44 protein-coding genes, 1 tRNA gene and 2 riboswitches (2 of these 47 running past the window's edge) are annotated in these 57,671 nt (G+C 53.5%); of the genes, 13 read left to right on the forward strand and 32 right to left on the reverse strand.

Annotated elements, in window-relative coordinates; genetic code table 11:
* Positions 1-950, reverse strand: the start of a protein-coding gene (locus tag MKY64_RS24830) for a glycoside hydrolase family 31 protein (protein WP_340956430.1). The gene continues 1,501 nt to the left of window position 1, outside the view; the window shows 950 of its 2,451 coding nt (coding positions 1-950); it begins with the start codon at positions 948-950; its stop codon lies off the left edge, out of view.
* Between the two features lie 197 nt (positions 951-1,147).
* Here MKY64_RS24830 and MKY64_RS24835 point away from each other — a divergent pair, with 197 nt between their 5' ends.
* Positions 1,148-1,912 carry a tryptophan-rich sensory protein gene (locus tag MKY64_RS24835; protein ID WP_076085387.1) on the forward strand — a complete coding sequence of 255 codons (765 nt, stop codon included), beginning with the start codon at positions 1,148-1,150 and terminating at the stop codon, positions 1,910-1,912.
* Between the two features lie 96 nt (positions 1,913-2,008).
* Here the strand turns inward: MKY64_RS24835 and MKY64_RS24840 are convergent, their stop codons facing one another.
* From MKY64_RS24840 to MKY64_RS24860, 5 genes are all read right to left on the reverse strand, one after another.
* Positions 2,009-2,389 carry a RidA family protein gene (locus MKY64_RS24840; RefSeq protein WP_036722134.1) on the reverse strand — a complete coding sequence of 127 codons (381 nt, stop codon included), beginning with the start codon at positions 2,387-2,389 and terminating at the stop codon, positions 2,009-2,011.
* Between the two features lie 109 nt (positions 2,390-2,498).
* On the reverse strand, positions 2,499-3,161 hold the full coding sequence (locus MKY64_RS24845; protein ID WP_340956431.1) for an oxidoreductase: 663 nt from the start codon (positions 3,159-3,161) through the stop codon (positions 2,499-2,501).
* 25 nt (positions 3,162-3,186) lie between these two features.
* On the reverse strand, positions 3,187-4,461 hold the full coding sequence (locus MKY64_RS24850) for an MFS transporter (RefSeq protein WP_340956433.1): 1,275 nt from the start codon (positions 4,459-4,461) through the stop codon (positions 3,187-3,189).
* Positions 4,462-4,562: 101 nt separating this feature from the next.
* Entirely contained in the window at positions 4,563-5,978 is a 1,416-nt protein-coding gene (locus MKY64_RS24855; protein ID WP_340956434.1) for an ATP-binding protein, read from the reverse strand.
* Positions 5,979-6,206: 228 nt separating this feature from the next.
* On the reverse strand, positions 6,207-6,410 hold the full coding sequence (locus MKY64_RS24860; protein ID WP_036695255.1) for a CsbD family protein: 204 nt from the start codon (positions 6,408-6,410) through the stop codon (positions 6,207-6,209).
* A gap of 482 nt (positions 6,411-6,892) precedes the next feature.
* Here MKY64_RS24860 and MKY64_RS24865 point away from each other — a divergent pair, with 482 nt between their 5' ends.
* The 4 genes from MKY64_RS24865 (at position 6,893) to MKY64_RS24880 (ending at position 11,413) form a co-directional block, all read left to right on the forward strand.
* Entirely contained in the window at positions 6,893-7,798 is a 906-nt protein-coding gene (locus MKY64_RS24865; RefSeq protein ID WP_339253233.1) for an FMN-binding protein, read from the forward strand.
* 49 nt (positions 7,799-7,847) lie between these two features.
* Positions 7,848-9,725 carry an FAD-dependent oxidoreductase gene (locus MKY64_RS24870; protein ID WP_036722120.1) on the forward strand — a complete coding sequence of 626 codons (1,878 nt, stop codon included), beginning with the start codon at positions 7,848-7,850 and terminating at the stop codon, positions 9,723-9,725.
* 239 nt (positions 9,726-9,964) lie between these two features.
* On the forward strand, positions 9,965-10,414 hold the full coding sequence (locus tag MKY64_RS24875; RefSeq protein ID WP_036722118.1) for a hypothetical protein: 450 nt from the start codon (positions 9,965-9,967) through the stop codon (positions 10,412-10,414).
* An 18-nt stretch (positions 10,415-10,432) separates the two neighbouring features.
* A complete protein-coding gene (locus MKY64_RS24880) occupies positions 10,433-11,413 on the forward strand; it encodes a polyprenyl synthetase family protein (protein ID WP_340956437.1) in 981 nt (326 codons plus the stop codon).
* A gap of 857 nt (positions 11,414-12,270) precedes the next feature.
* Here the strand turns inward: MKY64_RS24880 and MKY64_RS24885 are convergent.
* From MKY64_RS24885 to MKY64_RS24935, 11 genes are all read right to left on the reverse strand, one after another.
* On the reverse strand, positions 12,271-13,155 hold the full coding sequence (locus MKY64_RS24885; protein WP_340956439.1) for a UbiA-like polyprenyltransferase: 885 nt from the start codon (positions 13,153-13,155) through the stop codon (positions 12,271-12,273).
* A 17-nt stretch (positions 13,156-13,172) separates the two neighbouring features.
* Complete coding sequence (locus MKY64_RS24890) at positions 13,173-14,456, reverse strand: aspartate aminotransferase family protein (protein ID WP_051477770.1); 1,284 nt, start codon at positions 14,454-14,456, stop codon at positions 13,173-13,175.
* Between the two features lie 126 nt (positions 14,457-14,582).
* Positions 14,583-16,508 (reverse strand): peptidase U32 family protein, encoded by a 1,926-nt coding sequence (locus MKY64_RS24895; RefSeq protein ID WP_340956441.1) that lies wholly within the window; start codon positions 16,506-16,508, stop codon positions 14,583-14,585.
* A gap of 21 nt (positions 16,509-16,529) precedes the next feature.
* The gene (locus MKY64_RS24900) at positions 16,530-17,327 is read right to left on the reverse strand and encodes an energy-coupling factor transporter transmembrane component T family protein (RefSeq protein ID WP_340956444.1); all 798 of its coding nucleotides are present in this window, start codon (positions 17,325-17,327) and stop codon (positions 16,530-16,532) included.
* Positions 17,314-18,222: an energy-coupling factor transporter ATPase gene (locus tag MKY64_RS24905; RefSeq protein WP_340956446.1), complete on the reverse strand. Its 909-nt coding sequence runs from the start codon at positions 18,220-18,222 to the stop codon at positions 17,314-17,316. Before MKY64_RS24905 ends, MKY64_RS24900 begins: the two co-directional genes overlap by 14 nt.
* Positions 18,198-19,064 (reverse strand): ATP-binding cassette domain-containing protein, encoded by an 867-nt coding sequence (locus MKY64_RS24910; RefSeq protein ID WP_340956449.1) that lies wholly within the window; start codon positions 19,062-19,064, stop codon positions 18,198-18,200. The genes MKY64_RS24905 and MKY64_RS24910 overlap by 25 nt, the downstream gene beginning before the upstream one ends.
* A 19-nt stretch (positions 19,065-19,083) precedes the next feature.
* On the reverse strand, positions 19,084-19,647 hold the full coding sequence (locus MKY64_RS24915) for a Gx transporter family protein (RefSeq protein WP_036700635.1): 564 nt from the start codon (positions 19,645-19,647) through the stop codon (positions 19,084-19,086).
* Positions 19,631-20,020: a NusG domain II-containing protein gene (locus MKY64_RS24920; RefSeq protein ID WP_036700638.1), complete on the reverse strand. Its 390-nt coding sequence runs from the start codon at positions 20,018-20,020 to the stop codon at positions 19,631-19,633. Before MKY64_RS24920 ends, MKY64_RS24915 begins: the two co-directional genes overlap by 17 nt.
* A gap of 204 nt (positions 20,021-20,224) precedes the next feature.
* Positions 20,225-21,760 (reverse strand): HD-GYP domain-containing protein, encoded by a 1,536-nt coding sequence (locus MKY64_RS24925; protein WP_340956452.1) that lies wholly within the window; start codon positions 21,758-21,760, stop codon positions 20,225-20,227.
* 496 nt (positions 21,761-22,256) lie between these two features.
* Positions 22,257-23,222 carry an alpha/beta hydrolase gene (locus MKY64_RS24930; protein WP_340958164.1) on the reverse strand — a complete coding sequence of 322 codons (966 nt, stop codon included), beginning with the start codon at positions 23,220-23,222 and terminating at the stop codon, positions 22,257-22,259.
* Positions 23,223-23,707: 485 nt separating this feature from the next.
* Entirely contained in the window at positions 23,708-26,869 is a 3,162-nt protein-coding gene (locus MKY64_RS24935; RefSeq protein ID WP_340956455.1) for a choice-of-anchor A family protein, read from the reverse strand.
* An 81-nt stretch (positions 26,870-26,950) separates the two neighbouring features.
* A riboswitch (cyclic di-GMP riboswitch) is annotated at positions 26,951-27,043 on the reverse strand.
* Positions 27,044-27,792: 749 nt separating this feature from the next.
* Here MKY64_RS24935 and MKY64_RS24940 point away from each other — a divergent pair.
* Positions 27,793-28,158: a hypothetical protein gene (locus MKY64_RS24940; protein WP_051478700.1), complete on the forward strand. Its 366-nt coding sequence runs from the start codon at positions 27,793-27,795 to the stop codon at positions 28,156-28,158.
* Between the two features lie 362 nt (positions 28,159-28,520).
* Here the strand turns inward: MKY64_RS24940 and MKY64_RS24945 are convergent, their stop codons facing one another.
* Positions 28,521-28,943: an ASCH domain-containing protein gene (locus MKY64_RS24945; RefSeq protein WP_036732659.1), complete on the reverse strand. Its 423-nt coding sequence runs from the start codon at positions 28,941-28,943 to the stop codon at positions 28,521-28,523.
* A gap of 97 nt (positions 28,944-29,040) precedes the next feature.
* Here MKY64_RS24945 and MKY64_RS24950 point away from each other — a divergent pair, with 97 nt between their 5' ends.
* Entirely contained in the window at positions 29,041-29,793 is a 753-nt protein-coding gene (locus tag MKY64_RS24950; protein ID WP_340956458.1) for a YukJ family protein, read from the forward strand.
* On the opposite strand, the gene MKY64_RS24955 is transcribed toward MKY64_RS24950, so the two are convergent.
* From MKY64_RS24955 to MKY64_RS24970, 4 genes are all read right to left on the reverse strand, one after another.
* Complete coding sequence (locus MKY64_RS24955; RefSeq protein WP_340956460.1) at positions 29,772-30,920, reverse strand: hypothetical protein; 1,149 nt, start codon at positions 30,918-30,920, stop codon at positions 29,772-29,774. The two genes, MKY64_RS24950 and MKY64_RS24955, sit on opposite strands and share 22 nt — an antisense overlap.
* Positions 30,921-31,076: 156 nt before the next feature.
* Positions 31,077-31,148: transfer RNA gene (locus MKY64_RS24960), tRNA-Thr, on the reverse strand.
* Positions 31,149-31,235: 87 nt separating this feature from the next.
* Positions 31,236-32,015, reverse strand: coding sequence for a sugar phosphate isomerase/epimerase family protein (locus tag MKY64_RS24965; protein ID WP_340956462.1), 780 nt, complete (start codon positions 32,013-32,015; stop codon positions 31,236-31,238).
* 48 nt (positions 32,016-32,063) lie between these two features.
* Positions 32,064-32,372 (reverse strand): MTH1187 family thiamine-binding protein, encoded by a 309-nt coding sequence (locus tag MKY64_RS24970; RefSeq protein WP_340956464.1) that lies wholly within the window; start codon positions 32,370-32,372, stop codon positions 32,064-32,066.
* A 339-nt stretch (positions 32,373-32,711) separates the two neighbouring features.
* Positions 32,712-32,942: riboswitch (cobalamin riboswitch) on the forward strand.
* A gap of 309 nt (positions 32,943-33,251) precedes the next feature.
* Here MKY64_RS24970 and MKY64_RS24975 point away from each other — a divergent pair.
* Together MKY64_RS24975 and nrdG are read left to right on the forward strand one after the other, a co-directional pair.
* On the forward strand, positions 33,252-35,237 hold the full coding sequence (locus tag MKY64_RS24975) for an anaerobic ribonucleoside triphosphate reductase (protein ID WP_340956466.1): 1,986 nt from the start codon (positions 33,252-33,254) through the stop codon (positions 35,235-35,237).
* Entirely contained in the window at positions 35,234-35,761 is a 528-nt protein-coding gene (gene nrdG, locus MKY64_RS24980; RefSeq protein WP_036732670.1) for an anaerobic ribonucleoside-triphosphate reductase activating protein, read from the forward strand. Before MKY64_RS24975 ends, nrdG begins: the two co-directional genes overlap by 4 nt.
* A gap of 91 nt (positions 35,762-35,852) precedes the next feature.
* On the opposite strand, the gene ssuE is transcribed toward nrdG, so the two are convergent.
* On the reverse strand, positions 35,853-36,422 hold the full coding sequence (gene ssuE / locus MKY64_RS24985; RefSeq protein WP_036732673.1) for an NADPH-dependent FMN reductase: 570 nt from the start codon (positions 36,420-36,422) through the stop codon (positions 35,853-35,855).
* Positions 36,423-36,829: 407 nt separating this feature from the next.
* Here ssuE and serS point away from each other — a divergent pair, with 407 nt between their 5' ends.
* From serS to MKY64_RS25005, 4 genes are all read left to right on the forward strand, one after another.
* Positions 36,830-38,101: a serine--tRNA ligase gene (serS, locus tag MKY64_RS24990; RefSeq protein WP_340956469.1), complete on the forward strand. Its 1,272-nt coding sequence runs from the start codon at positions 36,830-36,832 to the stop codon at positions 38,099-38,101.
* 288 nt (positions 38,102-38,389) lie between these two features.
* On the forward strand, positions 38,390-44,713 hold the full coding sequence (locus MKY64_RS24995) for an S-layer homology domain-containing protein (RefSeq protein WP_340956470.1): 6,324 nt from the start codon (positions 38,390-38,392) through the stop codon (positions 44,711-44,713).
* 247 nt (positions 44,714-44,960) lie between these two features.
* The gene (locus tag MKY64_RS25000; RefSeq protein WP_036732679.1) at positions 44,961-45,866 is read left to right on the forward strand and encodes an ArsR/SmtB family transcription factor; all 906 of its coding nucleotides are present in this window, start codon (positions 44,961-44,963) and stop codon (positions 45,864-45,866) included.
* 5 nt (positions 45,867-45,871) lie between these two features.
* Positions 45,872-47,143 carry an MFS transporter gene (locus MKY64_RS25005; RefSeq protein WP_036732687.1) on the forward strand — a complete coding sequence of 424 codons (1,272 nt, stop codon included), beginning with the start codon at positions 45,872-45,874 and terminating at the stop codon, positions 47,141-47,143.
* Positions 47,144-47,545: 402 nt separating this feature from the next.
* Here MKY64_RS25005 and MKY64_RS25010 read toward each other — a convergent pair whose 3' ends face one another.
* The 9 genes from MKY64_RS25010 to MKY64_RS25050 all read right to left on the reverse strand — a co-directional run.
* Complete coding sequence (locus MKY64_RS25010; RefSeq protein WP_036732690.1) at positions 47,546-48,181, reverse strand: histidine phosphatase family protein; 636 nt, start codon at positions 48,179-48,181, stop codon at positions 47,546-47,548.
* A 93-nt stretch (positions 48,182-48,274) separates the two neighbouring features.
* Positions 48,275-49,078: an aminoglycoside N(3)-acetyltransferase gene (locus MKY64_RS25015; RefSeq protein WP_036732692.1), complete on the reverse strand. Its 804-nt coding sequence runs from the start codon at positions 49,076-49,078 to the stop codon at positions 48,275-48,277.
* A gap of 107 nt (positions 49,079-49,185) precedes the next feature.
* Positions 49,186-50,769: a response regulator gene (locus tag MKY64_RS25020; protein WP_036732694.1), complete on the reverse strand. Its 1,584-nt coding sequence runs from the start codon at positions 50,767-50,769 to the stop codon at positions 49,186-49,188.
* Positions 50,762-52,660, reverse strand: a complete 1,899-nt coding sequence (locus tag MKY64_RS25025) for a sensor histidine kinase (protein WP_036732696.1) — start codon at positions 52,658-52,660, stop codon at positions 50,762-50,764. The genes MKY64_RS25020 and MKY64_RS25025 overlap by 8 nt, the downstream gene beginning before the upstream one ends.
* A 66-nt stretch (positions 52,661-52,726) precedes the next feature.
* On the reverse strand, positions 52,727-54,427 hold the full coding sequence (locus tag MKY64_RS25030; RefSeq protein WP_036732697.1) for an extracellular solute-binding protein: 1,701 nt from the start codon (positions 54,425-54,427) through the stop codon (positions 52,727-52,729).
* A gap of 98 nt (positions 54,428-54,525) precedes the next feature.
* The gene (locus MKY64_RS25035) at positions 54,526-55,416 is read right to left on the reverse strand and encodes a carbohydrate ABC transporter permease (RefSeq protein ID WP_036732706.1); all 891 of its coding nucleotides are present in this window, start codon (positions 55,414-55,416) and stop codon (positions 54,526-54,528) included.
* An 18-nt stretch (positions 55,417-55,434) separates the two neighbouring features.
* Entirely contained in the window at positions 55,435-56,388 is a 954-nt protein-coding gene (locus tag MKY64_RS25040) for an ABC transporter permease (protein ID WP_051478710.1), read from the reverse strand.
* Between the two features lie 197 nt (positions 56,389-56,585).
* Positions 56,586-57,251: a hypothetical protein gene (locus tag MKY64_RS25045; protein WP_340956477.1), complete on the reverse strand. Its 666-nt coding sequence runs from the start codon at positions 57,249-57,251 to the stop codon at positions 56,586-56,588.
* Positions 57,252-57,409: 158 nt separating this feature from the next.
* Positions 57,410-57,671, reverse strand: partial view of a cellobiose phosphorylase gene (locus tag MKY64_RS25050; protein WP_340956479.1) — the 3' portion only. It continues 2,966 nt past the right edge of the window; only the last 262 of its 3,228 coding nucleotides appear in the window; its start codon lies beyond the right edge, outside the window — the gene reads right to left on this strand; the stop codon is at positions 57,410-57,412.

Consider the following 57,671-nt stretch of genomic DNA (forward strand, 5'->3'; position numbering starts at 1 on the left):
TTCTGCGGATCAGGGAAGTTGACAGGGTCGAAGGTGAATACGCGGTACTCGTCCATATAGTGGATATCCAGATAGATCACATCGCATGGGATGTTCTTCTCACGGAAGGTCTTGGCCAGCTGCAGCACCTCCTGCTGATTCATGTAACTGTAGCGGGACTGGTGATAACCGAGCGCCCACTTAGGCGGAAGTGCGATCCGGCCGGTGAGCGTGGTGTATCTTCGGACGACATCCTTCATCTCAGGCCCATTAATGAAATAGATATCGTAAGCTCCCGTAGAACAGCCAATGGTAAAAGCAACGCCGTGCGAGCGCATGTCAAAATCACTCCGGCCCGTATTATCCAGAAACAGCCCGTAGGAGAGGTCACCGTGCATGTGGATAATGAGCGGTATCGACTCATAGAGCGCTTCAATCTCCGGCAGATGAGGGGCGAACACATCGGTGTTCCAGTTCGTATAACGCTCCCCGCGTTTGTCCAGGAAGCTCGATTTCTCACCCAGTCCGTAGAAATGCGAGTCCGGCTGCATATCATATTCCGCATGGCTTGCGCCGCGCGGGTTCCAGCTCGCCAGATTCTGCTGCATGATCACTTTCCCGGATGTATTCTCCACACGGAGCAGAAACGAGGCCTTCTCAATAATTAGCCGGATAGCGCCTGTAGAAAAAATGAGCTGCTCCTCCGTCTCCTCTACCGGAAACAGATGCGGAATACAGCACTCCTTCAGCACAGCCTCCGAGGTGGTCAGGTCCGGTGCCTTGCTATGGAAGACCTTCATCCGGAACATATCATCGCTCAGGAAGATAAAAGCCATCCCGGCGCATTCCCCCCGGACGATGTAGATATTCTCGGAGCGTTCCCAGGACACCACGCTGCCCGGCGTGTTCCAGGTCTCCTTCATCACCATCGGCCCCATCTTCTCGGGGCGTATCGCCTCACTGCTCTCCATGAATCTTCTCTCCCTTCGCTGCTTGCTGATCTACTTCTTGACTACATATTACCCCGGGCCTAAGGAATACTATCCGCGATTCTTATGACCAATTGGTCATTTTTTTTGCCGGATTAGTCTTAATTGCCGCCACAGCGGGTATATTCTATATAGGCCAAGGCCAAACGTAGTTATCAAACAAGTTAGGGAGTGGTCATATGACTAGAACTAATCCTTATAAGTGGGGGAATTTACTGCTCTTCCTCGGCGTCATTGCCGTCAATACCCTTTCGGTCGTCCTGCCGCTTGGCGGGAACAGCACCGCCGAAATCTCGGACAGGTATCATACGTACCTCACACCGGCCGGATATGCTTTTTCCATCTGGTCCCTGATCTATCTGCTGCTGGCCGGATTCATTATTTATCAGTTCCGCAGCGATACCGGGGGCAGGGATTCCGTCCAGCGGATCGGGATTTGGTTCATGCTCAGCTGTCTCTTCAATATGGGCTGGCTGCTCCTCTGGCATTACCTGTACATTGAGCTGTCGCTGGTGGCGATGGTGCTTCTGCTGCTCTCCCTGATCGTCATTTACCGCAAAACCCGCTTCATCGCAGATCCCACGACAGGCGAGAAATGGCTCGTGAAACTGCCGTTCAGCCTCTACCTCGGCTGGATCTCGGTAGCCACCATCGTCAATGTCAGCGTTGTGCTGGTGAAGAACGACTGGGGAGGCTTCGGACTCAGCGGCCCGTTCTGGGCCGTCATCATGCTCTGCGTCGGTGCTGTGCTCGCTGTGCTGGTAAGCTTCCCGTACCGGGACAGCATCTATCCGCTCGTCTTCGTCTGGGCCTATATCGCCATTGCTATCGAGCATAAGGACACGAATGAGGTGTATTTCACCGGCCTGATTGCAGCAGGCCTTCTCTTGCTCTACAGTATCTGGCTGCTGCTGACTCCGCGCCGTTCCCGCAGCAGATACTAGATATGCTTATATATGCACGCAAAATCCCCCGCACGCCTGATTCACGTGCGGGGGATTTCCCGTTTCTATACACAGACCGGATGCATCCGGTCTGGCTTATTTCTTGCGTGCTACCGCTTCGATCTCGACCAGCGCGTCCTTCGGCAGACGGGCTACCTCAACGGCACTGCGGGCCGGGTAAGGCTCGGTGAAGAAGGTGCTGTACACCTCGTTAACCGCCGCGAAATCATTCATATCCTTCAGATACACGGTTGTCTTCACTACCTGATCCATTGATGCTCCGGCCTCTTCCAGGATGGCCTTCACATTGTTAAGCGACTGGCGTGCCTGCTCCTGCACACTGCCCGGCAGTTCCGCCGTCTCAGGGTCCATTCCCAGCTGGCCTGAAGTGTAGACCCAGTTGCCGGCAACAATGGCCTGGCTGTAAGGGCCGATCGCTCCTGGAGCTTTCTTTGTAGCTACTTGTTTTTTGGTCATAGTGAACGCCTCCTGCATGCTGTACGCGGCCTGTAGACCGCTATGTACATTCTAATCGTATGTTTATTGTAAGTCCTGGGGTCTGCGGTTTGCAAACCCTGCTGCCCAGCTAATGCTTGCCAATCACATGAATAACCTCATTGGTGTAGATATGAACGCCGCCTGTATCGGCCAGGGCAATGTTCATCATCGCCCGCGCTACCGTTGCAGCCGGAATGGCCCGGAACTTCGCAGCCTTGCCGACCATCGCGAAATCCAGCGCCTTCATAACCACAGCTGCGGCGCGTTCACCCAGCCTGAATTCTGCCCGGTCCCCAAGGAGCAGAGAAGGCCGGAACAGATGCAGGCCGTGGAATCCGGCAGCAATCAGGCCCTCCTCCGTCCGCCCCTTGATCCGGCTATAGAAGGTGCGCGATTTGGCGCTGGCTCCCATAGAGGACACGGCCAGGAACTGCTTCACATTATGCTCTTTGGCCAGGGCCGCAGCCGCAAGCGGATATTCCAGGTCCACCCGTTCGAACTGCTCCTGCGAGCCCGCCTGCTTAATCGTCGTTCCCAGGCAGCAGAATACTGCATATACACCGGCGAATTGCTCGTTGTATTGCTCAAGCCGGTCCCAATCCACTTGAATCTGTCTCAGCTTGGGATGCTCAAGGGCAAGAGGACGGCGGACCAGTACACGGACCTCGTCCCAATTCCCGCCCAGCAGGTCCCGGGTCAGCGCACTGCCGACTAGCCCTGTAGCTCCCAGTACCAGTGCAATTCTTGTCACCGAAATAGCCTCCTTCTATTCCTCCTTATTCATCCCGCAGAATACGGCGGCCCAGCAGCAGTGCCAGCAGAATCATCAGCACGCCTACCACTAACTGCATGCCGTAGATCTGCATCCACTGGGGCCATTCCTTAATCCATTCATAGATACGGCCGCCCAGCAGCGGGCCGAAGAAGGCCGCCAGACCGGTAAGCGCCGCATACATCGCCATATACATCGGCCGTTCGCGCTTCGGCGTATCGCCAATAATGAAGTTGAAGGCGAGCTGGTTGAAGCCTCCCACACCCACGCCGAACACAATATGGGCCGCAAATAATACCGGAAGCATCGGCAGCACAGACAAGAGTCCCCAGATCAGGGAAGAGACCGCGATAATCGGCAGCGTCCACAGCAGCAGCTTCTTGTTGCTGTGCCTGGCGTTCAGATTGCCCCATACATAGAAGCTGGCCATCATGAAGACCGTCTGCGCGACATTCAGCAGGGACAGCTTCTCATAATTGATATTCAGCAGCTGCAGCATGACATAGGAATACAGCGGCACGGTCAGGTTCTGCAGCAGCAGCCAAGCAGACAGGAACAGCGTGGATTTCATGAACATCTTGTCCTGAAGCGGCTTCCTGAGCATCGGCAGGAAGTCCTTCTCTTCCGATTTCTCAAACGGCACATCCGGGTAGAAGAAGAACACCACAATATTCGAGATCGAGAAAATCCACACTACAATATACAGGATAAGGAATCCATGTCCGCCCGGATAACGGTCAAGAATAATACCGCCTCCGTACATCACCAGGCTTCCCAGCGCATTAAGGAACGTATTGCGAATACCGAAATACCGGCCCCGGACCCTTGCAGGCACCAGGTCACTGATGATCGAATTCCAGAGCACACCGCCGGCAGTGTTGGCAATAAAGGCAATGGTATATAGTACGATGAAGGCAGTAACCCAGTGCTCTTGCGGAAAAATAAACGGAACCAGGCCCGTAGATCCCCACAACAGCCGGTGTAAGCCAATAAAAGTCACGAGCGCCCACTTGCGGCTCGGCAGCCTCTGAATCAGGAAAGCCACACCGATCTGTGCGACGTTCACCAGCGTAGTAAGCGCGAGGACAAATCCGATCTGACTGGAGCTGGCACCCAGGTATAACAAAAATCCTGTAAGAAATTGGCCTTGCAGCAGCACCTGGAATATCGTGGATGGTATCCCCTCAAAGGTAGCGATCTGCAGATTCTTGCGGTGTACGGAGGCCTTGCGCAAATCCTTGGAACGGTTCCGCAGCGGCCGGCTTCTCATGATGTTCATGGGGTGTTGACTCTCCTTTGATGCGGCTTTTGCTTCATTCTACTCAGCACCAGGTTCCTGTCAATACACCGAAATCACAAATAAAGTTGGAGCTGCGGGGATTATACGGACGCGCCTGAATGCAGTGGTAAATATAAGGAGAATATACTGCCCTGGCCTTCGCGGCTATGCAGGGTAATGAAGCCGCCCAGGAGCCTGGCCAGATCATTGCTGATAGACAGGCCCAGCCCCGTACCGCCATACTTGCGGCTGACATTGATATCCGCCTGTTCAAAGGCCTCGAAGATCAGATCATGCTTCTCCGGGGGAATGCCGATTCCGGTATCCTGCACCTCAAAGGCAATCCACTTCTGTGCAGCAGACCCCTCCTGACGTTCCACTACATGGATATTCATAGTGACCCCGCCAGTCATCGTGAACTTGAACGCATTCGAGAGCAGATTGCGCAGAATCTGCTGCACCCGCTGGGGGTCCGTGTAGATTACCGCAGGCACCCCTTCGTCCAGGGAGACACTGAAGGTGAGCTGCTTCTGTCTGGCTAAGACGCCGAACTGCTGGACGAGCAGATCAGGGACCTCGCTGGTATTTAAATCCTCTATAATAATATCCAGCTTCCCTGCCTCCACCTTGGACAGATCGAGAATATCATTGATGAGCGACAGGAGATCCTCCCCGGAGCGGTGAATGATGCCGCCATATTCAGCAAGCTCTTCCGCGCTCAGGGACTCATCGCCTTCTTCAATCATCTGGGACAGGTTGATAATGCTGTTCAGCGGGGTTCTTAGTTCATGGGACATGTTCGCCAGGAACTCCGATTTGAACTGCGAGGCGAGCATGAGCTGCTTTGCTCTTTCCTCGAGCACAATTTTATTCTTATGCAGCTCCTCTGTCTGCTCGGACAACAGCTTATTCGCTCTAATGATCTGTCCTGTACGCATCAGGTCCAGATGGAAATCGCGGATAATCAGCGCGAACAACGCACTGAGGACAAGGCCTGCGGGAAAGGTAACCGGCAGAATCTTCGTTATGTAATCATGTGTGGGAATGACCCCAAATACGGCAATATTCAGCACATTCACTACATTGACTACCAGAATAGTAGCAATCCCCTTATATATCACCGAGGAAGACGAACGCTTCATCCATACGCTTAGAGCGGCACAGACAAAGCCCAGGATAGTCAGATTCAGCACGCCTACCAGCGCTGCCTCGTTCACTCCAAAGGTCAGGCGCGTAAGCCCGGTTGCGATTCCGATGATAATCAGGACCAAGGGCTGGGGGTAAGCCAGTGTAGAGATGATCAGCGGTACATACCGCAGGTCAAAAATGACATGCTCATGCAGTCTGTAGCCGAAAAAGGTGCTGATCCACCCTGCGAAGACCGCGAGCAGCACCCAGCTTACTCTTTTTACAGGCTCGGATGCGTGGGTTACAGTGTACTTGTATATTAGATTCGCCAGATACGACAGAGTGATTAGTAAAGCTGTATTCACAAAAAAGATTTTGACATATTCCATGGCTTCACTCCTGCAGCGAAAATAAGTTCACAATAATATTTATAGTATCATACTGGAGGAATGAAAAACATGAAGCGTGAGGGCTATTGCATATGTATATGTATGAGAGTGATGGCTGCGGAATGTCCGGGGGGACAGCAAAAGAGCGCAAATCAGATACGATTTGCGCTCTTTCCTTGAAATATAAGAATTTATTTATATGTTTTATGCTATAAATTATCCTTCTGATTAGCTGCGGTGGGAGGACTCCCATTTATGGTACTCCGCTTCGGCTTCATCCTTGGAATGGCCGTAACGCTCCTGCAGCTTGCCTACCAGCTTGTCTTTTTCACCATCGATGATATCCAGATCGTCATCTGTCAGCTTGCCCCATTGTTTCTTGGCTTCACCTTTAATCTGCAGCCATTTACCTTTGATCACATTGTTATCCACTACAAGCTCATCTCCTTAGTTGTCTATTTAATGTCTGGCGAAAGCTTATAATTGCTTGTGATCTATTACCCCCATGACTTTTGGCTGAATCTCCAGGCTGTGCAGGGGCTGCACCTGCAATTGCTTGAAACCATGCAGAATAACTCAACTTTTGTCACATAAAAGTCTTTTTAAAAAGCTATTCAACTATCTTAAAATTTGATATACTTCAGAAGTAAATTTATTTATGATTTAAGTGATTATTTTCACATGATAGTTCCATAGCTTGTGCTAAAATGCCATCGAACAAGAAACGATATGATTCAATTTTTTCTTATTGTCTGCCGATATATGTCGTATGCCTGCTACAAAAAGGGACTTAAGACCGAGATGAAAGTGACATTTATCATTTAGAAAGTGATTTTTATCACTTCCACCGCTATTAAAATGTTTTACATTTTAATATATATATTTTAAACTATTTTCTTGGAGGTCATATCAAAATGAAAAAAGCTTCTGTAATCTTGTCGAGCGCTCTGGTATTGGGTACTTTACTCGCAGGTTGTGGCAACAGCAACAAAGCAGAGAACGCTGCTGCAACAACAGCACCTGTGGCAACTGCTACAGCTGCAACTGAAGCAACTACTGCACCTGCAGCCGAAACAGGCAAGTACCAGGACGGAACCTACTACGGTACAGTGGATGCCGATCCAGAGACTGGCTGGCAGACCTTTACACAACTGACTGTAGAAGGCGGCAAAATCACCAAAGCTGACTGGAATGCTTTCAATGTTAAAAAAGCGGGCGATTTGAAGAAAAAAGTATCTGAAGACGGCAACTACGGCCTGGTAAAAATCGGCGGAGCGAAGTCCGAATGGCATGAACAGGCTGCTCTTGCTGAAGCCTACCTGATTGAAAAACAAGATCCTGCTGCTCTCACTGTAAATGCTGAAGGCAAAACAGATGCAATCTCCGGTGTATCCGTCCACGTTAGTGATTTCGTTGGCGCGGCTCAGGCTGCACTTGCTGCCGGCCCTGCACAAGCAGGCCCATACAAAGATGGCGGATATACTGCTGAAGGCGAAATGGATGCTACATCCGGCTGGAAGTCCACAGTAGCTCTCTCTGTTGCTAACGGCAACGTTGTAGCTGTTAATTTCAGCGGTGTGAATGCCGCAGGCGACGATAAGAAACAATATTCTGTAGACGGCAAATACGGCATGAAAGCCGGCGGCGCTGCTGCTGAATGGCATGAAGAAATCGCCCTTGCCGAGAAATACTTCCTTGAGAACAAAGGCGTAGCTCCTACCCTGGATGCTGAAGGTAAAACAGATGCAATCTCCGGCGTATCCATCCACGTTGGTGAATATTTCACACTTGCACAAAAAGCACTTGAAGGCGCGAAATAATTATTCGCTACCCTTTTGCAGCTAATCAGATGAATGAGGTGAGTTTCTCTTGAAGAAAATAGTCATTTTGGGCGGCGGCTACGGCGGCGTACTCACGGCTAAGAAACTGGCAAAGAAATTTAAGAACGACAAAGATGTAGAAATCAAACTGATCGACCGAAATCCATACCACACTCTTTTGACTGAGCTGCATGAGGTTTCTGCGAATCGCGCACCTGAGGATTCGATCAAAATTGACTTGAAGAAAATCTTTGCCGGCCTGAAGGTAGATGTTGTTCTGGACGAAATCAGCAACATTGATTTCAAGAACAAGAAGCTGAAGTCCGACAAAGCCACTTATGCTTATGATTATCTGGTCATCGGCACAGGAAGCAAGCCAACCTTCTTCGGAATCCCCGGAGCAGAAGAGAACACCTTCTCCTTCTGGTCCTACGATGATGCAGTTGCCTTGAAGCGTCAGATCCGCGACATGTACACCAAAGCTGCGAAGGAAAAGAACCCGGCTACACGCCGCGCTATGCTGACCTTCGTAATCATCGGTGCCGGCTTTACCGGCGTTGAGCTTGTAGGTGAAATGGCCGAGCAGCGCGATGAGCTCTGCAGAGAATTCTTCATCGATCCTTCCGAAGTGAGATTGATCGTGGCTGATATGGCTCCGAAGATTCTGCCTATCCTGCCGGATAAGCTGATCCAGAAAGCCGAAGCCCGTCTGCGTAAGCTGAAGGTAGAAATTGTTACAGGCGCCAAAATCACCGAAGTAGGCGCAGGCTCTGTTGCCCTCGGCGAGAAAAACATCGTGGATGCACAGACAATTGTCTGGACAGCCGGTGTTGAAGGCTCCGAAATTGTCGGCAACCTTGATGTTCAGCAGCAAGGCCGCAAACGTATTGTTACCAATGAACACCTTGAAAGTGTTGACCATAAGAATGTGTATGTTGTAGGGGATAACATCTTCTTCATCCCTGAAGGCGAAGAACGTCCAGTTCCGCAAATGGTTGAGAATGCTGAACAAGCGGCTCCGGTTATCGCAGGCAATATCACTGCCGATATCAAGGGTACGCCTAAAAAAGCATACAAACCAGGCTTCCACGGCACCATGGTTTCGATCGGCAGCCGCTACGGTGTAGCGAACGTTGGTCTTCCGGGCAAGTTCTTCATGCTGACCGGCTTCATGGCTATGTTGTCCAAACATTTCATCAATATGTTCTATCTGTCACAGGTTGTAGGCTTCAATAAGGTCTGGACTTACATGATGCACGAGTTCTTCCATGTTGAGAACCGCAAGAGCTTCGTTGGCGGTTACTTCTCCAAGCGCTCGCCGAACTTCTGGCTCGTTCCGCTCCGTATGCTCCTTGGGGGAATGTGGTTATATGAAGGTATAGAGAAGATCCGCAAGATCTGGGTTGATCCGAATAAGATTTTCCTGATTCCTGCGGCTCCTTATGCAGACGCCACATCGGCAGCAAGTCAGGCTGTGGATGCAGTCAAAACTACCGTAGATGCCCAATCTGCCGCTTCCGCAGTATCCACTGCCAAAGAAGCTGTATCGGCTCTTCCGGTTCCAGGCTTCATTTATGATATCTCTAACTGGTTCATGGATCTCATGTTCTATAACCCGGATGGTTCTTACACCTTCCTGGCCAAATGGTTCCAAATCGGTATGGTCTGTGCCGAGATCGTCTTCGGAGTAATGCTGATCGTCGGTCTGTTCACAGCTATCTCTGCTATAGCCACGATAGGTATGGCGGTTATGATCTGGACCACCAAGATGGCAGCAACAGAAATGCTCTGGTATGTTGGGGCAGCGATTGCCTGCATCGGCGGTTCCGGCACCGTGTTCAGCCTGGATTACTATGTTCTTCCTTGGCTCAAGAAGCAGTGGAAGAGAATACCTCTGGTCCGGCGCTGGTATCTGTATACCGACTGATGAACCGGGTAACCGGTGGTTAAGAACTACATCCATTTATAACAGCAGCGTATGCACAAGCTGCGCTGCTGCAAGCTGAATAGGATATTCTTAAGAGTAATGTGTCCCTAGGACACATTACTCTCCTTGTTTAACGAGGTGAAAGTACATTTATATGTTCGTTTTCAACAAAATGGTTTTGTAGGGATAATCAGGGATTCGGTTCTATCCAGCAAAACCGACATGAAGGAGAGAAGCTTGTGAACCAAAAAATCGCCCAAGATACATTCCGGTTGCTTCAGGCTGAGATGTCTAAGATCGCCGGAATTCAGTTGTCTCTCTCTCCGGCAGAATGTGAGCAAATGCTCTCGGTACTGGAACGCCATGATCTGGAATATGACCGCAAAACCCATTTGCTAGGTATTTATACCATTCTTACCGTGGCAGCACAGCGCCATATGGAATGTGTCCCACATCATCCTGACCTGACCCGTAACATTTTGGATGGAGATTACCTGTACAGCTTCTATCTGCAGTTTGCAGTGAAATGCCGGGAGCTGGATCTGGTTGCCTACATGGCCCCTTCCATCAAAAAAATGCAGATCGCACGTTCAAATGGAGAGTTCACCGAACACAATCCGGCCCGGGAGTTGGATGAATTCCTCATTCAGGAGCGCAGACAACGAAGCCGTACCAGTAAAGCCATTTGACAGGTGGGAACATGAACGATGAAGCTGCATGAAGCCTTGAATATTGATCTGAATGAAATTAACCGTGAAATTAAGAATCTGGTCACCCATGATAAGGATGTTCCCAAAAAGTCGCAGCTGGCGCAGAGCATTCTCGAATTAACAGGCTCCGGCGGTAAACGCCTCCGCCCGCTGATGGTTATTGTCGGCAGCCGGTTTGGCCTGAGACCTGCCGGACGCCGAACTCTGCAATTATCCGCTGCGGCTGAATTTATCCATGTGGCCTCACTGATTCATGACGATATTATTGATAACGCCGAGCTGCGGCGGGGCGAGCCTGCGCTTCATATCAAGACAGGCATTCTATCCGCTGTTCATATCGGTAATTATATGTCTGCCCGCATCATTGAACTGCTCAGCAAGTACACCGGGGATAAGGACCGTTACGTTCACGATCTGTCCTCTGTCGCCACGGCCCAGTTATGTCTGGGTGAATATCAGCAATTAGAGCATGCCTTCGATTATGATCTTACGCTGGAGCAATATCTGGAGAAATCCCGTAACAAAACCGCGCTGCTAATGGCCACCTGCCTGCGGGTAGGCGCACTGTCGGCGGAGAGCAGCACAGAGACAGCCCAGCTCCTCTATGATTTCGGCGAAGCGCTGGGGATGTCGTTCCAGATCCAGGATGATATCCTGGACTTCACGCAATCGGCGGATGTACTAGGCAAGCCGGCCGGCAGCGATCTCCGCCACGGCCAGGTTACCCTTCCGGTGCTCTTTGCCTTAGAGGATGCCGAGCTTGCCCCTGTCATCCGCAGAATAGGCCCTAGCTCATCTCCCGCCGACATCGAACAAGTCCTGAAGCTGGTAAGGGGCAGTGATGCCCTAACCCGCTCAGAGGCCGTCAGCCAGGACTATCTGGCCCGGGCTGCTGCGATTGTGGAGCAGCTCTCCAGCTTCCCGGCGCATGCCGATCTGGAAACCCTGCTGCAGTACTTCGCTGGGCGTGACCGCTGAGCTCCGGACTGAATGGGTTATAGCCAGCGATGCTCTAACGCATTGTGGCCGTCAGCAGAGAATACCTGGCCAAGGCTGTTGCAATCGGTTAGCATCTGTAAGCTTTCGTACAATGCTTACGTAGCTCAGCTGTATTATGATGCTGCAAGCTCCACGCTGCTTTATTAGTTCATACTGTACGCTCCACCCTTCACACTATATGTATTAACACATATTAAGTAAACGAGCCTGAGTAAGGCTCGTTTTTTTGTTTTTTATCACACTTCGCCGCGCTAATTGTATTTTGTACAACTAAAGTCCCCTCTAATGAGCTGGCAGGTGCTTTAATTGCACTCTGTACACCTATTTAGGCTGGAATGCCCTCAAAAGCTACTTTTCATTATTTTAGTTGTACAGAATACATGTATCATACGAAATTAGCTTTTTGGATGTCTTTTAGTTGTACGAAATACACTTAACCGCCCACATCTCACCTATCCGCTAAATAGCGAACGCAGCGGAGCGTACGTGAGTGAGTTTAGCAGGGAGCTTTGGCTATTGGGGGTTGGGGTTCGGGGTTGTTTGCCGCCCAAAAAGAAAAGCGCGAAGCTCTAAGCTTATTCGCGCTTTTTCTGCCGCCCCCCCTCTGGGTAGGCCTGTTGTCTTTTTGAAGTTAATCCTGCCTGGGGGAGGTTAGGACGGAACGGAGAGGAATTTTGGAACTGGAGGAGCGGTAGCGTCCGCCTTTATATTTGGATTTCTACCTCGGCCAGCGGTTCTAATCAGGAAATCCAAATATAACAGCGGCCGGAAGTCCAAACATTCCGCGCAGTGCAGCTCCCCAACCTCCAGGGCCGCCCCACCAGACGCGCCCCCACCTAATTAACGTAAAAATAATCAATCAGCGTACACAGCAATATCACCATACTGATCACCTGATTCAAATTATAAGAAGCCACCTTCATCAGCTTGCGGTTAGCAGGCTTGATAATCTTGTGCTCTGTCATAAGCAGTACCGTAGCGATGCCGATGCCCACCAGATACATCCAACCGAGATCACGCCAGGCGTACAGGAACAGCAGCAACATAACCATAATGAAATGCAGCCCTTTGGAGATCCGCAGCGCGTTCTCCAGGCCGAAGAAGCTCGGGATGGACCATAAGCCGTTCTTCCGGTCGAACTCAATGTCCTGAGTCCCGTAGATGATATCAAACCCGGCAATCCAGAGCATCACCACGGTTCCGATCACGAATGGCGTGAACGCGATATTCCCGGTAACCGCAAACCAGGCGCCAATCGGGGCCGAAGCAATCACGAAGCCCAGATACAGATGGCTCAGGAAGGTGAACCGCTTCGTATAAGAGTAGGATGAGATCAGTACAATAGCTACCGGGGACAGCACCAGGCAGAGCAGGTTCAGCATCCCGGAGGCCACAATGAACAGGGCATAATTGATGATAATGAACAGAATGACTTCCTTCTCTGCGAGCAGACGCTGCGGCAGATGCCGGTGGGCGGTTCGCGGATTATTGCCGTCGAAGGTGCGGTCTACCAGACGATTGAACGCATTCGCCCCGTTGCGTGCCCCAATCAGCGCGATTAGTCCCCATAACATCATATGGCCGGAAGGCCAGCCTCCCGCCGCCCAGACCATCGAGATGATGGCAAAAGGCAGTGAGAACAGCGTATGCGAGAACATCACCAGCTCGCTGAACATTTTCATTTTAAGCGCCGTATGTTTAAAAGCATTAATGATAACCATATTGTTAGGCCTCTTTCTCAGTGGATCGCTTGCAGCACTTCATGGAGTGCATCCAGCAGGGCATCGATATTACCGGAAGTGACCACAAGCGGCGGCTGGAAGGCGAGGACGTTGCGGCCTATACCGTTTTTGCCGATCAGGTATCCGCGGTCCTTCAGCTCCTCCAGCACATAGTCTGTCACCGCAGCGGCATCCTCAGTCTCTGAACCGGCTAGCTCGGCCCCCAGCATAAGTCCGCTGCCCCGTACGTCGGTAATCAACGCAGGGTAACGCTCCTGGAGAGCAAGCAAGCCTTGCTTCAGCTGCCCGCCCAGCTCAGCCGCACGTTCTGCCAGCCGCTCATCACGGATGTAGTCCAGCACCGCCAGCGCCGTAGCCGCTGAGACCGGATTCCCTCCGAACGTCGAGGCGGAAGGCTTGTTCAGCGATGCCGCAATCTCATCCGTTGTGGAAAAGGCAGCGATAGGCACTCCGTTCCCCAGCGCCTTAGCCATGCTGATAATGTCCGGCACGACGCCGAAATGCTCCATCGCAAACATAGCTCCGCTCCGGCCGTAGCCGGTCTGGATTTCGTCGTCAATCAGCAGTACACCGTACTGCTCAAGCAGCGCCTTCACCTCACGGAAATAGGACAGCGCAGGCATGACGATCCCGCCGTTCCCTTGAATCGGCTCCACGATCATGGCGGCAATGGTGTCTCCTTGGGCAGCGAGTACCTCCTTCAGATTCTGGATCGACTGCGCCGCCGCTTCCTCCAGCGTCAATTCCGGATGATACGGGCGTTTAATGAACGTTACATCCTCATCGAGGTAGGCATCGGTCCTCCACATTTGCAGCCCGGTCACACTCATAGTGAGATTGGTCCGGCCATGCAGGCCAGCTTCCAGGGCGATGAAGCCTTTGCGGCCGGTATGCATCCGCGCCAGCAGCAGCGCCCCTTCATTCGCCTCCGAGCCGCTGTTGACGAAGAATGTCCGGCGCAGCGCGCCCGGCAGCACTTCTTCCAGGCGTTCCGCCAAATCTACATTCGGCTGGGTCAGGTAGATCGGCGAAGTGTGCTGCAATTGCTGAAGCTGTGCTATCGTACGGGAAGTAATAGCTGGATTACAGTGGCCGCAGGCAACCACTGAGACTCCTGCGAAGAAGTCGGTGTATTCCTTGCCGTTCTCATCGTAGACGTACTGCATGCTTCCGCGTACCAATTGCGGGGCATCCCGGTAAAAATGTGCGGTGCACGGGTAGAAATACTGCTTTCTTTTGGCAGCTACCGCTTCTCTTCCAATGATGACGCTCTGTTCCATGTAAATCCCTCACTTTCAACTGCTGATAATTCAAGATGATTAGTTTGTGAAAAAAGGTACTTATAATTGCGCCATATGCCCTTATTATACTCGCAGTAGCTTTATTTTAAAATTGAATTATTAGCATTAGTTGAATTGCAGTGAACCGAGGGTGTATCCCGCATAGACCGGCTTCAGCCCGCCCAGCAGTTCCTCCTCCGGCTTCGCCCCATCCATCGCAGCCTGATAAGCAGCAATAATGGCGCGCAGCTCCTCTATGCTGTATGTCGCACCTTCAATCCGGAAGCTTGTAATTCCCAGGCCGTTCATTTCACCCAGCATCGGGAGATAACATAGCTCCTTGGCGAACAGCAGATGGCAGCGGCCATATTGGTCACGGTAGACCGGGTTCTCGCCCTTGTCGGTCTTGAGCACCAGCACTTCATTACGGACATACTGGTTGTCTTCCTCCCCAATCGGCTCCATCACCTCTGTATTCTCGAACAGATCATGCTCCATATACATCAATGCAGGCGTTCCGTGAACCACAACCTCCAGCGGCAAGTCACTGTGCGAGGTGAAGGAGGCGAAATGCTCCAGCGTCATCTCCGGCGAAACGGTCAGCTTCGTCAGGCCCAGTCCGGCATACAGTCCGGCTGACAGATGGTTGTATACATTTAGATTGGCATCGCCCATCATCGGGTAACCGGTGCCACGGTAACGGCGGATCGCCCCCAGGTTCGTAATGATCAGGCCGTCAATCGGCAGCCGTTCCCCGTTCAGCAGATGATCATATTGGTCGAAATGCAGTTCGTTCATCATCCGCGGCAGACCTAGATATAGCTTGGTATGGCCTTTTACCGCTCCAAGATCCTTAATATCCTGCTTCGTAAAAGGACGGTCCGGCTCAAACACATCGCCCGGCAGATACAAGCTGTCTACTCCCATCTCCAGTACGAGACGAGCCTGCTCCATATTATTCACACGCACTGCCAGCTCAGGCTTGATAAGGGTACTGCGTCTGTCTTCAGCCATTCGTGCCCGCAGTTCCGTCACCCGCTCCACAGATAGCTCACGCTCGGCAGTCGGCGTACTGAACACTTTGCCGGTACTGTAGAACTTGCCTGTTCCCTCATAACGGCGGTTGATATTCGACAGTCCCGGTCTGCCAAAAGCATACGCCGTGGAGAAATCACGCTTACGGTTGTTATACAGCTCTTTGGAATCCTGGGTCCGGTCGAAGCCCAGCGGATCATCGATATAACGGTCAATCGCATCGCCGTAGCTGTTGGACAGCATGACCATGAAGTCTTTATCGCGCATACGGCCTTCGATTTTGAAGGAAGTAATGCCCGATTCAATCAGCTCCGGAAGATGCTCATACATGAACATATCCTTCACCGCCAGCGGATATTCCGCAGGGAAGACATAGCCGTCACGCTTGATCCGGTAATCCCAGCGGCAAGGCTTCATGCATTTGCCCCGGTTGCTGCTCATCCCGAACACCTGAGAGCTGAAATAACAGTTCGCCCCGTGGACAGAGCACATATCGCCATGGATGAAATACTCCAGCTCCATACCGCTCTGGCGTCCCAGCAGCTTCGCAGTCTGCAGATCCATCTCCCGCGAGGTAACCACCCGACTGACGCCCAGCTCCTTCAGCGCGTGGATCATCTCCAGATTATGCACATTCATCATGACGGATGCGTGAACCGGCAGATTCAGCCCCATCTCGCGGATCAATTCCAGCACCGCCATATCCTGCACGATCAGCGCGTCCGGGCGGACCGTGTCCAGGAAGCTCAGGTACGCTCTGGCCTCTTCCACATCCTCTTCGCTGAACAGATTGTTGACCGTGATATATACTTTTTTGTCCATACTATGAGCGATATTCAGGGCTTCGATAATCTCTTCATGACTCAAGTTGTAGCCCTTGCGCATCATTCTCATGTTCAGCACCGGACCGCCGAAATACACCGCATCACACTTCGATTCAATAACAGCCTTGAAGATCTCGAAGGTTCCCGCTGGTGCCAATAACTCTACTTCTTTACCATTAAAATAACGTGCCATTCCCGTATCCCCCTAAATGTCTTACAATAATACAACTGCAACTCCCAGTACAACAAACATAGCAACAAAAAGCGTATCCGCCGCGCCCCACCTGAGCCGGTGATACCGGCTGCGCGGCGCATCCATGCGGAAGCCCCGGGCTTCCATGGAATAGATCAGGTCCTGGGCGCGCCGGAACGCACTGGCGATAACCGGGACCAGCAGCGAGACAAGCATCCGCGCCTTCTCCTTCAGCGGCAGCTCCTTCAGATCCGCTCCGCGCGAGGCCTGCGCCTTCAAGATAATCTGCGCCTCATCCAGAATCGTCGGGATGAAGCGGAGCGCGATGCTGATCATCAGCGTAATCCGGTCCGGTGACAGCCGGAGCTTCTTAAGCGGGGCCAGTACTCCCTCAAGTCCCTGATTCAGCTTGGCGGGTGTTGTCGTGAAGGTCAGCAGCGCGGTGAAGGTCAGCAGGAACAGCATGCGGATGACAGAAAATGCTCCCATCCGCAGGCCGCCCGCATGCAGCGAGAACGAGCCAAGCGACCATAGCACCTCCCCTTCCTTCACGGACAGCGCCTGTACGATGAAGATGAACAGCATCAGATAACGCAGAGGCTTCGCAGCCTTGATGAAATATTTCAGTGGAATGCGGGTCGTCGCCATCACCACGATGGAGAAGACCGCGACCAGACCGATCGATATCCACGAAGTAGACAGCAGGATGATGGCTACATAGAGCAGCATCCCGGTGATTTTGGACCGGGCATCCAGCTTATGGACCCAGGAGCCCGTATCAATGCTGCGTCCCAGCAGCAGACGCTCATTCATCGCCATTCCCCATTTCTTCCGTGCCGGAGACATTCAGCGTGCGGCGCTCTTCCAGCAAGGCCGCAAGCCGCCCCGCGAGGCCCTCCGCTGTAAGGAGCGGTTTCTCGCCGCTAAGACCGAAGCGCTCAGCGGCAGCCTGCCAGTAACGCAGAGACTGCGGAACCCGCAGTCCGCAGCGCTCCAGAATCGCCGGATCGGCGGCCAGCTCGCCGCCACTGCCCTGGAAGGCGAGCTCCCCATCCTTAAGCAGCACCCAGTTGTCGGCATACGGCAACAGTTCATCCATCCGGTGCGTCACGATGATGATCGTCCGGCCCTGCTCGCGGCACAGCCGCTCCAGCAGCGCGATCAGCTCCGCGCGGCTTACCGGGTCCAGGGTGGCTGTCGGCTCATCCAGCACCACAATGTCCGGGTCCATTGCCAGCACGGAAGCGATAGCCGCCTTGCGCATCTGTCCTCCGCTGAGCCGGAAGGGATTGCGCTCCAGCAGCGCCAGATCCAGCCCCATGTCCGTCATCGACTTGCGGGCCCGTGCCTTGGCCTCCTCCAGACTGACTCCGAAGTTCAGCGGCCCGAAGCAGAGATCCTTCTCCACCGTATCTTCGAACATCTGCTGCTCCGGGAATTGAAAGACGAGGCCTACCCTCCGCCGCAGCGGAAGCAGCCTCGGTGATTTCTCCCCAGCAGTTATCGTTACATCCAGCACCTGCACCGTGCCTTCCGTCGGCTTAAGAATGCCATTGAACAGCTGGAGCAGTGTAGATTTGCCGGAGCCGGTGGCTCCGGCAATGCCGGTCAGCGAACCCTCGGCAATCTCCAGATTAATCCCGTGCAGCGCCGTCTGCTTCCACATACTGCGGTCGGCATACGTGTAGCTTACTTGCTGTAGTTGTATTGCCATAGTGTGTCTATAAGCTCCTTTTCGCTGGCGGGTACATCCACCGTAATTCCCCGGCTCTCCAGTTCACGGGCTAGCTGCCAAGTATAAGGCTCCCGCAAATGACACTTCTCCAGCAGCTCCGCATCACGGAACAGCTCCGCAGGTGATACATCTGCCGCAATGCTTCCCCCGTGCAGCGCAAGCACCCGGTCCGAAGCCAGAATCTCATCGGCATCATGGGTAATCAGCAGAATCGTGTAGCTGCCCGCGGCCTGCATGTCCCGCAGAATCCCCATCAGCTCATCGCGGCTGCCTTCGTCCAACATAGAAGAGGCCTCGTCGAAGATGACGATGCCTGGCTTCATGGCGAGAATCGAGGCGATGGCCACTCGCTGCTTCTGCCCGCCCGACAACTCTCCGGGATGCTTCGACAGCAGATTCCCAATCCCGAGCTTACCAGTATAGAATTCAAGCCGCTCCTTCATCTCTTCGTACGATAAGCACAGACCCTCCAGGCCGAAGAGAATATCTTCTTCCACCGTCTGACCGATGAACTGGTTATCGGGGTTCTGGAAGACCATTCCGATGCATTGCCGGATGGACTGAACCGTCTCTTCCTGCAGCGTATGTCCGCAGACAGAGATCTGGCCTGCACTCTTCGGAAGCAGCGCATTCAGCAGCTTGACCAGGGTCGATTTGCCGCAGCCGTTAGGCCCGACAATGCTCACCCATTGGCCCTGCGGGATCGACACGTTGATATCGTGGAGAATCGGATGCTCCGGGTCATAGCCGAAGGATACGCCCTCAAGGGCAATCACCGCTGGCTTTTCACCGGCTTTTGTATCGTTGTACGCTTGATTCATGTTACTCATCCTTCCGCAGCTAGTGACCCGGTCCGTTCAGGAACTCTTCAAACAAGGATATTTTGGATAGCGAGTCAACCACATACCGGACGGCGAAGCCGACAGCAATGCCCGTAATAATACCGGTAATCAGCAGCACCGGCAGGTAATAGAAAATACTCGTTGAATTGAACACGAACGAGGCTGCCAGTAGCTGCCCCGTATTGTGAGCCAATCCGCCTGCAATGCTAATGCCGATGACACTGAACTTTCTGCGGCCAAGCTTCACCAGCGCGAACATCACGATGAAGCTGAACAGGGAGCCGAACAGGCTGAACAGCAGGCTGGACAGCGTACCGAGCAGGAAGGCGGTCAGCAGTGTCTTCAGGATCACCAGAACCAGGACATCCCGTCCGCGCAAAAAGTAAATACAGGTCAAAATCATAATATTGGCGAAGCCCAGCTTCGCCCCGGGCATGAGCCCCACTCCAGCCAGCGGGATCTGCGCCTCCACAATACTCAGCACCACAGCAACGGCAGCGAATATAGCGATAATTACGGTCCGCTTCAGAGCTGTAGCCGATTCACTACTGGACATAGCCATCTACTTCATCCTCCCCGGCCGCACTTGCAATCTCAACCAATACCCGGTGCGGAAGACAGACGATGGTCTGCTTGGGCAACGTGATGAATCCGAAGCCAAGACATACCTTATCGGGACAATCCGCATCAAACATCTCGACCCCGTAGTCATGCACCTTCAGAATGTTATAGCCCCGTTCGGTGCGGACCTCAATAGTCTGCTCTTCTTTGGTAAGGGTTATCGTTTTGAATAACTTACCATCTACCGTGATGTTGGCCTTGAGTTCTTTGCCCGGCCCACCTTTATCAGCATCGTTTGACAGCCATCTTGGCACGAGAAAAGCGAGCGCAGCAATCAGAACGATAGAAATCAGCAGCACATCTGCGCGTTTCATAGAAATCTCCCTTATTTTTTAATTAAAATCCAGACTTAATAATTATAACGGTCTGCCCTCAATCCTTCAATGAATGTAGTCGTTAATTGTCGCAATTCCATGTCAGTTCACAAAATAGGCACGCAAAGCTGAAGCGGATCCTCCATAAACTGGATAGTATCCGCTTCGGCAAGGAATATAAGGATAATGCAATCATTTATAGAATTACCCGGCTTGGACGGGCTGAGCACCCTTACGGGCTTCCGGATTCCGGCCGAAGTACCCCAGGAACAGTCCGGCGAATTGAGGGTCCCACTGACTCCCCCTGCCCTGCTCCAGAATATTCAGCGCCCGCTCATGGTCCATCCCTTTACGGTAAGGCCGGTCCGACGTCATAGCATCATAAGCATCCGCCACAGCGATAATCCGGCCGTGCAACGGAATATTCATACCTGCAAGACCATCCGGGTAGCCCCGGCCGTCATAACGCTCATGATGCGAGCGGACGCCGCCCAGATAGGGTGCCATTTTGTCCGCTGGTTCAATCTGCCGCAGAATATTCTCCCCTAGCACAGTATGACTCTGAATCTGAAGGAATTCCTCATCTGTTAGGGCTCCTTCCTTGAAGAGGATGCTGTCTCTGACCCCGATCTTGCCAATATCATGCAGCAGCGCCGACCTGCGCAGATCATCCAGCTCCTGCCCCCTCAGTCCGGCCAGCTGCCCGATAATTACCGAATACTCCGCTACACGGAGCGAGTGTCCTGCCGTATACGAATCGCGGGCGTCCAGCGCCACGGCAAGGGTGGAGAAGTAGCTGTCCAGCAGTTGGCGGCTCTGCTGCTCCCGGGCCTGCAGCCCCCGGACCATCATGTTAAAGCCTGCCACCAGCTTCGAGAACTCATCGGAGTACTCATCCTGCACCTGGATCAGATTGCCGTCCTTCACCTGGTTCATCGCCTGATACAGCTCATGGATCGGATGCTGTACGCTGTTCGTCAGCAGCCAGGCCGCAATGGAGGAGAACAGCGTGCCGATCAGCATCACCATCCCCGCCCAGGCCCAGTAGCTCTGAAGTCCGACGACAACTATCGAATCCCCTTCACCGTTCATACGGATATGCGTGGCCATAATAAACAGGAACAGCGGGAAGGTGCCGATCAGCATACAGCTTACCAGGAATTTGGGGCGTATCGGCACGAACACATGGCCCTCCAGGGAAAAATCCACACCATACTGCTCCAGTGCACGGTTCCTGAATTCCTTGATCAGCGGAATAATGGAGGTGCAGGTCAGGAAGAATTCAATAAGGGAATGCATACAAGCCACAAGCACTGCGCAGCACATCGCCAGAATCAGATAGAAGTACGGAAACGTGACCCAGCCAGAATTGATCATCCACACCGACAGCAGCAGAGCCGGAACGGATAAGCCGAGCAGATGCGGCCCCATAATCCGCTGTATAGCCCGTTTGGGCAGCAGGTGCGTGTGCAGATATGCTTCTTCCAGCATAGACAATGCGGCATTCTCCTGAACCAGCGCAGCCCGTACGGGCCTGATCTGTCTGAGAAAGACAGTAATCTCAATAGAGGCCATTATTACGAAAGAACAAGCAAGCACCAGCAAGAGGCGGTAATATTCAACCCGGCTGATCTCCAGGGAAGATAACATAAGCAGACTCCCGACCGCGAGTACCGCTACAGCTGAGCCGAAGATATAGTTCCGGATCTGATTTCTCAAAAAGCTTCTGTATAGTCTCATCTGTCCCCTCATCCCCGTCCGGCCTCAGCCCAATATACAGTTGCATTTATGTAAAGACCATGCTATAATAAAATAATATTTGTTTTCGAGTATGTTTATCCCCATCAAGAAGATGTCAGGCCGATGAATCACTTCTCTATATTATCGGCGGTTTGGACACAATATCTTACGTTTTCTTGCAGTACTTATCCCTTTTATGAGACTAAATTCGAACATAGCATTCCGATTCACACTGGCGCGGCCACGGAGCCGCAAGGACAAAAGAGAGGTAGGGCTTTTGTCGTATTGGAAGGATTATTCTCGCCACACGGCTGCTGGAAATAACAAGGAATAACGACACCCGTCTTGCTCACAGACGGCGGGGGATTAATATACCGATAAGACATGGCTGGCTGCTTCTCTGTTCTTCAGGGAAAGGCCCCATGTGTGGAACATAATTAGCGCCCGATAACCGCTGTCAGCGGATATCGGGCGCGTCTACGTTCTACGGACTTTTTTACCGTATAGATTCAGCGGCAGCCGGACTGTGTACATAACGTTCCACGAATTCGCCTACTGTGCGGATGTATGTGCTTTTATCCGTATCATAGGCAAGACCATGCCCCGCTCCATGCACCACCAGTTGCTCCTTCGGACTCCGGCAGGCCTCATACAGCTCATTCATCATTGCATAAGGCACGAACTTATCCGCATCCCCGTGGATGAACAGAATCGGCACCTTGGCCTTGCGAACCTGCTTCAGCGCAGACGCCTCCCCGAAGAAATAACCGGCCTTCATCCGGGTCACCAGACTGGCCACCGGCACAAACGGGAAGCTCGGCAGATGGTACATCCGCTTCAGCTGATAGGACAGCTGGGCCTTGACCGAGGTATAACCGCAATCGGCGACAATCGCCTTGACCTGCGGAGGAAGCTCCTCGCCGGACGTCATCAGCACCGTGGCTCCGCCCATAGATACACCATGCAGTACGATTTGCGCGTCCGGACCATTCTCCTGCAGAACGAATCCGATCCATTTCAGATAATCCCGTCGTTCCGGCCAGCCAAAGCCGATATAATCTCCTTCACTTTTCCCGTGTCCCCTGGCATCAGGCAGCAGCACATTGTACCCCAGGTTCTCATAATAGTTCTTGGCGGTCGCTCCCATATCCTTGGCCTTCCCGGAATAACCGTGGGCAACAATGACCGTCCGTCCGGCAGCACGCTCTGACGCCAGATAATAGCCTTGCAGCTTGAGCCCATCCTCAGAGACCAGCTCTACCTCACGGAAGGTCTGCCGGGACACCCACTCCGCTCCTTCTCCCCACGAGGCTCCGGCCACCGGCGGCGGATCGATCTTAAGGTCTGGGGTCTTGGCCAGGAATTCCTTAGGGGCCCGTTTAATGGCTACTCCATAAAAATAGAATCCGGCATACCCCACCCCTCCGGCCACCACGATCAGCACCACAAGCAGGTATATCATCCACATCAACGTTCCTCCTTCAGTAAGCAACCATATTAATTTGAGCCTAGTATAGCATGGGAGTACGGCCAACTAAAAATACGGCTGAGGCGCAAACTTCAACTCCATTGTACTCTGCAAGACTCTTGAAAGAAGCAGGTGGACTCTATTTAGCACACTCGCCTTCCCGCAGCAGATTGCATGTATGCTGTTTTCCACATACATTTGATCCGCTGACTCTCTCATCGGCACATTGTATATTGTTTTTCGCATACATTTGGTCCGCTGACTCTCTCACCGGCACATTGTATATTGTTTTTCGCATACATTTGGTCCGCTGACTCTCTCACCGGCACATTGTATGTTGTTTTTCGCATACATTCTGTATCCGGGCACTTATTTCCAATAAAAAAAAGAGCTGCTTTCAGGAGAACATCTTCTCCGAAAGCAGCCCTGGTCAAATTACAGGATCATCGTTTGTTTATATAAATCTCAGTTCCGGTCACTCATTTACGTTTGCTGTTTCTGGTGGTTCTTCTAAGAATCAAGCCCAGACCAGCGAGTGCCAAACCGGCAAAATAATAAGGCGCAGGACTGGATTCGCCCGTCTTCGGCAAGGTTCCATCCACAGGCACACCGCCTAGAGGAACCTCATCATCAATAAGGACTACATCGGGTGCCGGTTCTGCTGAAGGCGTTGGCTCCGGTGTTGCTGCTATTTGCGCAACCGCAACAGCCGGTGTCGGCGTCGGCACTGTTGTAGCTATTGGAGTTGCTACAGGTCCAAGCGGCAGCGGATCATCATTCACAACCACATCATTGCTCACGATAAATCCGATAATCGGAGTCGGCGTAGGCACTGGAGGGAAACTGAACGGCGGCGATGTTGGCGCTGGCGTTGTTACTGGTGTTGGATCTGGTGTCGGTGTCGGTGTCGGTGTCGGTGTCGGTGTCGGCGTTGGTGTCGGCTCTGGTGTCGGTGTCGGCGTTGGTGTCGGCTCTGGTGTCGGTGTCGGCGTTGGTGTCGGCTCTACCGTCGGTGTTGGTGTCGGCTCTACCGTCGGCGTTGGTGTCGGTTCTACCGTCGGTGTCGGTGTTGGCTCTACCGTCGGTGTTGGTGTTGGCTCTGCCGTCGGTGTTGGTGTTGGCTCTGCCGTTGGCGTTGGTGTCGGTTCTACCGTCGGTGTCGGTGTTGGCTCTACCGTCGGTGTTGGTGTTGGCTCTGCCGTTGGTGTTGGTGTTGGCTCTGCCGTTGGCGTTGGTGTCGGTTCTACCGTCGGTGTCGGTGTTGGCTCTACCGTCGGTGTTGGTGTCGGCTCTACCGTCGGTGTCGGTGTTGGCTCTACCGTCGGTGTTGGTGTTGGCTCTGCCGTTGGCGTTGGTGTTGGCTCTGCCGTTGGCGTTGGTGTCGGTTCTGCCGTTGGCGTTGGTGTCGGCTCTGCTGTCGGCGTTGGTGTTGGTTCTACCGTTGGTGTTGGTGTCGGTTCTGCCGTTGGCGTTGGTGTCGGTTCCGCTGTCGGCGTTGGTGTTGGCTCTGCCGTTGGTGTTGGTGTCGGCTCTGCCGTTGGCGTTGGTGTCGGTGTTGGTTCTACCGTCGGTGTTGGTGTTGGCTCTGCCGTTGGTGTTGGTGTCGGTTCTGCCGTTGGCGTTGGTGTCGGTACCGCCGTTGGCGTTGGTGTCGGCTCTGCCGTTGGTGTTGGTGTCGGCTCTGCCGTTGGTGTTGGTGTCGGCTCTGCCGTTGGCGTTGGTGTCGGTCCCGCTGTTGGCGTCGGTGTCGGTACTGCCGTTGGCGTTGGTGTCGGTACTGCCGTTGGCGTTGGTGTCGGTACTGCTGTTGGTGTTGGTGTCGGTACTGCCGTTGGCGTTGGTGTCGGTACTGCTGTTGGTGTTGGTGTCGGTACTGCCGTTGGTGTTGGTGTCGGTACTGCCGTTGGCGTTGGTGTCGGTTCTGCCGTTGGCGTTGGTGTCGGTACTGCTGTTGGCGTTGGTGTCGGTACCGCTGTTGGCGTTGGTGTCGGAACTGCCGTTGGTGTTGGCGTCGGCACCGCTGTTGGTGTCGGTGTTGGCTTCACCGTTGGCGTTGGTGTCGGCTTCACGGTCGGCGTTGGTGTTGGCTTCACGGTCGGCGTCGGTGTTGGCTTCACCGTTGGCGTTGGTGTCGGCTTCACAGTCGGCGTTGGTGTCGGCTTCACAGTCGGCGTTGGTGTTGGCTTCACAGTCGGCGTTGGTGTCGGCTTCACGGTCGGCGTTGGTGTCGGCTTCACAGTCGGCGTTGGTGTCGGCTTCACGGTCGGCGTTGGTGTTGGCTTCACGGTCGGTGTCGGCTTCACGGTCGGTGTTGGTGTTGGCTTCACGGTCGGTGTTGGTGTTGGCTTCACGGTCGGCGTTGGTGTTGGCTTCACGGTCGGCGTTGGTGTCGGCTTCACGGTCGGCGTTGGTGTTGGCTTCACGGTCGGCGTTGGTGTTGGCTTCACGGTCGGCGTTGGTGTCGGCTTCACGGTCGGCGTTGGTGTCGGTTTTACAGTCGGTGTTGGCTTTGGAGTTGGAGTGCACACAGGTGTAGGTGACGGTTTTATGGTCGGTGTTGGCTTCACTGTAGGTGTAGGCGTTACCGTCGGTGTTGGCTTCACTGTAGGTGTTGGCGTTACCGTCGGTGTTGGCTTCACTGTAGGTGTTGGCGTTACCGTTGGTGTTGGTTTCACAGTCGGTGTTGGCGTTACCGTTGGTGTTGGTTTCACTGTCGGCGTTGGTGTCGGTGATGGACTAGGTGTCGGCGTTGCGGTCGGCGTCGGACTCGGCGGCGGCCCCTCTCCCTCGTACAATCCCAGGTGCATCTCTACCCCGCCGCTAAAAGATTTTGCAATCAGGGTTCCGTACAGCTCTGCTCCGGCATAATGAACATCCGCTCTAGGTGCGAGGATCGTCCCGAAGAATGAGGTATAAGCGATATTCACCTCAGAAGCTTCGTAAAAGTTGAACAATACCTGACTGGCTCTGCCGTTATTCATTGAAAAGCTCGGCACATTGACTGTAGACCCGCTTATATTAATAATCAGCGTAGCGTTCTGTGCAATGTTGAATTCGATATAGTTGGTCTTCGCCAGTGTCGAGGCATCCAAATGAACTACATTGAAACGATCCGGTGCACTTATCTTGAGCTGTCCATAATGATTATCGCCAATCTCATTCGTGTCGGCCAAGGCCCCATACTCTGTGGATCGGGAGATCAGAGCTTGCTGCTCGGCTGCAAAATCAATCGGGCTGGCATTTTTCTTCCCGCCTTTGATGTTGACACCAGGCTCATTGGCTGTAAAGCTATCCCCAAATACCACATTTCCATAGATCTCTCCACTGCCTAAATGTACAAAATTCTTACCGGCCACAAGTACATCCGTCGGCGAAGCATCCCTGTATGCCCTGGCTACTCCGTATCCTCCGGAGAGGGTAATGTTCCCCGCCGCTGCCAGGCGGCCTTCAATCTGGTCATTGGCTTGTTTAAAATCCCCGAGGATAAAAGCATTAAAATTCCCTGCAACCCCCAAAACCGGTGTTGGCGTATACGGCACCCCTGAAGCTGCTCTAACATCCGTCCCCCACGTAAAGGCACTGGATAGGGTCAATAGGCCTGCCATAAGGATGGCAGCTGTTTTACGTACTCTTTTCTTCAATAGTCCACACCTCCTAGTTACTATTCTATGAATCTGTCACGCGACTATAACAACAAAAAGACCGCCACGAAGGGTTAGCTTCACGGCGGCCGGACGACCCTAGCCTCAACTTTAGAGACAGTAGATTCCTGACTTTGCGTCCCGTTCTTTCGATACGGTTTGCGTTTGTACATGATTTCGGTATGCAATTAAGATTTGCTTATGTAAGATCATTGTTGAGTCTATGACATTTGTTACTTTTGTACTAATTTCAGTTTATCCGCTCCCCCACCCTGTTGTCAATCCATTCCCAGTATATTTTTTGAAATTATTTTTGCGAAGATTCCTCATTTAACCCTTTTATCATAAGGCTTCAGGGGCGAATCTTTTTTTATATGCTGACGAAAAAAGTCGAGAAATCAGAGGATTGGCTGTAGCCGTTTATCTCTCTTACCTATAATAATATCAATTTATATTATTTAAATTTGATGCATTTGTCCTATTTTATCGCCTTCAGACCCCTCCTACTCATTGTCTGCTCCTGTTCAATGCAATTTTACCTATTTACAGGCACCTCAGCTCGAAAAAAAAGTGCCGCCCATAGGGACGACACCTGCTAATAGACTTCATATATTTTGAATAAAATGTCGCCTAGGCAGACCCGAACAGCTGAACCCAGCCAATCATCGATACCCAGAGCGGAACACTTAGAATGATCCCGAATACCAAACCACGGCGGAGGCTTCCTTCACGACTCATTGCCATTCTCCTTTGAGCTGATTTATTTTTCAATCTTTAATATTTCAATTTTAATATAAAATAATTCATCTTATTTTTTTGTGAAATATATCACATTATTTGAGTTAATTTATAAAACCCATTGATTATTTTTTGAAGGATGAGTTACAATGCGAATATACGTTCTCTTCGAGGGGTTGAGAAGGATGCAAAGAGCAGAGAGCCAGGACAACCTGCTGGTCAAATCTTATATTTTGCTGCCGCTTATTCTATCCGCCTTCGAGCGCGATGCTTCTGCTATAGCCTCTGAGCTGCGCACGCCTGCACCTTATCTGGAGGTAATCCAGTCGGCCGCTCATGCCGCTTCTGCCGATCTGCGGGAGGTCCGTGCCGGAATGCGCGCACGTGGTCTGAAGGTCTATGAGCAGCAGCGGCTGGAGACGGGTGTTGAAGCCAAATTTGTCTGCAGGGGCTATCACGAACGGATGCTGCTGCTGGATGATGTGATTGCCGCCCAGGCCACTCTGCATATGCGCAGATATCTGGGTATGGAGAAGATGGAGCAGCGCTAACAAAGAAGCCTGCCGCAAGCGGCAGACTTCTGCATTAAATGATCGCCCGGATGCGGCTACATTAACAACGTCCAATACCCCAATGTGCCGCATATCACCACCACAGCTACCGGGTACAGGATTCTCCGGCTTACCTGATCCCTGAACGCAAGAAACAAACAAAGCATACAAAGCCATGCAATTAGAAGGCTTCCCATCTATTATGCATACGCTCCTTCCCGGCATTTCTGCCCCTCTCCAGCGGTAGACCGCCTCAGAGCACAACTCTCCTTATATATAGGAAGATTTCCCGCCGAATATCCCAATTATACCAGCTGACAGCCAATCTGGAGCAATTTTTCTTCACATTGCCGTCAAGAAATTCACAATTCCTCTTCCAGCACAGGATATTCCCAGAAACCCAGACGTCCCTTAGCAGGTATGGGATGTACCAGCGGAACAACCTCCTCCAGCATCCAGGCATACCTTCCTTCGGCATAATTGCCGAATACATATTCATTGCCGCCCGGCCAGCCTTGCTGCGCAAGCTCCGGCGTCACCTCACAGCAATCCGCAATGCGGCTGACTGCAATGATCTTGCCGGTTGGCAGGTTGTCCGCAGTGTAACCGTAACGTGCCAGCAACGACTGATACGGCTCCGTCCGGCAGATCGCCTTATTCACCTGCATCCCGGCATGAATGGCTAACTCTCCCCGCTGGGCGGTCCGCCAGGTCCGGGTTTCGATTTGTTTTTCTCCCAGCGCAATTAACGTGGCCCACGGCTGGCGAATGGTTAGGCATTTCATAATGCAGCTTGCCTCCTCTGTTGAACACCTTTTTACTCAGAATGACTATGGCCTTCTATGGGAAACATTAATAGCTAAGAAGGGGGACTGACGAACTATGGGTAACGGATTAGATCAAGGGTACGGGGTATTAAAATGCAAATTATCCAATGAGAATACCATATATAAGCTAGGTGTCAAAAATAATCATGTCCAGGTACTGGTTGAGGTTGAAGGTGATATTAATAAAAAGTACAGGGTGGCTATCAATATCAGATCAAGCGCAAAAGCGGAACATTTACCGGAGGACACCGCAAATCAGGTGCTTTATTATGTGGGCGAACATTTCAAAGCGGAAGAAACGGCCCGTTGGCTCACGCTTGAATCCGGCTTCACGAAGATCACCAGGCATAACCGGAGCCTTGCCCTTGATTATATCAGGGGAAACCTGGTGATTCCCAGTAAGATGGTAGCTCTGCCTAATACGAACCGGAATGAACCCGAAAACAGCGATCCCCGCAACAATCTTTATGATAAAATCACCTCTTATCTCAAGGAGGCACAGCAACAGGATGCAACCCTGTACGTATTCGGCGAGCCTTGGGGACCAGAAGAGGATAAGCCCGATAAGTACTTCGGCTTCTCCCCTGGGCAGGGCGTTCATAATATTCATATGAACCAAGGCAATGCGGGCGGGTACGCCAGAGAAAATGGCACATGGCAAGACGGCGGCGTCCTTATTCATTTCGAGAATGAACACAGATGGGTGGCTATCTTCCTGGCCTTCCAGTCCCAATCCTGGTGCACTAACGACCAGGGAGATGCCACCAAGCCGGTTAGTGAATGTAATCATACCAATGCTTTGTCATGAGCCAGCACCATCGCATTAACCGCTGATACGATATCCTTGGCATCCAACTGTTCATCCAGCCTCAAATGAAGTTGTAAGGTAGAGACTGATGATTGGTTAGCAGAAACAATGAGCTCGACCTCATGAGATGAAAGCACCTTTGCTTGCAGGATTTGCAGCCAGGGGATAATATCCGGTAACGCTTTATCCTCCGAAGGACCAATTTCCATGCCATCCACCCCAATAGGTGAACGCCCGTCGAAATACTCAATCCTTAGCACAGGATAAGAGGGGAGACTGTTCCTCTTCGAGGTCCTAGCGGCTTCCAGCTGATGGCGGGAGGTTTGTTTACGACCGATAACTATTTTCCACAAAACGATACACAGGGAGGGGATGAAGAAGCAGAGCACCGCCAACCAACCACTGGAGGTCTTGATATAGACGGCAAAAAAGAGGGCTGCGGATAGAATCGCAAGCAACCAGATGTAGAGCTCCTGCCTCCATTTGGACTGGCGCTTCCCGGATACTGGAGGAATGGACTGTGCTGGTTGAATATCGGTAGCTTGCTCCGGTTGAGCTGCCGTTCGTTCCCTCCTAGGCAAATGCTCCCCATTCAGCATATAAAAGTTATCGGCTGCTCCCTGCCAGACCTTCTCCTGCGAGGGATGCGGCGACTGCCAGAGGGTAACGTATTCTTGAATGTCTTTTAGATACAGGGCAGGATCGCCCGTGAATGAGAAATATTGCGAAAGCTCCAGATGAATAACAGCAGAAGAATAACGCTGTACATGGGTCGATAAGGTTACCAGCCACTCATGTACAGGAGTGGAAAGCGCTGGGAAATGGGCCAGCGTGCCGGGTAAACTCAGGCGCAATTGCTCTGCAGCATCCGCCCATGGAATCTGCCATTGGAAGGCCTCTGAAAAATGTTCCCACTCAGGCAAATCCTCCACATCCGGTTGGTCCATATGGGGTTGAATCTTGCTCCAAGCTTGCATAAGCTGCCTGCTATAGCGCTGGAACTGGTCTTGGCTGACTAGACAAAACCATATTGGAGCGAGAAAATTATTCGTTTCGAAAGCTGTATTCTCATAATCAATCAAATCTGTATCGGCACTGGTAACACTCAGGAATGTCCGGTTTCCCATATAAGATCCTTGCCTCCTTGCCTCCTAGCATCCAACCATAAGCTCCCCACTTTACTTAACTAAAGGTTAGAAGAATGGTAGATGTTGATGCTTGCATAGAAAAAAGGCGCAGTTCCAAAAAACCGGAAACCCGCGCCACTATCGACTTTGTAAGAATGCTGGTGAAGGGAATTGAACCCCCGGCCTACGCATTACGAGTGCGTTGCTCTACCCCTGAGCTACACCAGCTTACAGACGTTTGCGTCTGCCAAGCAAAAAATATTATAACTCTTCCAGCGGAAAACGCAAGCCCTTTTTCCGCTGGTTGCTGTGTCCTCAGCCGTGCATCAGCCCCAGCCCGCGGAAATAATCCAGTGCGAGCTTAGCGCTTGCAAGGGAGGACTCCTCATAGGCCTCTTGCTCCACAATATAATAGAGAATTCCGCTCTGCTCCGCGATCTCGAAGACGCTCCGGAAATCAACCTCTCCCTTTCCGAGATCGGTCTCCTCATTGTCTGCTCCGAAGTCCTTCATGTGAACCAGCGGAACACGGCCGGCGTACCGTGACACATAATCAACGGGCCGGGCTCCCCCCCTGTATACCCATCCCAGATCAAACTCAGCCAGCATATGCTCGGCAGGAATCTGCTCCAGCCAGATATCGATGACCGCCTTGCCGTCAACCTCTTTGAATTCATAATCATGGTTGTGGTAGCCGTACTGCATCCCCGCCGCCCGGACCATCGCGGAAGCCTTCTCCAGGAATGGAATGATTCTCGTTACATCCTCTATGGAAGGGTTCGGCGGAAGCGGTGCCGACGGGGTGATCATATATTGCAGTCCGAGCTCTACACCGTATTCAATCTCTTTGGCTAATGCCTGTTCCATCTTATCCAGACTGCTGAAGTCCAGGCCTACATGCGCCGAAGGAGCCGCCAGGCCAAGTTCATCCAGCTTACGGCGCAGTTCCCCTGCAGATACACCGAAATAACCGGCGAATTCCACTGCCTGGTACCCCATCTCTGCCACCTTGGCCAGTGTGCCGAGGAAATCGCGTTCCGTCTGGTCACGCAGTGTATACATTTGAATTCCGATCTGCTGAGCTGCTTCTGCCATGAATAATCCGCTCCTTATTATCATTTCTGATTAGATACTGTATTCCCGCTACTCTCCCTGTAGCTTGCGCTCCACGGATTCCAGCTTGCTGCGACTGGTCGAGATCTTGTCGCGCCGGTCATCGATCTTGAGCGAGGTTGAGACTCTCTGCGCCCCGGCGGTGAACGGCGACTCGTGCAGCGCTTCTACCGCAGCCAGAATCCGCGCTACCGGCCCCTCAATAATCGTACCCATAGAAGTTAGCTCGTAGGTAATGCCCTCCACCGTCTCCAGCACGCGCTGCATCTCGGCCACATAGCTGCTGAGACTGGTGCTGCCTGTCCCAATCGGAATAACGGTCACTTCGCCAATTGCCATTGTGAACTGCCTCCTAATGATCTGATGTGCCTGCCTCTAACTTATCCTCTTATTGTAACGCTTCGCCAGGCTTGCTACAAATCACCTGCACCCTCTCTATTCTATTAATATCCGTCAAAATGATTACCAGGATTAGACGCACTCTATTTATGGATTCTTTGTGGCGTATTTTCGGAGATTTTATGAAAAATTCACGGCAGATTCATAGGAAAGTTGTGGATTACCTGTGGACTAACTGTGGATCAGCTGTGAGTAAAAGCGCCGAACCCGCTCCCCGTGCGGGATTGCAAAAAAACATTTACAAACACAATATATTGCGGTAGCTTTAATAGATAACAACAAAATATAGTAGAAACGGGTGTTTCACCCCTTGTAATAGAGGTGCGACTTAATAGGGAAGCGCGGTGCAAAACCGCTGCGGTCCCGCCACTGTAACCGGATGCTCCCAGGGTGCGATGCCCAGGGCCGCATTCTCCGGCTAATTGCCACTAAGGGGCGGAATAAGCCCCCCGGGAAGGCGCCGGAGGAGTTGCCGGAAGCCAGGAGACCTGCCTGTTTCGGTGGCACCGCTTAGACTCCTGCGAGGAACAGGGAAGGTGTCCGTATGCGGCCTGCAATAGCAGAGTTAGCCTTCCGTCAATCGGGCCAGAGGCTGCCGATACCTGAGGACGATCGCGGATTATTTTCAGGTATCGGCTCTGCGGAATATACAAGAACGGGCGTAAGCTATTTGCCCCTTGTCTGCTCGTATATTCCACCCAGACCACAGGCAAATTTCCGCTTCCCGGATCTTTGCATCATGCATTCGGGCATTTCCGGCCTTCCCGGCCGGAGGTGCTTTTTTAACGCTTACAATACCCGAGAGGAGAGAGTTATATAATGACGCTGCTGGAGAAACGTTATAACGAAGGACAAGCTGCACAGGAGGATCTTTTGGAAGAGGTCATTCATCTGGGACGGGATATTATCGACAGCCGGGATCTGGATCTGCTGCGCGAGAACGCCAACCTGAACGGGGAGAGCTTCTCCGGCAAAATGAGCAAATTCGGCAGTGAATACTCCAAATGGTATGCCCGCAACTTCACCATGCCGCCGCAGCTGGTACAGGCTACCCTGGATAATGTCGTCTATGTGCATGACCTGGATCAATACGCCATCGGAACCACCAACTGCATCTTCATCCCGTTCGAACGGCTTCTCCGTGAAGGCTTCAACACCGGCAACGGCAGCGTACGGCCTCCCAACTCGATTATGACGGCGATGTCGCTGGTGGCGATTATTTTCCAGTCGCAGCAGAATGCGCAGTACGGCGGTGTGTCCGCCAACAAGCTGGATTATGATCTGGCTCCTTATGTGACCAAGTCCTTCTCCAAGCTCTTCCGCAAAGGTCTGGAGTATTTCGAGGAGAATGCAGAGGTTTCAGAACTTGGGGAGATTACGATGAGCCGCAGCGATCTGGCTGAGCAGTATCCGCGCGCCTTCCGTTTTGCCCTGAAGGAGACGCAGAGCGAGACCCTGCAGGCCGCAGAGAGTATGGTACATAACCTGAATACGATGTCCAGCCGCTCCGGCGGCCAGATTCCTTTTACCAGCATCAACTACGGGACCTGCACCTCCCCGGAGGGCCAGCTTGTGATCAGCTCACTGCTGACGGCTACGATGAACGGACTGGGCAGCGGGGAGACGCCGGTGTTCCCGATTCAGATCTTCAAATGCAAGCAAGGCATCAACCAGCAACCGGGTGACCCTAACTATGAGCTGTTCCTGAAGGCAGCGGAGTGCTCGGCGCGCAGATTGTATCCGAACTTCGCCAACCTGGACGCTCCGCTGAACATGCAATATTATGATCCGGCTGACCCGGATACCGAGTTCGCTACGATGGGCTGCCGGACCCGTGTGCTCGGCGACCGCTTCGGACGCAACCATTGCTCCGGCAAAGGCAACTTGTCCTTCAATACGCTCAACCTGGTGCGTCTTGGACTGGCCCACGGCACGATAACCGGCCGCCGCCTGGCTGCTGATGAAGAAGGGTTCTTCGACGACCTGAATCACTATATGGATATTGCGCTGGACGGTCTGCTGCACCGCTTCCGTATCCAGGCTTCCCAGAAGGCCAAAGCCTCCGATTTCATGATGCGTGAAGGCGTCTGGGAGGGCGGCGAGCAGCTTGCCCCTGATGACAGTGCAGGCGAACTGCTGAAGCACGGCAGCCTGTCGCTGGGCTTCATCGGGATGGCCGAATGCATGAAAGCCATGTACGGCAAGCATCACGGCGAAGATATGGAGATTCACGCCAAGGCTGTAGCCATTGTCCGCCACATGCGTGAATATTGCGACCGCAAGAGCGAGGAGCTTAACCTCAACATCACCTTGTTCGCAACACCGGCCGAAGGTCTCTCCGGTAAGTTCACCAAGATCGACCGCAAGGTGCTCGGTTCTATCCCTGGGGTAACCGACCGTGAATACTATACGAACTCGTTCCACATTCCGGTCTACCATGAACTTAGCGCAGCCAAGAAGATCAGCCTGGAAGCCCCGTTCCATGAATATTGCAACGCCGGAGCGATCTCCTATGTCGAGCTGAACGGCAATGCCCGGAGCAATCCTGCAGCGTTCGTCAAAATCATCAAATATGCGCTGGAGCAGGACATCAGCTACTTCAGCATCAACCATCCGATTGACCGCTGCTCCGGCTGCGGCTATGAAGGGGTCATCGGCACGAATTGCCCGACCTGCAATGCCCATGAGGATACCACCCATATCCGCCGTCTGCGCCGGGTTACCGGGTATCTGACCGGTGACTATCAGACCCGTTTCAATGCGGCCAAGCAAGCCGAAGTCCGGGACCGTGTTAAGCATCTATGAACATCTGCGGATATTATCCGGAGTCGATCAATGAAGGGGAAGGCCTGCGGGCCGTCCTCTTCGTCAGCGGCTGCCGCCACCGCTGCCCGGGCTGCTTCAACCCGAAGACCTGGAACTTTAACTACGGGGAGGCCTTTACCCCGGAGCGCCGGCGGGAGATTATAGAGGAGATTGCAGGCAATCCGCTGCTGGACGGCTTGACGCTGGCGGGCGGGGACCCTTTTTTCTCGGCTGAGGAGGCTGCAGACTTCATACACGAGCTGCGCGCCGAGCTGCCGGCCTTCCCGGTCTGGATCTATACCGGCTATACGTACGAGGAGCTTACGGCTTCCCCGGGCTCTGCGGAATGGAAGCTGCTGGCCTTGTGCCAGGTCGTGATCGACGGACGGTTCGTCGAAGAGCTCAAAGACCTTACCCTCTCCTACCGGGGAAGCAGCAACCAGCGGATCATTGATATTCCGGCGAGTCTGGCGGGAGATAGGGTTGTTCTGTGGGAGCCGGAGCTGAGCTTTCAAGGAGTATAACTCCTAAATAGACAAAGGCACTAAACTCCCGCATCCGGGTGGTTTAGTGCCTTTTGATTGTACCGGGGATGATCGGACCGGCAGCGTAACCTTATTCCGCGGCTCCTGTCTGTCCTGCCTTGCGCCCCACCTTATGCTCCGTCTCCTCCGCCAGCTCTTCCAGCACGCTGTTCAGGCGTAAACGCAGCTCTTCAGCCAGCTCAACTACGCCCTGGTCGTTACGAACCGCCTGGGAGTCTACGGCGTAGACGCCGCCAAGAATGTAGCGGGCGCCAAGCACGGACAGTACCGGCTTCAGTGCATAGTCGATCGCCAGCAGATGTGCAAGACTTCCGCCCATGAAGAGCGGCAGGACGATTTTGCCGGCCAGCCCTTTTTGCGGCACCAGATCCAGGAAGGTCTTCAGTACTCCCGTGTAAGAAGCCTTATATACCGGACTGACTACGATTACCGCATCAGCTTCCGCTACGAGCCCATTCGCCTTGACAATGGCCTCGCTCTCGAATTTGGTATGGATCAGATCCTCCGCAGGCAGCTCCGCCACATTGATCCGCTCCACTTCATACCCGCGCTCCCGCAGGGCATTCTCTGCATACTCAATCACGGCATTGATCCGTGAGACCAGCGAGGGTGTTCCGTTAATTACGACTATTTTGGCCATTTCCGCACCTCTTCCGTCCGCATAATAGGATAAACCGGGCTGCTTCGCCGGGCATCAATACTTTAAATTAGTAATAATCCTAGCAGAGTACAAGGAATATTGTCAAACCCCTCTTATGCTTGCAAACTGCTGCCGCTCTGGTTATAATAAACGGCAAACCTATATCCCGACCAGGCCAACGACCGGCATCCAACCGCGAGGCGTCTGCGACCGGAGCAGCTTCCTGTTCCCTAAGTTTACCGGGTTTCGCCCGTTACCGCGAAGACCAAAGAGGGCCTGATTCCGCGCTGCTTAGCTGCTATACGCGAATGAGGTCAACCTGGGTGGCACCGCGAGCTGACGCTCCTCGTCCCATGGATGAGGGCGTTTTTTGCGTTTTTTTACCCACACTTAAGGAGCGGATGCAGATGTTGGATATGAATTGGATCAGGGAGAATGAGGACCTTGTACGGAAGACGGCCGAATGGAAAAGATTGAAGTTCCCCCTGGAGGAACTTCTGGAGTGGGATGACCGGCGGCGGGAGGTACGCCGGGCCACCGAGCAGCGGCGCGCGGAGCGCAACGCGCTGACGAAGGAGGTCGAGCGCCTGCTGCGCGGGGGCGACCCTGAAGGCGCCGAGCACGCAAAGGCGCAGGTGCGGGGCACCCTCAGCGAGCTGGCGCTGCTGGAGGCGGAGCTGGCAGAAGCGGAGCAGCGCTGCGGCGAGCTGCTGCTGGAAGCGCCGAATCCCGTGTCGGCGGATACGCCGATCGGGCCGGATGACAGCGCGAATGTGGAGCTGCGGCGGCATGGCGCGCCGCCGGTATTCGGCTTCCGCGCGCGGGACCATGTCGAGCTCGGAGAGCTGCACGACATCATCGACCTTCCGCGCGGTGTCAAAGCCGGAGGGCCCCGCAGCTATGTGCTGAAGGGGGCCGGGCTGCTGCTGCACCTCGCCGTGCAGCGGCTGGCGCTCGATGTGCTGATGCAGCGCGGCTTCACCGCGATGGATGTGCCCGTGATCGTCCGGCCGGAAGCGCTGGAGCGGACCGGGTTCTTCCCCGGCGGCCGGGACCAGACCTACGAGCTGACAGGCGAGAAGCGCTGGCTGGCCGGGACCTCGGAGGTGTCGCTGGTCTCGCTGTACAGCGATGAGATTCTGGAGCTGGATCAGCCGCTGCGGCTGGCCGGGATGTCGGCCTGCTTCCGCCGCGAGGTCGGCTCGGCCGGCCGCGATGTGCGCGGGCTGTACCGGGTCCACCAGTTCTCGAAGATCGAGCAGGTGGTCATGTGCAAGAACGATCCGGCAGAATCAGAGCAGATGCTCCAGGAGATTCTCGGCAATGCCGAGCATATTCTTCAGCTGCTGGAGCTGCCTTACCGGGTAGTCGCCGTCTGTAGCGGAGACATGGCGATGAAGACCCATAAGCAGTATGACATCGAGACCTGGATGCCGGGCAGAGAAGCTTACGGGGAGACCCACTCGGCTTCCAATCTGCTCGACTTCCAGGCCCGCCGCTCGGGCATCCGCTACCGTGATGAAGACGGGCGGCTGCAATACTGCCATACCTTGAACAACACAGCGGTGGCCACGCCGCGCATTCTGATTCCGCTGCTGGAGAACCACCAGCAGGAGGACGGATCGATCTATATCCCGCAGGCGCTGCGGCCGTATATGGGCGGGGCGGAGCGGATTTAAACGGGAGTGAATCACGGCTGATATCCGGCTCTACAACGTCGACTATAATTGATTTTCTATTAATAATCGATAATAGCCATTCCCCAATATTGGGGAATGGCTATTTATATAGATTTTATACTAAACATTACTACTATTTTTATGCATTTCTAATAAACTTCTCTATTATTCTTTTGAATTGGTCTCAATTTAATATATATTTATATGAAGCGACCCTTTATTTAACAATTAAATGGTAGAATAATGGGGAATGCCAATCATAGTTTTGAGAGGAGTGGGTTTAGGATCATGGTTATTTCTCACAGGATGCGAAGATGGCTGTCTACAGGGTTATCCGTGCTAATGCTGCTCGGACTGTTAACGCCTGCTGGACAAAGTGCACAGGCAACAGCGGATAACAGTAATATTGTAATCTCACAAGTCTACGGTGGCGGCGGCAACGGCGGCGCTAAATACAAAAATGACTTCATTGAATTATACAATCCTACGGATACAGCAGTGAGTCTTGAGGGATGGAAGGTGCGTTATGCCAGTGCCAATGGTGACCTAATTAACACATCCGACATCTCAGTATTAACAGGAACCATTGCCGCGAAGGGATACTTTCTGATCCAGCAATCGGCTGGTACCGGAGGTACGGTTGAATTGCCAGCCCCTGATTATACAGGAACATTAAAGCTTGGAGCTACCAATGGCAAAATTGACCTTGTAGATGCCTCCAATGCAGGTGTTGATATGGTTGGCTTCGGAACTGCCACTACTTATGAAGGCAGCGGAGCTACAGCCGCACTAAGCAGTACCCTTGCCGCAGTGCGCAAGACCGCAGACATTTCACCTGCAGATAACCGTGCCTTCGATACCGATAATAACTCTAAGGACTTCACCGTCCAGCCCCCTGATCCCCGCAATAGCCATTATGGTCTCAGTCAGACTGTAGCGCCGGTTATTGCCACTCCGTCTGCCAATGCCTGGCCCGCAGGCACTGAAATCTCCCTTAATACTTCAACCGTTGGCGCATCCGTGTACGCCGCAGTCTACATAGACGGCGCCGAAGCGGCATTCAAGCCATACAGCACCCCTATCCTACTAAATGCACCCACGACAATCAAAACCTATGCTGTATCCGATGCAGTCTATAGCACAGAATCGAGCTATGATTACACTCTCCTTAAACAACAGGATATTGCCTCTGTCCGCCCGGCACCTAAGGGTCAGAACGTATGGACGGAAGGAACGGTTACACACATCGACGGCGCAAAAATGTACATTCAGGATGCCACTGCTGGCCTTGTGCTGTACGGGTACCCTGACTTCGCCAAAGCAGGAGATATTGTTAATATTCAAGGTGTTATGGATATCTACAGTAACCTCCAGGAACTTAAACCGTCCGCCGGGCTTAACTACAGTGTAGTGACTCCGGATGCCGGTGTTCCTGCTCCCCAGTTAATTACCGCCGCAGAACTGACAACAGCAAATGGTGAAGCTTATGAGGCTAAACTTGTCACACTTGAGAATGTAACAATCAAAAGTAAAGACGGTAAGAATGTCACCGCCATTCAAGCTGAGCAGCCGTTCAGAATTTACTCTGACCTGCCTCAACTGACCGCAGAAAAGCATTTTGATAGAATCACCGGTGTTATTGAACAGTTTAATGATGTCTATCAATTCATTCCGCTGAATGCCGAGAGTCTGGTAGAAGGGCTATTCTCTGTGACCGCCAGCCCCGGCGCCGGACGAATCATTAGCGGAGGCTCTGTAACACTATCCAGTCCTACAGAAGGAGCAGCTATCTATTATACGCTCGACGGCTCAGAACCTACCGTGACCAGTACGTTGTATACCGTTCCGGTTACGATTACTAAGGATACTGTAATTAAAGCTATCGCTTCCATTCCGGGCCAGACCAGCAAAGTATTCACGTTCAGTTATACCGCTTCAGCGCCTCCGCGCATCCATGATATTCAAGGGGAATCCCATTCCTCTGAATATGCCGGCCAGACCGTTACTGATGTCGAGGGGATTGTTACCCAATATGGATATACATTTGCGAACGGCAATTATAAAGGATTTTTCATCCAGGACCCTAAGCCGGATAGCAATGACAATACCTCTGAAGGCATATTCGTATACAGCACGAATGCCAGCCTGAAGCCCGATATTGGAGATCATGTGACTGTATCGGGTATGGTGTCGGAGTACAATGAGGGCAGCAGCAAGAATCTGACTTCCACCCAAATTACACTCAGTACAATCAAGACAGTTGCCAAAAACGTAAAACTTCCAGAGCCTGTAGTTCTGGGCAAAGGCGGGCGGATCATCCCGTCCTCAGTCATCGACGATGATAAACTAACCGAATTCCAGCCCGATGAGGATGCTATGGACTTTTATGAATCGCTTGAGGGGATGCTCGTTACACTTCCGACTCCTACGATTCTCAGTCCGTATTGGACAAGCGGCGGCGGTACCTCCACCGTATATAACATTCCTACGAGAGTGGACAATATGATGGACGATGTTATTACACCGGCAGGCGGACTTGTTCTAAAAGGCGCCAAAAACCTTAATCCGCAACGGCTGCTGATCGCCTATGGCAATCCCGGCCAAGAGGTTGGTACCGGTGATACATTCAACGGTGATGTGACCGGAGTAATCGGCTACAACAATGGAAATTTCAAGGTTATTCCGGCGAATGGAAGTCTGCCCGGCATTACGCAAGGAAGCTTCACACAGGAGACCTCTACGATTGCTGTAGCTGAGGACAAGCTGCTGGTGGCTTCGTATAATATCGAGAACTATTACCCTGGCGTAGGAGCCGCGAAGATTCAGAAGCTGGCTCAGTCCATCGCTGTAAATCTCCAGAAGCCGGATATTATCAGCGTCGTTGAAATGCAGGACAGCAACGGCGAGACTGACAACGGTATCGTGGAAGCCAATGCCGCCGAGCTGATCGAAGCGATTCAGACCGCCGGAGGCCCGGCGTACCAGTATATTGATATTGCTCCATCGGATAAAGCAGACGGCGGTGCTCCCGGCGGTAACATCCGGGTTGGATTCCTCTACAATCCGGTAAGAGTCAAGCTGTCTGACAGCATCAGCGGACAGAAGGGTTCCGCTCTGCAAGCGGTCAGCTACAATGCGGCTGCGGACAAGCTCACCTACAATCCGGGAAGAATTGACCCGGCGAACGATGCCTTTAAAGAATCCCGCAAGCCGCTTGCGGCACAATTCGAGTTCAAAGGCAAGAAGGTCATTGTAATTGCCAATCACTTCAATTCCAAGTCGGGGGACAACGGCCCGTTTGAGAACGTTCAGCCACCGGTTTTGTCAAGTGAGACACAGCGTCACAAGATTGCCGCCGTCGTGAACGGCTTCGTCAAGGATGTGCTCGCAGCCAACCCGTCGGCGAATATTATTGCCATGGGCGACTTGAATGATTTCCAATTCACCAAGACCGCAGATATTCTCAAAGGTAATGAGCTGGACAATCTGATTGACAAGCTGCCGCTTAATGAACAGTACACTTATACGTATGACGGAAACTCACAGGTACTGGATCATATTTTGGCGAGTAAAAATATTGCGAAATCCGCAGAAATGGACGTTGTCCATCTTAATGCAGACTTCCCGGCATCGCGTGGACGGGCATCCGACCATGATCCGGTAGTCGCTCAGTTCGACCTATCCAACTTCGCTCTGCGTGTGCTGCACACGAATGACACGCATGGACATCTGGAGACGATTGCCAAGCGTGCTACGGCGATCAAGCAGGAACGCAATCCCTATACTCTACTGTTAGATGCAGGAGATGTGTTCTCAGGGACACTCTATTCCACTACGTTTAAAGGCATGGCGGATGTTGATTTCATGAACGACCTCGGCTATGACGCGATGACCTTCGGCAACCATGAATTTGATCAGAATAAGGAGCATCCTGAATACCTGAGAAATTTCGTGGAAGCGGCGAAATTCCCGTTCGCGAGCGCAAACATTGACTTTACCTCTAAGAACAGTGAGCTTGCAGACCGGTACCACAACGATATCGTTACCATCGGCGAAGGTGACACCGCGTATAACGGGAACATCTATCCGGCTGTAATCAAAGACGTCTACGGGGAGAAGGTCGGTGTCTTCGGCCTGACCACTGAGGATACGGTCGGATTATCTTCTCCGGGGGATAAGATTAGCTTCAAGGACCATATAGAGAGCGCGAGGAACACTGTAGCGATGCTCGAAGCTAAAGGGGTTAATAAGATTATCGCGGTAACCCATCTGGGGTATACCGTAGACAAGAATCTCGCTGCCGCCGTCGACGGCATTGACATCATTGTCGGCGGGCATTCTCATACCAAGATCGACAACCCTCCTGAGCCGGTTACCAACGTTGGTACAGGTAAGCCTGTGCTGCTGGTCCAGACAGGAGAATACGGCCAAAATCTGGGTGAGCTGAATGTTGTCTTTGACAAAAACGGTGAAATTGTATCGTACAACGGAAAGCTGCTGGATGTAGCCAAATACGCTGAAGATCCGGCGGCCAAAGCCAAGCTCGCTTCTGAATACGATTCTAAGCTCTCCGCCGTTCGGGCTGAGAAGGTAGGATATTCAGACGTTGATCTCTACACAAACCGCGACATCGACGGGAAATCCGTCCGCGTGGTGCGTAAGGAAGAGACGCCGATAGGTAATATGATTGCGGACAGTATTGCGGAGAAGGTTACCGAGCTGATGCCTAACTTCGTGTCCAAGGAGGAGCTTGGTACGATCAAAGGCGTCGTGGCCATCCAGAATGGCGGAGGGATCCGTGCAGCGATTGATAAGGGTGAGATTACGATGGGCGAAGTGTTAACCACACTCCCATTCAATAACAGCCTGGTTGCCCTGAAGGTTACCGGCGCGGAGATTATCTCCTCCCTGGAGAACGCAGTCAGCGGCCTGGAGCTAGACCAGGGACGTTTCGCCCATGTCTCGGGGATGAAATACACGTATGATTCGACTAAAAAACCAGAGATTGTGAGTTCATTGACCGGTCAGGTGACCCAGACCGGGGAACGCATCATCTCCGTTGAGATCAAGCAGGCGGACGGATCTTACCAGCCGATTGATCCGGCAGGCTATTATATTCTGTCCACGAACTCCTTCATGGCTGGCGGCGGGGACTTCTACCGCGCACTGGCTTCAGCCAAGGCGGATGGACGTTATTATGAACTGGGTCTTCCCGACTTCGAAGTCCTGCTGGCCTATCTGAAGAAGCATAATCCGGTAACTTCAAGCGTTGAAGGACGGATCACCGATCTGAAGGGTGCCGTTCCAAACCCAAGTCCGACTGTAACGCCTACTCCGGCTCCAACCACGGCACCGGAAGGCGGAAGCCCAGGGGGCACCGGAGGAGTGACTCCTACGGCAACGCCATCAGTAACCTCTACTCCAAGCGCGGCAGCACCGCAGGTTACCACGCTTACAGCAGCAGAGCTTACAGCGAAGCTGGCCGCACTGCCAGCCGGTTCTAGTGAGCTGATCATTCCGCTTACAGCGTCGGCAGGAGGCGCACAGGTTGTCCTGCCAGGCAGTGTGCTGGTTCAGCAGGCGGCTGCCCGCCCTGATACCGTGCTTACCTTCACCTCATCAGGCGGAGCCTCCTACTCCCTGCCGCTGAGCGTTGTGAACGGATCAGCACTGGCTGCAAGATTTGGCACCGGGGAGTTCACGGTCACTGTCTCGCTGCTTCAGGCCGGACCTGCTGCACTTGACGGTCTGAACAAGGCCATTGCCGCACAGGGCAATGTGGTCACACTAGCCGGCCCCGTCATTGAATTCAGTGTCACTGCCCAGGCAGGCACCACCAATGTACCGCTGAACAGCTTCGGCAGCACTTATGTGAAGCGGACAATCACGGCCACAGGTGCACTTGATGCCAAGGGTGCGACCGGTGTCGCCTTTGACCCGGCCACGGGCAAGCTTTCCTTCGTGCCTTCTGTCTTCGCAAGCCCGGCAGACGGACATACAGAGGTAACGATCAAGCGCAACAGCAACAGCTACTACACTGTCGTTAAATCGTCCAAGACCTTCGGTGACACTGCCGGCCATTGGGCACAGGGCTCCATTGAGCTGCTGGCCTCCAAGCTGGTGATTAACGGCACCAGCAATACCGCCTTCTCACCTGCGCAGTCTATTACACGGGCAGAGTTCGCAGCCTTGATCACCCGCTCGCTGGGGCTTGCACCGGCAGCAACAGGAACATCCTTCAGTGATGTCCGTGCTGGCGCATGGTACACGGATGCTGTACAGACAGCAGCAGCCGCAGGTCTGATTACCGGTTATACCGATGGCAGCTTCAAGCCGGGCAGTCCGATTACCCGGCAGGAGATGGCAGCCGTCCTGTCCAAAGCTATGAAATACACCGGCAAGACCCTGACGGCCGATTCGGCTGTACTGGCTAAATTCCGCGATGCCTCAAGCATCCCGGCCTGGTCCAGAGCAGCGGTAGCAGAGATCGCCGCCGCAGGCATCATCCAGGGTACCCCTGATGGTGCGTTCGCTCCGGCGAAGCTGGCTACCCGTGCGGAAGCGGCTACGATGCTGGAGAAGACCTTGAAGTCGCTGCAATTCATTAACTAACGCACGCACGCTACAGCGTTATACGAGGTTTAAATCAGTAAAGGCGGTTCCCAAGGCGCATGATGCGCTGCGGGAACCGCCTTTTTTTGAATAATAAGATTTGCCAAACCAGAAAAGTTCGTTTATGATAAAACAAATATAAGTTCTATGTTTATAGAACTTTTTTTAATTCCAAGCTCAGTTATCCTTCACTATCTATTATCTCTGTTATATCTAACCCCACTACACCAGAAAGCAGGAATTCCTTATGGATTATAAAGTAACTGTGGACTTCGCGCCTGTCTATGAATGCATTACCAGCCTGAACGCTTTTATCGGCAAGCAAAATCATACGGCTATGGATGCCGGGACCTCCTGGGTCCGCCAGGTCCAGACGCAGTTTGCCCCTGTCATGCTCCAGCGCATGAAGGAAGTGCTGAAGCTCACCGATAATTTCAGTCTCTCCCCCTACATCTGGAGCTGTCCCGGAGAGCGTACGCCGGAGGCATTCCTGCATTGGTTCGAAGAATTGTCTCCGGGGGAGCTCTACGACATTGCCGGGCGGTTCGGGCAGAGTGTGCCTGCGAATCTTGCCGGGCTGCGGGATGCTGCGGCTGAAGTGATCCGGGTGTGGAATGACAGCTATTTCAGCAGCATTGATCCGGCCATTATGGAAGGGCTGCGGCAGGAGGCCGAAGCACGGGCAGCGATGCTGGACGGCACGAATGATATGGCCATCTACGAGGCAGCTACCGAAGGAATGCGGCTCTATCCGTCTAAGACGCTGAAGCAGGTTATTATCACTCCGCAATATCATGCCCGACCGCTGGTCATCTCCTCTCAATATGATGAGTTTGTGTTCACCAGCTACTCTTGTGATGCGCTTCCCCCCGAAGAAGGACGGCCCACTGCCGCGCTACTGCGGCTTACCCGGGCGTTATCGGATGAGACCCGGCTGTTCATTCTCCGGCAGCTTACCGGCAGCCAGATGAATTTCACAGAGATTGTGAAGGCGGTCCAGCTGTCCAAAAGCACGATTCACTACCACCTGATCGCGCTGCGCGCAGCAGGTCTGGTCATCGTTCACACCAGCGGCAAAAGTGTCTCCTACAGCCTGCGGCTGGAGGCTCTGGACGATCTGCCTGGGCAAATTGAGGATTACCTGAAGGGGTGAGAAAGTTGCAGAAACGGAGCTATTACGGATTGTTATCCACGGTTTCACTCAGCGCCTTCGGCGACGCCTTTGGGCTGCTGGCCATGGAGTGGCTGGTCTATGACCTGACTGGCTCCAAGGTAGCGATGGGGGCGCTTGCGCTCAGCTCCATGATTCCCGAGCAAGTGCTGCGCCTGCTCGGCTCGCCGCTATCCGACCGGCTGCCCCGCGTGCGGTTCATGGCCTGCCTTGCCGTGCTGCGGCTGCTGGCGCTCCTGCTTCCGCTCGGCATGGGCCTCGCCGGCCATCTCCAGCTCTGGCAGCTGTTCGCGGCCGCCAGCCTGAGCGGCGCCTGCTCCGCGCTGTTCCTGCCGACGGCCATGGCCGTCATCCCGGAAATCGCCGGAACCGGCAAGCTGATGCGCGCCTTCGCCATCATTGACGGCTGCAAGGGCGCTGCCGTGCTGCTCGGTCCAGCGCTTGCCGGTATCCTGACCGCGGCCAGCGGCGCCTTGCCAGCGCTCGGGGTCAACGCCGTCTGCTATATGGCTGCGATTGCCATGCTGCTGTGGCTGCCCCGGATGGGCAAGCCCGCCGGGCCGCCTGCTGCTGCCGTTTCCGTATCCGGCTATCTGCGGGAGGTAGCCGAAGGCTTCTCGTTCTATCGGCGGTTCCCGGCCATGCTGACGATCATGATGATGGCTGCCGTCAGCAATCTTAGCTCCACAGCCATATGGACGATGATGGTCCCTTATGTCCGCGAGGTGCTGCACCGCAATGCGGCGGCTGTAGGTACGCTGTCTACAGCTTCTGCGCTTGGGTACCTCGCCGGACTCGGGGTCATCTCCATCATGGGCGAGATTAAGCAGCGGCGCGCTGTCATGCTGGGCAGCCTGGGCTTGTCAGGTATCGTCACCATGCTGTGGGGCTTCATCCCCAGCTATGCCTTCGCCTTGTTCGCCGTATTCGCCGCCGGGCTGATGGGGCCGTTCTTCAGTTCCCTAAGCTCCTCCCTGCACGGGCGGCTCGTACCCGGTCAGCTTCAGGGCCGGGTGAATTCGGTCCGCTTCCTGATTGGCGGGAGCCTGTCGCCGATTGGCGCCTTGGCAGCCGGTACGGTCGCTGAGCTGTACGGGGTTCCTGTGCTTTTGATTGCCGCAGGCCTTCTTCCGGTGCTGTACGCCGGAGTGGCCCTGCGCCTGCCCGGCCTGAAAGCGCTGGACGGCGACCTGTCTGTGCTGGAGCAGCGGGACCGCCAGCGCCAGGAGGCTGCGCTGACGGGCAATGCATCTATGTAGATGGACCTTAAGGAGCTGACAGTGTTGCATTCCGTGCAGGATCTCTGCGTAGATCGCCCCTATCAAGCTCCAGTGTTGCACTTTATGCAAGATTTTTCTTAATTTGTTACTGATTATGGCACATTGTTGCAGCTTTTGCAGGATTTCGGGCGATTCGGGGCTAACGGGAGCTGGATTGTTGCATTTCGTGCAGGATCTCCGCACAGGCCGTTCTTATCGAGCCCCATTGTTGCATTTCATGCAGGATTCCTACACACTGCCCCCTAGCGAGCCCCAGTGTTGCACAATGTGCAAAATTCCCGCGCACGCCTTACGCCGCCCCACGCCAAACAGGCGATGCCACATGCGCATCGCCTGTTTATCGTAACTCTACCTGCTGTGCTGCTATCCAGTAACTGCTACTCAGGACTCCAGCCCGCCCTCACTGGTCACATAATGACTGGTGTCCCCGTGCAGCACAATCTCCGGCACGCCGTCAGTAATATCAATTCTGCATAGGCAGGTAGGGTGAATGTAGGGCAGATCCCATAGCTTGTCCATGGCCCGGTCTTCAAAATAAGCCATCAACACCTTCACTACTACCGTATGGGTGGCAATAAGGATCGTGCCGCCTTCGTGCAGGTCTATGAGCTCACGCAGCTTGCCGAGCGCACGCTCCTGCACTGCTGCGAAGGTCTCGCCGCCCTGGATGCTGAACAGCGCCGGGTCCCCCCAGAATAGCTGGTGCTGCTCCGGGTACTGCTCCTCCAGCTCACCGGCCTCCCGGCCTTCCCAGACGCCAAGGTTAATCTCTTTGAACTCATCATAAGCGGTAAGCGGGATCTCCCGCCCGCCCCGGATAATCTCTGCCGTCCGCAGCGCCCGGGGGCTGGAGCTGGCATAGACCGCGTCCAGATGGACATCCTTCATAGCCTTGCCCAGCCACTCCGCCTGCTGGACGCCCAGCGGCGTAAGCGGCGAATCCTGATGACCCTGCATCCGCTTCTGCACATTCCATTCCGTCTGCCCGTGTCTTGTAATATACACCGTTGTAGTCATGAATTCCTATTCCCCTTTACCCAATTATGTATCGATGATTGGACCATTCCGGCCGCTATGACACCAGCATGTGCCAATCGTCTCATTCAGGGTCTACCTGCGGCGGCGCTCCAGCCACTTCACCCCATAATCGACAATCTCCCGCTGCGGGACCAGCTGCGCCGCAGATGCTGCAATGAAGCCCTTGGCAATCCGCCCGGTCTCCTTGTCAAAGTCCGCGCCAAGCTGAGCGAAATCATCCGAATTCCAGTTGTAATCACTGAACTCCACCCATTGCCGGACGCCATCCACCAGCATCGGAGCACCTGCGATAACCTCCTGCTTCCCTGCATAATCGGCCCGGTGCTCCGCGAGATGCAGCGAGGTATTGTTCCCATGGTCCACGCCAAGCAGCAGCACGCTTCCCCCCAGCTCATAGATCCGGGCCAGCGGCGACCGCTCTCCGAAGGCATATTCCAGGCCATGGCTGTCAATAATGACATCCCGGTGCTTCCCCCAGGCGGCAAAAGAATCAATCGGATGGCTGCTGCGCCGCACACCCCGCTGCTTGCGGAAGCAGTCCGGGATAATCCCCATACCGCGAATAGGCGTCAGGTCCGGGTCATACGCCGGCATATGCTCCCGGATCTCCGGCCACCAGGCCTCCGGCACCGGCGGTCTGCTCCAGCCTGACGGATCGGTCAGATCCGAGGATTGCGTCGGCATCACCAGCGTTCCTTCCTCGCCCAGCACCTGCTCCAGCGCGAGGATCACGGCAACGGGTCCGCCTGCCACCCACTGCCCGAGTGACTTCAAGGAGGAGTGCAGCAGCAGCGTCATGCCTTCTTGCACGCCCAGCTGCCGAAAATCGGCGGCAAGCCTATCTACCGTAATCAGTGTTCCTTGGATCTCTTCCATACAAATACCTCCAGACCTTCCATCTATCCTATCATAGACCAGAACCTCAAGTCTTGCCACCCGGCCCTTAACTCCCGCTCTTTATCATTCCTGCAGCTGCTCTAATCCTAAGACTCCTTATCCTCAGCCTGGCCGGGATAACGCCCCATCAGCAGCTTCGCCCGGTACTCTCCGGGGGAGATGCCCTCCAGCTCCTTGAATACCCGTGCGAACTGCTTGCTGTTCTCGAAGCCGACGGACTCAGAGACGGAGGCCAGCTTGACCCGGTTATCGGCCAGCAGCTCTTTGGCGTGACGGATGCGGACTTTTTTGAGATACAGCACGAAGCTCTCCCCGGTATAGGCCTTGAATGCCTCACTGAAATAAGAATAGTTCAGGGACACATAATTACTGACCATCGCCATGTTCAGCGGACGCGCATAATTCGCTTCGATATACGCCAGCGCTTCCTCCATATCGGCATGCTCGGTATGAGCGGATTTGATGCCTATAATATAATCGTTAACGCTCAGGAGCAGATGCTCCAGCGCACGGTAATAGTCGTGGAAATGGCGGAAATTATGCAGGTTGCCCACTTGGCGGTACAGCTTCAGCACCTCCACCGAAGCTTCGCCATGCGTACGGAACACCTCATCCAGTACGCGTTCATTCATACTCCGTCCTACATTCTCCAGGTAGCTCAGATCCAGCCTCAGCAGATGCTCCGTCTGAAAAATAACGCCAAGCAGCGCCTTGATTTCCTTCTCCCGCCCGGTTCCCAGCATATTAAGCAGCTTCCGCAGCTCTTCCTCCGGGAGCGGGAAGCTCAGCCGTCCAGCCTGAATATCCGCATAGTCCACGAAGCTGGCCTGCGGCGACAGGAAGGTATATTGCAGCGCCCGGCAAGCCTCCAGATAACAGGCGCGGAACTGCCCGGCGCTGCGGCTCTCCCTGCTGATTCCGAGCAGCAGCCGCGTAAGCTCCTTGGACTCGGCCCTCTTGGCCAGCTCCAGGAAGCTCTCCCCGCCACCGACCAGCACCAGCTTCCCGTCTCCGTCCGTCAGAATCTCCTTGAATTTGTGCTCTAGCGGTCCGCCCAGCTGCTCCAGCAGCCCCTGCACTTCTGCAGGCTTCATCCGTGTACCGTCACTGTGATAATAGTTCAGCACTCCTACTGTAAAAGGCACTTCAAGCCCCGCAAGCTCCTCATGCTGCGCAGACGATACCTCGCCCTCCTGCTGCATCAGGAGGCTGCGCAGACGGGCCGCCCGCAGCTCGCGGCGGTAGCCCTCTGCTTCCTGCAGCTGCTTGTGGCTGCTGAATTCCCGCTCTTCCCCTTCCTTGGCTATCCGCTCCAGAATCTCGAACAGCTCCTCACGGCGGATCGGCTTCAGCAGATAATCCTTGACGCGGTAGCGGATCGCGCTTTTGGCATATTCGAAATCATCATGGCCGCTGAGTATAATGACAGCCGGAGCCCCATCCGCCGCTGCTTCCGCAGACAGCCGCGCCAGCAGTGTAATTCCGTCCATGATCGGCATCCGGATATCGGTGATAATCACATCCTGCCGCTCCTGTTTGTACAGCTCCAGTGCTTCCGCGCCGTTGCCCGCCATCGATATGCTGTAGACAGCCGGATATTCCCGTTCAATCATCGCCTTCAGGCCTAAACGGATCATTTTTTCATCATCCACAATCAGCAGATTAGTCATAGCTGTTATCCCCCGTCAATAGAACTTTGGGCAGTGACATGTACACGGCCGTCCATTTTCCCGCTTCGCTCTGTACCTCCAGCCCGTAGGCTTCACCGTAGAATAGCTGCAGCCGCTGGTGCACATTGCGCAGTCCGACGCCGCCCGCCTTATATCCTCCGCTGCTGATCCCGGAAGCGTCCGCTCCAGGCTCCTCTTTCGCATAGATCGCCTCATGCAGCGCCAGCAGCCGCTCCGGCGTCAGTCCCAGACCATTGTCGCGCACGACAATTAGAATCTCCGTCCCGACCTCCGTCAGATCAATCCGCACCACGCGGTCCTTAAGCTCGACTCCGTCCGCATTCCAGGCATGCTTCACACTGTTCTCGACAATCGGCTGCAGCGACATTTTAAGCACCTCCACTTCCAGATAAGCGCTGTCAATATCCAGCTCTAACCGGATGGTATGCTCGAACCTGATGTTCATAACCTCCACATAATTCTCAATATGGCGGATCTCGTCCCTCAGCTTGACGTATTCTCCGCTCCACTTGAAATTATAACGCATCATGCCGCCCAGCCGGGTCAATGCATCCGAGATGGTCCGTTGGTTCTCGATTTCGGCCAGCATCTTGATATTCTCCAGCGTATTATAGAGAAAGTGGGCATCGATCTGATTATGCAGGGTGCGCAGCTCCGCTTCCTTGGAGAGCGCCTGCTTATGGACCGCCTGGGCCACCAGCGTATTGATCGTATTCAGCAGCTTCGAGAAATGATGGGCCAGCTCCCCGACCTCACCGCCGCCGTTGACCCGGATGCTGCCGTAAGGCTCACCTCTGCGGACCTTCTTCATCGTCTCGGTCAGGCGGCGGAGATTCTTCAGAATAAATGCGTTCATGATATAGGCAATGACCGTTACCAGGAAAATAAAAACGATATTCGCCCCAATAATCAGGTTGCGGGTACGCGAAATATCCTTCATTAATCCCTTCATGGAGACCACCGTGACCAGGGAAGCATTAATCTGCTCCAGCGGCGCTTGAATCAGCAGGAATGAATTCCCGTTCTCCTCGTAATCCATCTCCCATCCGCCCATCTTACGGTAGACATCCAGCCGTTCTTTAACGGCCGCAGAGAGTCCCGGATTCTCCTCCAAGAAGGAGTGGTCCGTCCGGGTGAACAGGTTCAGCTCCTCATCTGCGATCATCATCTGCGATTCATTGTCCTGCACAGAGGTGAATGCCTTAGGTGCGAACTTGCTCAGCTGCATATCGACCTGCACCATCCCGACATGATGCCCGGCAGGAATGCTTTTCTCTTTAAGCAGCGACACCTTGGCCGGACCAGCCTCCACCTCCCCTGCGTAGCGCTTCATGAGGTCGGGATCCCGCTTCTGAAAGGACCAGTAATGCTGTCCCTCCATCTGCAGCGCTTTTTGAAACCACGGTTCCATCGATACCCGGTCCTCACTGAAAATAACCGGCCACAGCTCATGCACATTCTTATTGCTGGAGAACAGCCGCAGATGCTCAATATTCGGATTATTGAATTGCATCTGGCTCAAGCTCACAAAGGTAGTTGTATTGAAATCGATCAGTTCTCCAAGCGAAGGCTCATCCTCGCTGACCAGATAGCTCTCCACCCCTTTATCCGAGGAAGCCATCTGGGCGACCCGTTCCATCGCTTCAATCTGGTTGAGCACATACAGCTTCTCCATCTGGAGGAGATAGCTGTTCTTCTCAATAGAATCACGCTTATAAGTATTATTGATCGCTCTGTACGAATAGAGGGACACCAGCAGGCTGGGTCCCAGAATAATGAAGATATATGCAGCAATCAGCCGGCTCTGCAGTGACCTCCGCCCCCACCAATAGCGGAAGGAATTCCATAATGCCCCTGTTCGTTCGCGCATGCTCACCTCTTGAAAATAGCCCAAAAGCCCGCAGTCTGCGGGCCAATGGGTCTTATATTTAAAAACTTACATTCCGAGTTTCTTTTTGTTCTCTTCATATTTCGTCTGGCGGTAGGCATCGAAGGTCGCCTGGCCGTCCTTTTCTTTCTTGGCGAGATAATCGCTCCAGATCTTATCGAAGTCTGCATCGGAATCCGCCATCAGCAGTTTCGGCAGTGTTTTACCGCGCAGTTCCTTCAGTTTGGTAGCGATAATGCCTTCCGGCGAGTTGCCGGTAGGGTCAATCAATTGGAATTCAGAGGTATTGACGGATTTGCCCTTTGTCCAGTCTTCCAGTTGCTTGTAAGGCTCCACAGATTCCGGCTTCCATTGTTCGGTAATATTGGTGTTCTGCATCATCCAGAAGGTGAAGGATGAACCGTATTGCTTATCAAAGGCTCCGCGGTCACTGTTCATCAGCTTCAGCGCTTCAGGCAGGAATTGGTCCTTGCCGTCAATTGTATCATAGCTGACCCCTTTTTCACCCAGGAAAAGATCCTTTTGGCCTTCTTCACTGTTCAGATAGCTGAGGAATTTAATCGCACGCGCTTTATCCTTCACGTTCTTGGAGATCAGGGTCACCGTCCAGCCTGAGATTCCGGGGCCGTCCAGGGCCGGAGGGTCCATCTTGGTGTTGGCCGGTCCGTCAACTGCAATGTACACCTGCTCAGGGTTCTTCTGGAAAATCGTACCGAGCTGGGAAGCGAAGTCTGTGCGCTGATACAGCATGGCGAAGTAGCGCCCTTGTACGATCTTCTCTTCCATCTGCGCACGCTTGTCAATGAAGATATCCTTGGCCAAGAGCCCGTCCTGGTTGGCCTGACGGAGCGTTTTCATCCAGCGGACATACTCCGGATCCGTCTCACGGTCATAGACCTTGCCGTCCTTTTCCCAAGGAATGTTCAGGAAGTTCTGAATGTAGCCTTCCAGCGAGTCGTTGCCGGTCTCTTTAAACTCATGCAGCCCCAGCGGGATCAGCGGCTGGCCGTTCACCTCAGGGAATTTCTCCTTCGCAGCCTTCAGCGCGGCGAGGAAACCTTCAGGAGTACGCATATCCGGGCTGCCGATCGCTTCATAGATATCCTTGCGAACCGCAAAGGTCTGGTTGGATACATAGGCGTCGCCATATTGCTTATAATCAGCCGGGGAGGACGAGGAGTTCGGATACCCGTAGACATTGCCGTCCGGCTGAGTGTACCAGCCGAGCTTATCCTTATCCGATACTTTGTAGAAGTACGGGTCATATTCATCGGCCAGCTTGTTCAGCGGAAGAACCAGATCGCCTTCAATCATTTTTTTGATCGCATCTTCCCAGAACCCAAGGGTAATGAAATCCGGCAGCTTGCCGGAAGCAATCAGCGTGTTCAGCTTCTCGTTCTCATTGCCTGCAGGCACGATGAAGTTAAGGTTAACGCCGGTCTTCTTGGTCACATATTGGGAAGTAGGGTCTACACCCCATTTATTCGGGAACCAGGCAAAGTTCAGATACCAGTCAAAGGTAATCGGTGAAGTATCGCTCTTCCAGCCCGGTTCATCGGCCGAAGCCGCAGGTGCCGGAGTTGCAGCGTCTGTTGCAGGTGCCGCCGTAGCCTCCGTGTTCGCCGGCTTGTCATTCGCCTTGTTTCCGGATGAAGCATTATTGCTGTTACCACAGCCCGTTGCAGATAAGGCCAGCATGAGTCCCAACATCAGCAGGACCGTTTTCTTCGGCTTATGTTTCATGCCCATTTGTTTACCCCTTTTCTAGATCATAATATTTATAAGCTCAACCCCGTAGCCCTTCAGACACCCGGGCGTTGGAGGAGTTACCTGTGGCTTGCAGATACTTAGCCCTTAATCGAACCAATCATCATACCTTTGACGAAATAACGCTGCAGGAACGGATAGACGAATACGATTGGCAGTGTGGTCACGACCATGGTGGCCAGCTTGATCGACTGTGAGGTGACCGTTCTTGTGGCCGCGCTGCCCTGGACAGCGGTCATCATGGTATTGGAGCTGGATTGGGCCACGACCCGGAACAGATAGGTCTGAATCGGCTGAAGATCCACGTTGTTGATGTAGATAATGCCTGTAAAATAATCATTCCACTGGTAGACTCCGTGGAACAGGGCGATGGTGGCAATGACCGGCATGGAGACCGGCAGCACAATCCGCAGCAGAATCGACCAGTCGTTGGCCCCGTCAATCCGCGCCGCTTCATCCAGACCATCCGGAATTTCCCGGAAGAAGGTCATGAAGATAATGAGGTCGAAGAAGCTGAACATCACCGGGATGATATAGACCAGGAAGTTATCCAGCAGATGCAGGTCGCGGTTCAGCAGGAAGGTCGGGATTAGCCCGCCGTTGAAGAACAGGGTGACCGTACCGATCAGAATGTAGATTTTGCCGCCCACCAGATCCCTGCGGGATAGAGCATACGCGACCATTGCTGTGAAGAATACATGCACGGCAACACCGACTACTGTCTTGGCTACGGTAATGGCCATCGCCAGCATAATGCCCGGACTTGCGAAGACCGCCTCGAAGTTCTTCAGTGTGATGATGCGCGGCCACCAGTAGATTCCGCCCAGCATGGCGTCATTGCCGTCATTGAAGGCGTTGACCAGCACATACCAGATCGGATAGAGCGTCAGGAAGCAGACGCAGAGCATGACCAGATTATTGATGATGTCGAAGATGACTTCGCCTTTGGTTCTGCGTTTGAGTGCAAACATAGATAGATCCTCCTTGTTCTAGAACAGCGACGTGTCGTTGATTTTTTTGGATACCTGGTTAGCAATCAGCAGCAGAATCAGTGCAATGACCGCCTTAACCAGAGTGACCGCCGCAGAGTAGGAGAAGCGGTTAGAGACAATACCTGTCTGATAAATATAATAGTCAATGACGTTAGAAGCACTTTCATTCAGCGAGTTGCGCAGCACCAGAATCTGGTCGAAGTTGGAGCTCAGCACTCCGCTGACCGCGAGAATGAACAGAATGCTGATCGTGCCCCGGACGGACGGCAGCGTAACGAACCACATTTTCTGGAACCGCCCGGCTCCGTCAATCGTCGCCGCCTCATACATCTCCGGAGAGACACCGGCGATCGCCGCCAGATAGATAATGGCTGACCATCCCAGCTCTTTCCAGATGTCGGAGCTAATGATAATGGTCCAGAAGTAGCTTGGCTCGGCCAGATACGTAATCGGCTGGTCAATGAGGTGCAGCGCCATCAGGATACTATTGATAATCCCCACATCGGCCAGCCAGGTGGCCAGAATCCCGCCAAGCACGACCCAGGAGAGGAAATGCGGCAGATAGGAGATCGTCTGAATCGCCTTCTTATACCGGAGGGAACGGACCTCATTAAGAAATAAAGCGAAGATAATCGGCAGCGGGAATCCGATAATCAGCTTGATCAGACTGATTCCCAGCGTATTGCGTATAACATTGGGCAACTCGTCGTCGTCGAATAATTCCCTGAAATGCTGCAGGCCCACCCAGGGGGCTTCGGCAATCGATTTGACGATGTTGTACTCCTTGAAGGAAATAATCAGGCCATAGATTGGAATGTAGTTGAATACAATCATCCAGGCTACGCCAAGCAGGGCCATCGTCTGCAAATGCCGCTGGGCTACAAATTTCCTCCAGAGTGAATGTTTCCGACCTGAACCGGTTTCGATTGACGCCGGAATGAGCGGACCCATGACCGGGTCCTGCTTGGTATTTCGTTTGTTCTCCATCGTGTGGACCTCCAGGATACCTATCTGTTTATGTGAAGCGTTTTCATCTCTATGTAAGTATTGTATGCGTTTTAGGTATACGGTAAAAGGCCTCATATTTCGTATTTAGGGGCTCATATTTCGGCTTGGAGTATTCTTCTGGGCTCCCCAAGCCGAGCCTCTTACACATGCAGAACCGCATGCTCCTCCGACAAAACAAGATAGTCACCGATCACGCCGTCCTCAAAGGCAGGCTTGCGGGGCTGGCCGTTTCCCAGCGGGGGCAGATCCTGATGGTATTTGTAGAAAACAAGCTGGGATCGCGCCCCCTCCTGCGTCAGCTCAAGCCGCAGCTCCTCATCGGTCAGACAGACAGCGGACACCACGCTCCCCGTTACTTTTGCCGTCAGCTCATCCCATTGCTCTTCCTCAGGCTCCCCTGCCCAGCTGGATATCCACGGCCGGTGGCTCTTGTTATAATTCAGGTGGCATTCAATCACTCTGCCGTCCAGCAGAATATATTGGCCCGATGCCCAGACGGCATATACGAGATACTGTCTAACGCCTTCCTTCTCCAGCAGCAGTCCGAAGAACCCGGGACCTCCCATGCCATAGGTTCCCAGATGGGTAGAGAATCCCACTGCCCTGCTGCCCAGCAGCGCGTCCTTGTCCATCTCTGTCATCGTCCGGGGTCTGGCGGTCATCATCGCCTCGCCTTCCTCCGCTTCATAGTGGAAGTCCCTGAACGAACTTTCTTCCGTCCAGCCTTTAGCCTCCCACGTCTCCCGTTCAGCGGCGGGAATAATCATGGAGTATTTCTCAATCAGTCCGATCTTAAGCTCGCTCATTCCTTCATCCTGCCCCTCTCCTGTTAACAGATGTATACCCATTATTATAAGCAACTTCACATCAGCCATTGTATTCTGTATTTCGCATTCAATCCAGACTTCTTATACATCAGAAAGGAGGCCCCTAAGGACCTCCTCCCCATTACTATCTATGCCCGTTATTCCATTACCGCACGGATCGCGGCAATCTCCCCGCGCCGCAAGGCTTCGGCATCTGCGCCGCGCAGCAAGCCGCCGGTAATCACGCGCTCCATACCGTCCCGGAAGGTCAGTGCCAGCGTCTGAATAACTGCCTTGCTGTCGCCGAAGGTATCCGCATGACGCGGATTCACATACGTCACTTCCGTGCTGCCCAGCAGCTTGAAGGAGACCTCTCCCTGCTCGTCGAACAGCCAGCCGGGAAGAGCCGGATGCAGCGCC

This window comes from Paenibacillus sp. FSL R7-0210, from assembly GCF_038009085.1.
GTDB classification, from domain to species: Bacteria; Bacillota; Bacilli; order Paenibacillales; family Paenibacillaceae; genus Paenibacillus_AQ; species Paenibacillus_AQ silagei.

Bases quoted from the DNA above. Each gene is read 5' to 3' on its own strand.
- MKY64_RS24955 (WP_340956460.1), bottom strand. From the start codon at position 30,920: ATGGGAAACCGGACATTCCTGAGTGTTACCAGTGCCGATACAGATTTG.
- MKY64_RS24865 (WP_339253233.1), top strand. From the start codon at position 6,893: ATGAAAAAAGCTTCTGTAATCTTGTCGAGCGCTCTGGTATTGGGTACT.
- MKY64_RS24925 (WP_340956452.1), bottom strand. From the start codon at position 21,760: ATGAGACTATACAGAAGCTTTTTGAGAAATCAGATCCGGAACTATATC.
- MKY64_RS24880 (WP_340956437.1), top strand. From the start codon at position 10,433: ATGAAGCTGCATGAAGCCTTGAATATTGATCTGAATGAAATTAACCGT.
- MKY64_RS24850 (WP_340956433.1), bottom strand. From the start codon at position 4,461: ATGAACATCATGAGAAGCCGGCCGCTGCGGAACCGTTCCAAGGATTTG.
- MKY64_RS24910 (WP_340956449.1), bottom strand. From the start codon at position 19,064: ATGAATCAAGCGTACAACGATACAAAAGCCGGTGAAAAGCCAGCGGTG.
- MKY64_RS24915 (WP_036700635.1), bottom strand. From the start codon at position 19,647: ATGGCTATGTCCAGTAGTGAATCGGCTACAGCTCTGAAGCGGACCGTA.
- MKY64_RS24975 (WP_340956466.1), top strand. From the start codon at position 33,252: ATGACGCTGCTGGAGAAACGTTATAACGAAGGACAAGCTGCACAGGAG.
- MKY64_RS24965 (WP_340956462.1), bottom strand. From the start codon at position 32,015: ATGGCAGAAGCAGCTCAGCAGATCGGAATTCAAATGTATACACTGCGT.
- MKY64_RS24895 (WP_340956441.1), bottom strand. From the start codon at position 16,508: ATGGCACGTTATTTTAATGGTAAAGAAGTAGAGTTATTGGCACCAGCG.
- MKY64_RS25000 (WP_036732679.1), top strand. From the start codon at position 44,961: ATGGATTATAAAGTAACTGTGGACTTCGCGCCTGTCTATGAATGCATT.
- MKY64_RS24930 (WP_340958164.1), bottom strand. From the start codon at position 23,222: ATGATATACCTGCTTGTGGTGCTGATCGTGGTGGCCGGAGGGGTGGGG.
- MKY64_RS25020 (WP_036732694.1), bottom strand. From the start codon at position 50,769: ATGACTAATCTGCTGATTGTGGATGATGAAAAAATGATCCGTTTAGGC.
- MKY64_RS24920 (WP_036700638.1), bottom strand. From the start codon at position 20,020: ATGAAACGCGCAGATGTGCTGCTGATTTCTATCGTTCTGATTGCTGCG.
- MKY64_RS25030 (WP_036732697.1), bottom strand. From the start codon at position 54,427: ATGGGCATGAAACATAAGCCGAAGAAAACGGTCCTGCTGATGTTGGGA.
- MKY64_RS24885 (WP_340956439.1), bottom strand. From the start codon at position 13,155: ATGGTTATCATTAATGCTTTTAAACATACGGCGCTTAAAATGAAAATG.
- MKY64_RS24835 (WP_076085387.1), top strand. From the start codon at position 1,148: ATGACTAGAACTAATCCTTATAAGTGGGGGAATTTACTGCTCTTCCTC.
- MKY64_RS24890 (WP_051477770.1), bottom strand. From the start codon at position 14,456: ATGGAACAGAGCGTCATCATTGGAAGAGAAGCGGTAGCTGCCAAAAGA.
- MKY64_RS24905 (WP_340956446.1), bottom strand. From the start codon at position 18,222: ATGGCAATACAACTACAGCAAGTAAGCTACACGTATGCCGACCGCAGT.
- MKY64_RS24900 (WP_340956444.1), bottom strand. From the start codon at position 17,327: ATGGCGATGAATGAGCGTCTGCTGCTGGGACGCAGCATTGATACGGGC.
- MKY64_RS25015 (WP_036732692.1), bottom strand. From the start codon at position 49,078: ATGGAAGAGATCCAAGGAACACTGATTACGGTAGATAGGCTTGCCGCC.
- MKY64_RS24840 (WP_036722134.1), bottom strand. From the start codon at position 2,389: ATGACCAAAAAACAAGTAGCTACAAAGAAAGCTCCAGGAGCGATCGGC.
- MKY64_RS25035 (WP_036732706.1), bottom strand. From the start codon at position 55,416: ATGTTTGCACTCAAACGCAGAACCAAAGGCGAAGTCATCTTCGACATC.
- nrdG (WP_036732670.1), top strand. From the start codon at position 35,234: ATGAACATCTGCGGATATTATCCGGAGTCGATCAATGAAGGGGAAGGC.
- MKY64_RS25045 (WP_340956477.1), bottom strand. From the start codon at position 57,251: ATGAGCGAGCTTAAGATCGGACTGATTGAGAAATACTCCATGATTATT.
- ssuE (WP_036732673.1), bottom strand. From the start codon at position 36,422: ATGGCCAAAATAGTCGTAATTAACGGAACACCCTCGCTGGTCTCACGG.
- MKY64_RS25040 (WP_051478710.1), bottom strand. From the start codon at position 56,388: ATGGGTCCGCTCATTCCGGCGTCAATCGAAACCGGTTCAGGTCGGAAA.
- MKY64_RS25025 (WP_036732696.1), bottom strand. From the start codon at position 52,660: ATGCGCGAACGAACAGGGGCATTATGGAATTCCTTCCGCTATTGGTGG.
- MKY64_RS24855 (WP_340956434.1), bottom strand. From the start codon at position 5,978: ATGGAATATGTCAAAATCTTTTTTGTGAATACAGCTTTACTAATCACT.
- MKY64_RS24995 (WP_340956470.1), top strand. From the start codon at position 38,390: ATGGTTATTTCTCACAGGATGCGAAGATGGCTGTCTACAGGGTTATCC.
- serS (WP_340956469.1), top strand. From the start codon at position 36,830: ATGTTGGATATGAATTGGATCAGGGAGAATGAGGACCTTGTACGGAAG.
- MKY64_RS24945 (WP_036732659.1), bottom strand. From the start codon at position 28,943: ATGAAATGCCTAACCATTCGCCAGCCGTGGGCCACGTTAATTGCGCTG.
- MKY64_RS24940 (WP_051478700.1), top strand. From the start codon at position 27,793: ATGCAAAGAGCAGAGAGCCAGGACAACCTGCTGGTCAAATCTTATATT.
- MKY64_RS24970 (WP_340956464.1), bottom strand. From the start codon at position 32,372: ATGGCAATTGGCGAAGTGACCGTTATTCCGATTGGGACAGGCAGCACC.
- MKY64_RS25010 (WP_036732690.1), bottom strand. From the start codon at position 48,181: ATGACTACAACGGTGTATATTACAAGACACGGGCAGACGGAATGGAAT.
- MKY64_RS24950 (WP_340956458.1), top strand. From the start codon at position 29,041: ATGGGTAACGGATTAGATCAAGGGTACGGGGTATTAAAATGCAAATTA.